This is a genomic window from Nocardia sp. NPDC058519 (assembly GCF_042719755.1).
Lineage (GTDB): Bacteria > Actinomycetota > Actinomycetes > Mycobacteriales > Mycobacteriaceae > Nocardia.
In genome coordinates, this window is sequence record NZ_JBHXNK010000005.1 from 1 (window position 1) to 56,121 (window position 56,121).

Annotated in this window: 56 protein-coding genes and 1 pseudogene (1 of these 57 only partly in view); 27 read left to right on the forward strand and 30 right to left on the reverse strand. The window is 68.0% G+C overall.

The genetic code is table 11. From position 1 onward, the window contains the following. The first annotated feature begins 175 nt into the window (after positions 1-175). Complete coding sequence (locus tag ACFWPK_RS07555; protein ID WP_378913754.1) at positions 176-454, forward strand: DUF4190 domain-containing protein; 279 nt, start codon at positions 176-178, stop codon at positions 452-454. Between the two features lie 2 nt (positions 455-456). On the opposite strand, the gene ACFWPK_RS07560 is transcribed toward ACFWPK_RS07555, so the two are convergent. The 7 genes from ACFWPK_RS07560 to kstR form a co-directional block, all read right to left on the reverse strand. Continuing rightward, a complete protein-coding gene (locus tag ACFWPK_RS07560) occupies positions 457-1,260 on the reverse strand; it encodes an enoyl-CoA hydratase/isomerase family protein (RefSeq protein ID WP_378913755.1) in 804 nt (267 codons plus the stop codon). A 14-nt stretch (positions 1,261-1,274) separates the two neighbouring features. Continuing rightward, positions 1,275-2,450: an acyl-CoA dehydrogenase family protein gene (locus tag ACFWPK_RS07565; protein WP_378913756.1), complete on the reverse strand. Its 1,176-nt coding sequence runs from the start codon at positions 2,448-2,450 to the stop codon at positions 1,275-1,277. A 22-nt stretch (positions 2,451-2,472) separates the two neighbouring features. Continuing rightward, the gene (locus tag ACFWPK_RS07570; RefSeq protein WP_378913757.1) at positions 2,473-3,339 is read right to left on the reverse strand and encodes a metal ABC transporter permease; all 867 of its coding nucleotides are present in this window, start codon (positions 3,337-3,339) and stop codon (positions 2,473-2,475) included. Further along, positions 3,339-4,187 (reverse strand): metal ABC transporter ATP-binding protein, encoded by an 849-nt coding sequence (locus ACFWPK_RS07575; RefSeq protein ID WP_378913758.1) that lies wholly within the window; start codon positions 4,185-4,187, stop codon positions 3,339-3,341. Before ACFWPK_RS07575 ends, ACFWPK_RS07570 begins: the two co-directional genes overlap by 1 nt. Positions 4,188-4,195: 8 nt before the next feature. Further along, positions 4,196-5,080: a metal ABC transporter solute-binding protein, Zn/Mn family gene (locus ACFWPK_RS07580; protein WP_378913759.1), complete on the reverse strand. Its 885-nt coding sequence runs from the start codon at positions 5,078-5,080 to the stop codon at positions 4,196-4,198. A 143-nt stretch (positions 5,081-5,223) separates the two neighbouring features. Then, on the reverse strand, positions 5,224-7,794 hold the full coding sequence (otsB, locus tag ACFWPK_RS07585) for a trehalose-phosphatase (protein WP_378913760.1): 2,571 nt from the start codon (positions 7,792-7,794) through the stop codon (positions 5,224-5,226). 344 nt (positions 7,795-8,138) lie between these two features. Continuing rightward, on the reverse strand, positions 8,139-8,753 hold the full coding sequence (gene kstR / locus ACFWPK_RS07590) for a cholesterol catabolism transcriptional regulator KstR (RefSeq protein ID WP_378913761.1): 615 nt from the start codon (positions 8,751-8,753) through the stop codon (positions 8,139-8,141). A 149-nt stretch (positions 8,754-8,902) separates the two neighbouring features. On the opposite strand from kstR, the gene ACFWPK_RS07595 reads away from it, so the two are divergent. The 7 genes from ACFWPK_RS07595 (at position 8,903) to ACFWPK_RS07625 (ending at position 16,405) form a co-directional block, all read left to right on the forward strand. Further along, positions 8,903-11,029, forward strand: coding sequence for an acyl-CoA dehydrogenase family protein (locus ACFWPK_RS07595; RefSeq protein ID WP_378913762.1), 2,127 nt, complete (start codon positions 8,903-8,905; stop codon positions 11,027-11,029). A 4-nt stretch (positions 11,030-11,033) separates the two neighbouring features. Next, positions 11,034-12,113, forward strand: a complete 1,080-nt coding sequence (locus ACFWPK_RS07600) for an acyl-CoA dehydrogenase family protein (protein ID WP_378913763.1) — start codon at positions 11,034-11,036, stop codon at positions 12,111-12,113. After that, entirely contained in the window at positions 12,098-13,261 is a 1,164-nt protein-coding gene (locus ACFWPK_RS07605) for an acyl-CoA dehydrogenase family protein (RefSeq protein ID WP_378913764.1), read from the forward strand. The genes ACFWPK_RS07600 and ACFWPK_RS07605 overlap by 16 nt, the downstream gene beginning before the upstream one ends. Further along, positions 13,258-14,229 carry a bifunctional MaoC family dehydratase N-terminal/OB-fold nucleic acid binding domain-containing protein gene (locus ACFWPK_RS07610; protein WP_378913765.1) on the forward strand — a complete coding sequence of 324 codons (972 nt, stop codon included), beginning with the start codon at positions 13,258-13,260 and terminating at the stop codon, positions 14,227-14,229. Before ACFWPK_RS07605 ends, ACFWPK_RS07610 begins: the two co-directional genes overlap by 4 nt. Before the next feature lie 88 nt (positions 14,230-14,317). Then, positions 14,318-14,740, forward strand: a complete 423-nt coding sequence (locus ACFWPK_RS07615) for a MaoC family dehydratase (RefSeq protein ID WP_378913766.1) — start codon at positions 14,318-14,320, stop codon at positions 14,738-14,740. Next, positions 14,737-15,921, forward strand: a complete 1,185-nt coding sequence (locus tag ACFWPK_RS07620) for a lipid-transfer protein (protein WP_378913767.1) — start codon at positions 14,737-14,739, stop codon at positions 15,919-15,921. Before ACFWPK_RS07615 ends, ACFWPK_RS07620 begins: the two co-directional genes overlap by 4 nt. 43 nt (positions 15,922-15,964) lie before the next feature. Then, entirely contained in the window at positions 15,965-16,405 is a 441-nt protein-coding gene (locus ACFWPK_RS07625; RefSeq protein WP_378913768.1) for an NUDIX domain-containing protein, read from the forward strand. Here ACFWPK_RS07625 and ACFWPK_RS07630 read toward each other — a convergent pair. After that, entirely contained in the window at positions 16,375-16,980 is a 606-nt protein-coding gene (locus ACFWPK_RS07630; RefSeq protein WP_378913769.1) for a TetR/AcrR family transcriptional regulator, read from the reverse strand. The genes ACFWPK_RS07625 and ACFWPK_RS07630 overlap by 31 nt on opposite strands. Positions 16,981-17,044: 64 nt before the next feature. On the opposite strand from ACFWPK_RS07630, the gene zapE reads away from it, so the two are divergent. The 6 genes from zapE (at position 17,045) to ACFWPK_RS07660 (ending at position 22,437) form a co-directional block, all read left to right on the forward strand. Further along, a complete protein-coding gene (gene zapE / locus ACFWPK_RS07635) occupies positions 17,045-18,103 on the forward strand; it encodes a cell division protein ZapE (protein WP_378913770.1) in 1,059 nt (352 codons plus the stop codon). A 136-nt stretch (positions 18,104-18,239) separates the two neighbouring features. After that, positions 18,240-19,169, forward strand: a complete 930-nt coding sequence (locus tag ACFWPK_RS07640; RefSeq protein WP_378913771.1) for a DUF4129 domain-containing protein — start codon at positions 18,240-18,242, stop codon at positions 19,167-19,169. A gap of 70 nt (positions 19,170-19,239) precedes the next feature. After that, positions 19,240-19,734: a hypothetical protein gene (locus tag ACFWPK_RS07645; RefSeq protein ID WP_378913772.1), complete on the forward strand. Its 495-nt coding sequence runs from the start codon at positions 19,240-19,242 to the stop codon at positions 19,732-19,734. A gap of 17 nt (positions 19,735-19,751) precedes the next feature. Then, complete coding sequence (locus tag ACFWPK_RS07650; protein ID WP_056818940.1) at positions 19,752-20,714, forward strand: MoxR family ATPase; 963 nt, start codon at positions 19,752-19,754, stop codon at positions 20,712-20,714. Further along, positions 20,711-21,985 carry a DUF58 domain-containing protein gene (locus tag ACFWPK_RS07655; RefSeq protein WP_378913773.1) on the forward strand — a complete coding sequence of 425 codons (1,275 nt, stop codon included), beginning with the start codon at positions 20,711-20,713 and terminating at the stop codon, positions 21,983-21,985. Before ACFWPK_RS07650 ends, ACFWPK_RS07655 begins: the two co-directional genes overlap by 4 nt. After that, a complete protein-coding gene (locus tag ACFWPK_RS07660; RefSeq protein ID WP_378913774.1) occupies positions 21,982-22,437 on the forward strand; it encodes a hypothetical protein in 456 nt (151 codons plus the stop codon). Before ACFWPK_RS07655 ends, ACFWPK_RS07660 begins: the two co-directional genes overlap by 4 nt. Here the strand turns inward: ACFWPK_RS07660 and ACFWPK_RS07665 are convergent. Next, on the reverse strand, positions 22,434-23,345 hold the full coding sequence (locus ACFWPK_RS07665) for an SDR family NAD(P)-dependent oxidoreductase (RefSeq protein WP_378913775.1): 912 nt from the start codon (positions 23,343-23,345) through the stop codon (positions 22,434-22,436). The genes ACFWPK_RS07660 and ACFWPK_RS07665 overlap by 4 nt on opposite strands. A 103-nt stretch (positions 23,346-23,448) precedes the next feature. Here ACFWPK_RS07665 and ACFWPK_RS07670 point away from each other — a divergent pair, with 103 nt between their 5' ends. After that, a complete protein-coding gene (locus ACFWPK_RS07670) occupies positions 23,449-24,114 on the forward strand; it encodes a TetR/AcrR family transcriptional regulator (protein WP_378913776.1) in 666 nt (221 codons plus the stop codon). Positions 24,115-24,124: 10 nt separating this feature from the next. Here ACFWPK_RS07670 and ACFWPK_RS07675 read toward each other — a convergent pair whose 3' ends face one another. After that, complete coding sequence (locus ACFWPK_RS07675; protein WP_378913777.1) at positions 24,125-24,478, reverse strand: winged helix-turn-helix transcriptional regulator; 354 nt, start codon at positions 24,476-24,478, stop codon at positions 24,125-24,127. Positions 24,479-24,549: 71 nt separating this feature from the next. Between ACFWPK_RS07675 and ACFWPK_RS07680 the strand changes: the two genes are divergently transcribed. Beyond that, positions 24,550-25,308 carry an SDR family oxidoreductase gene (locus tag ACFWPK_RS07680; protein WP_378913778.1) on the forward strand — a complete coding sequence of 253 codons (759 nt, stop codon included), beginning with the start codon at positions 24,550-24,552 and terminating at the stop codon, positions 25,306-25,308. A 63-nt stretch (positions 25,309-25,371) separates the two neighbouring features. Here ACFWPK_RS07680 and dmpG read toward each other — a convergent pair whose 3' ends face one another. The 3 genes from dmpG to ACFWPK_RS07695 are packed head-to-tail and all read right to left on the reverse strand — an operon-like array spanning position 25,372 to position 28,157. Then, entirely contained in the window at positions 25,372-26,427 is a 1,056-nt protein-coding gene (dmpG, locus tag ACFWPK_RS07685; RefSeq protein ID WP_378870087.1) for a 4-hydroxy-2-oxovalerate aldolase, read from the reverse strand. Positions 26,428-26,441: 14 nt separating this feature from the next. Continuing rightward, positions 26,442-27,347 carry an acetaldehyde dehydrogenase (acetylating) gene (locus ACFWPK_RS07690; RefSeq protein ID WP_194825625.1) on the reverse strand — a complete coding sequence of 302 codons (906 nt, stop codon included), beginning with the start codon at positions 27,345-27,347 and terminating at the stop codon, positions 26,442-26,444. A gap of 24 nt (positions 27,348-27,371) precedes the next feature. Further along, on the reverse strand, positions 27,372-28,157 hold the full coding sequence (locus ACFWPK_RS07695) for a 2-keto-4-pentenoate hydratase (RefSeq protein ID WP_378913779.1): 786 nt from the start codon (positions 28,155-28,157) through the stop codon (positions 27,372-27,374). Between the two features lie 181 nt (positions 28,158-28,338). Here ACFWPK_RS07695 and kstD point away from each other — a divergent pair, with 181 nt between their 5' ends. The 3 genes from kstD (at position 28,339) to ACFWPK_RS07710 (ending at position 31,936) form a co-directional block, all read left to right on the forward strand. After that, the gene (kstD, locus tag ACFWPK_RS07700) at positions 28,339-30,033 is read left to right on the forward strand and encodes a 3-oxosteroid 1-dehydrogenase (protein WP_378913780.1); all 1,695 of its coding nucleotides are present in this window, start codon (positions 28,339-28,341) and stop codon (positions 30,031-30,033) included. 99 nt (positions 30,034-30,132) lie between these two features. Then, the gene (locus tag ACFWPK_RS07705; RefSeq protein WP_378913781.1) at positions 30,133-30,993 is read left to right on the forward strand and encodes a MaoC/PaaZ C-terminal domain-containing protein; all 861 of its coding nucleotides are present in this window, start codon (positions 30,133-30,135) and stop codon (positions 30,991-30,993) included. A 283-nt stretch (positions 30,994-31,276) separates the two neighbouring features. Further along, the gene (locus ACFWPK_RS07710; RefSeq protein ID WP_378914046.1) at positions 31,277-31,936 is read left to right on the forward strand and encodes a GNAT family N-acetyltransferase; all 660 of its coding nucleotides are present in this window, start codon (positions 31,277-31,279) and stop codon (positions 31,934-31,936) included. Here the strand turns inward: ACFWPK_RS07710 and ACFWPK_RS07715 are convergent. Further along, positions 31,923-32,309, reverse strand: a complete 387-nt coding sequence (locus ACFWPK_RS07715) for a YdeI family protein (RefSeq protein WP_378913782.1) — start codon at positions 32,307-32,309, stop codon at positions 31,923-31,925. The genes ACFWPK_RS07710 and ACFWPK_RS07715 overlap by 14 nt on opposite strands. Before the next feature lie 59 nt (positions 32,310-32,368). Beyond that, complete coding sequence (locus ACFWPK_RS07720; protein WP_378913783.1) at positions 32,369-32,968, reverse strand: TetR/AcrR family transcriptional regulator; 600 nt, start codon at positions 32,966-32,968, stop codon at positions 32,369-32,371. 31 nt (positions 32,969-32,999) lie between these two features. Between ACFWPK_RS07720 and ACFWPK_RS07725 the strand changes: the two genes are divergently transcribed. Continuing rightward, positions 33,000-34,202: a saccharopine dehydrogenase family protein gene (locus tag ACFWPK_RS07725; protein ID WP_378913784.1), complete on the forward strand. Its 1,203-nt coding sequence runs from the start codon at positions 33,000-33,002 to the stop codon at positions 34,200-34,202. Positions 34,203-34,266: 64 nt separating this feature from the next. Here the strand turns inward: ACFWPK_RS07725 and hsaB are convergent, their stop codons facing one another. From hsaB to hsaA, 4 genes are read right to left on the reverse strand one after another with little or no spacing between them, the layout of a single operon-like run. Then, positions 34,267-34,842 carry a 3-hydroxy-9,10-secoandrosta-1,3,5(10)-triene-9,17-dione monooxygenase reductase subunit gene (gene hsaB / locus ACFWPK_RS07730; RefSeq protein ID WP_378913785.1) on the reverse strand — a complete coding sequence of 192 codons (576 nt, stop codon included), beginning with the start codon at positions 34,840-34,842 and terminating at the stop codon, positions 34,267-34,269. Between the two features lie 16 nt (positions 34,843-34,858). Continuing rightward, positions 34,859-35,764 (reverse strand): iron-dependent extradiol dioxygenase HsaC, encoded by a 906-nt coding sequence (hsaC, locus tag ACFWPK_RS07735; protein WP_378913786.1) that lies wholly within the window; start codon positions 35,762-35,764, stop codon positions 34,859-34,861. Then, complete coding sequence (gene hsaD / locus ACFWPK_RS07740; RefSeq protein WP_378913787.1) at positions 35,761-36,633, reverse strand: 4,5:9,10-diseco-3-hydroxy-5,9,17-trioxoandrosta-1(10),2-diene-4-oate hydrolase; 873 nt, start codon at positions 36,631-36,633, stop codon at positions 35,761-35,763. Before hsaD ends, hsaC begins: the two co-directional genes overlap by 4 nt. A gap of 3 nt (positions 36,634-36,636) precedes the next feature. Beyond that, positions 36,637-37,800 (reverse strand): 3-hydroxy-9,10-secoandrosta-1,3,5(10)-triene-9,17-dione monooxygenase oxygenase subunit, encoded by a 1,164-nt coding sequence (gene hsaA / locus ACFWPK_RS07745; protein ID WP_378913788.1) that lies wholly within the window; start codon positions 37,798-37,800, stop codon positions 36,637-36,639. 194 nt (positions 37,801-37,994) lie between these two features. Between hsaA and ACFWPK_RS07750 the strand changes: the two genes are divergently transcribed. Beyond that, positions 37,995-39,170: a Rieske 2Fe-2S domain-containing protein gene (locus tag ACFWPK_RS07750; protein ID WP_378913789.1), complete on the forward strand. Its 1,176-nt coding sequence runs from the start codon at positions 37,995-37,997 to the stop codon at positions 39,168-39,170. A gap of 2 nt (positions 39,171-39,172) precedes the next feature. Further along, positions 39,173-39,595 carry a hypothetical protein gene (locus ACFWPK_RS07755; protein WP_378913790.1) on the forward strand — a complete coding sequence of 141 codons (423 nt, stop codon included), beginning with the start codon at positions 39,173-39,175 and terminating at the stop codon, positions 39,593-39,595. Here ACFWPK_RS07755 and ACFWPK_RS07760 read toward each other — a convergent pair whose 3' ends face one another. The 8 genes from ACFWPK_RS07760 to ACFWPK_RS07795 form a co-directional block, all read right to left on the reverse strand. Next, positions 39,596-40,345, reverse strand: coding sequence for a DUF427 domain-containing protein (locus ACFWPK_RS07760; RefSeq protein ID WP_378913791.1), 750 nt, complete (start codon positions 40,343-40,345; stop codon positions 39,596-39,598). Positions 40,346-40,430: 85 nt separating this feature from the next. Beyond that, the gene (locus tag ACFWPK_RS07765; protein ID WP_378913792.1) at positions 40,431-41,651 is read right to left on the reverse strand and encodes an MFS transporter; all 1,221 of its coding nucleotides are present in this window, start codon (positions 41,649-41,651) and stop codon (positions 40,431-40,433) included. Between the two features lie 16 nt (positions 41,652-41,667). Continuing rightward, positions 41,668-42,120: a MarR family winged helix-turn-helix transcriptional regulator gene (locus ACFWPK_RS07770; protein ID WP_378913793.1), complete on the reverse strand. Its 453-nt coding sequence runs from the start codon at positions 42,118-42,120 to the stop codon at positions 41,668-41,670. 130 nt (positions 42,121-42,250) lie between these two features. Then, positions 42,251-43,300 carry an acyl-CoA dehydrogenase family protein gene (locus ACFWPK_RS07775; RefSeq protein ID WP_378913794.1) on the reverse strand — a complete coding sequence of 350 codons (1,050 nt, stop codon included), beginning with the start codon at positions 43,298-43,300 and terminating at the stop codon, positions 42,251-42,253. 10 nt (positions 43,301-43,310) lie between these two features. Beyond that, entirely contained in the window at positions 43,311-44,315 is a 1,005-nt protein-coding gene (locus ACFWPK_RS07780; protein WP_378913795.1) for an acyl-CoA dehydrogenase family protein, read from the reverse strand. Between the two features lie 28 nt (positions 44,316-44,343). Next, positions 44,344-45,486, reverse strand: coding sequence for an acyl-CoA dehydrogenase family protein (locus ACFWPK_RS07785; protein WP_378913796.1), 1,143 nt, complete (start codon positions 45,484-45,486; stop codon positions 44,344-44,346). Further along, positions 45,487-46,362, reverse strand: coding sequence for an enoyl-CoA hydratase (locus ACFWPK_RS07790; protein ID WP_378913797.1), 876 nt, complete (start codon positions 46,360-46,362; stop codon positions 45,487-45,489). It lies immediately after the preceding gene. Further along, positions 46,359-47,912: a FadD3 family acyl-CoA ligase gene (locus tag ACFWPK_RS07795; RefSeq protein ID WP_378913798.1), complete on the reverse strand. Its 1,554-nt coding sequence runs from the start codon at positions 47,910-47,912 to the stop codon at positions 46,359-46,361. Before ACFWPK_RS07795 ends, ACFWPK_RS07790 begins: the two co-directional genes overlap by 4 nt. A 79-nt stretch (positions 47,913-47,991) precedes the next feature. On the opposite strand from ACFWPK_RS07795, the gene ACFWPK_RS07800 reads away from it, so the two are divergent. From ACFWPK_RS07800 to ACFWPK_RS07820, 5 genes are all read left to right on the forward strand, one after another. Further along, positions 47,992-49,179, forward strand: a complete 1,188-nt coding sequence (locus ACFWPK_RS07800) for an acyl-CoA dehydrogenase family protein (RefSeq protein WP_378913799.1) — start codon at positions 47,992-47,994, stop codon at positions 49,177-49,179. Beyond that, entirely contained in the window at positions 49,176-49,997 is an 822-nt protein-coding gene (locus tag ACFWPK_RS07805; RefSeq protein WP_378913800.1) for an SDR family oxidoreductase, read from the forward strand. Before ACFWPK_RS07800 ends, ACFWPK_RS07805 begins: the two co-directional genes overlap by 4 nt. A 46-nt stretch (positions 49,998-50,043) precedes the next feature. After that, complete coding sequence (locus tag ACFWPK_RS07810; RefSeq protein ID WP_378913801.1) at positions 50,044-50,664, forward strand: TetR/AcrR family transcriptional regulator; 621 nt, start codon at positions 50,044-50,046, stop codon at positions 50,662-50,664. 46 nt (positions 50,665-50,710) lie between these two features. Next, positions 50,711-51,874 (forward strand): acetyl-CoA C-acetyltransferase, encoded by a 1,164-nt coding sequence (locus ACFWPK_RS07815; protein WP_378914047.1) that lies wholly within the window; start codon positions 50,711-50,713, stop codon positions 51,872-51,874. A gap of 148 nt (positions 51,875-52,022) precedes the next feature. After that, the gene (locus ACFWPK_RS07820) at positions 52,023-53,984 is read left to right on the forward strand and encodes a molybdopterin-dependent oxidoreductase (RefSeq protein WP_378913802.1); all 1,962 of its coding nucleotides are present in this window, start codon (positions 52,023-52,025) and stop codon (positions 53,982-53,984) included. 120 nt (positions 53,985-54,104) lie between these two features. On the opposite strand, the gene ACFWPK_RS07825 is transcribed toward ACFWPK_RS07820, so the two are convergent. From ACFWPK_RS07825 to ACFWPK_RS07835, 3 genes and pseudogenes are all read right to left on the reverse strand, one after another. Further along, positions 54,105-55,190: an NAD(P)H-dependent flavin oxidoreductase gene (locus tag ACFWPK_RS07825; protein WP_378913803.1), complete on the reverse strand. Its 1,086-nt coding sequence runs from the start codon at positions 55,188-55,190 to the stop codon at positions 54,105-54,107. Continuing rightward, positions 55,187-55,984, reverse strand: coding sequence for a CoA-transferase subunit beta (locus ACFWPK_RS07830; protein ID WP_378913804.1), 798 nt, complete (start codon positions 55,982-55,984; stop codon positions 55,187-55,189). Before ACFWPK_RS07830 ends, ACFWPK_RS07825 begins: the two co-directional genes overlap by 4 nt. 81 nt (positions 55,985-56,065) lie before the next feature. Then, positions 56,066-56,121 (reverse strand): annotated as a pseudogene (locus tag ACFWPK_RS07835) (transposase); its annotated part runs 52 nt beyond the window's last position; the annotation flags it as partial.

The following is a 56,121-nucleotide window of genomic DNA, read 5'->3' on the forward strand; positions in this document are numbered from 1 at the left end:
CGGCTGCGCCGCGGACGCAACGGCGGCTAACTCGCGGCCGGGCCGCTACCGCCGCTGCGCGGCGGGACCCTCCTCGAGGTCGGGTCGTGGGGGTTGGGAGTGCGGTCATGGCGGATTTGGGGTGTGGGGTGTGTAGTGGGGGTCAGCAGCCTTCCGGCACAGTAAGATTCGGCGGGTGGCGATCCCTAATCAGCCGATCGGTGAGACGGTCGAGCACCCGCAGGCCAACCTGATCCTTGTGCTCGGGCTGCTCAGCCCGTTCTGCTGCGGGATCTTCGGGCCGGTCGCGTGGGTGCTCGGCAAGCGGGCACTCAACGAGATCGACGCGTCCTACGGGGCGCTCAGCGGCCGCTCACAGGTGGTGATCGGCTACATCGCGGGCATTGTCGGCACGATCCTCATGCTGATGTTCGCGCTGCTGTATCTGGCCGGTTCCTGCAACGGGAACTTCTGAGTTCAGTCCAGGCTCGGGCGCTCGCCGGGAGCGTCCCAGGCCGGCCATTCGCCGCTGACGCTGCCGGTCCAGTTCGGCGGGCGGCGCTCCTTGAACGCCACCATCGCCTCACCACCGTCGACGCTCTTGGCAACGTGCGCGTTGAGCTCGGATTCGAGCTGCCCGACCACTGTGGGCGTCATGCCGAGGCTCTCCCAGATCAGCCGCTTGGTCAGCGCGACCGGCAGGGGAGCGGTCCCTGTGGCGATATCGTGGGCCACCGCCATCGCCGTCATCAGGACTTCGTCGGCGGGCAGCGAGGCATTGGCCAGGCCGAGCGACTTGGCTTCGTCACCGTCGAACGTGCGCCCGGTGAGCATGATGTCGGCGGCATTGGCCAGCCCGGCCAGTCGCGGCACCGTCCAGTGCGCGAACCCGTCGGCGAGCACCCCGCGACGCACCTGGTTCAGCCCGTACACCGCGTCGCGAGCGAAATACCGCAGGTCGCATTGCAAAGCCAGCGCCAGGCCTATGCCGACCGCATGCCCGTTCACCGCGGCGATCACCGGCTTGCGGACCTGCCAGGGCGGCGGATCGAGCGTCGCGCTCACGTCGCCACCGCGCGCGGCCAGATCCGCGCCCGCGCAGAAGGCCGGTGGGGTGCCGGTAATGACCACGGCGCGGATCGCGTCCTCGATATCGCAGCGTCGTAGCGCGGCGCTCAGCTCGGCGGCCATCGTCGGGGTGACGGCGTTCTGCTTGGCAGGCCGGTTGAGCGTCAACAAGGCGACGCCGCCTTCGACATCGACGAGCAATTCCGAACTCATGGGACCGAATCGTACTAGCGACCGGCCAGCAAGTGTCTGCCGATCGCATACTTGTGCACTTCCGTCGGACCGTCATAGAGCCGGAACGCCCGCATATCCCGGAACAACATCTCCACCACCGTCTCGTCGCTGATCCCGATTCCGCCGAGCACCTGCACACACCGGTCGGTGACCTTGAACAGCTCCTCGGACACGTACGACTTCGCCATCGACGACTCGTGCCTGGCCTGCTGCCCCTGGTCCATCAGCCAGCAGGCGTGCCAGATGGTCAGCCTGCACTGGTGCAGCGCCACCTCGTTGTCGGCGAGCATGAACGACACGCCCTCGTGTTCGCCGATCGGCTTGCCGAAGGCGGTGCGGGTGCGCGCGTAGTCCAGCGCGATGGACTGGGCGCGGGCGGCGGCGCCGAGCCAGCGCATGCAGTGGGTCAGCCGGGCGGGTGCCAGCCGCAATTGCGCGTACCGCAGGGCTTGTCCGGTGCGGCCGAGCACGGCGGTCGGCGGCAGCGTGAGGTTGTCGAACCGCACCACCGCGTGCCCGCCGACGTAATTGCGGTCCATCGTGTTCATGATCCGCTCGATCACGATGCCCGGCGCGTCACCTTCGGTGATGAACAGGGTCGGGCCCGCGGGCAGGTGCGGGTTCTCGGCGAGCAGGGCCATGATGATCCAGGTCTTGGCGCCGTCGGCCCCGGTGATCAACCATTTGAGACCGTTGATCACGAAGTTCTCGCCGTCGAAGATCGCCTCGGTGCTGAGCTGCCCGGGATCCGACCCGGCCCCACCGGGTTCGGTCATCGCGAAAACCGAGCGCTGCTCGCCCCGGATCACCGGCATCAGGTACTGGTCGACCTGCTCGGGATCGGCGATCTTGCCGAGCAGAAACATGTTTCCCTCGTCGGGCGCGGCGCAGTTCATGGCGACCGGCCCGAGCGTCGACCAACCCGCCGCCTCGTACACCAGCGCCTGCTCGACGTGGCTGAGTCCGAGCCCGCCGTATTCCACCGGCGCCTGCACGGTCAGCAGCTTCTCGGCGCGGGCCAGCTCCACGAGTTCGGCCCGTAGTTCGTCGGTCGGGCCGTGCGCGGTGAGGCGGGGATCGCGCTCGAACGGCACGATCTGCTCGACGACGAAGTTCCGAACCCGGTCACGCAGGGCGGCGAGATCGTCCGGCACAGAGAAATCGATCATGAACCGATTGTGTTCTATCGGTTCAGCGCGCGGGTGCGAGTTGCCGATTGCGATGCCCGACTACTCGGCACACCAGGTAGATGCTGAACGAGATCGCGGTGACGAAGGTCGACACCGGAACTCCGGGCGCCAGCGACAGCAGCAGCCCGCCGACCGCGGCGATCTCGGCGAAGATCACCGACAGCACGGTCGCCCGCATCGGGCTCGACGTCACCTGCGCGGCCGCCGCGGCGGGCGTGATCAGCAAGGCGAGCACCAGCAGCGCGCCGACGATCTGTACCCCGAACGCGGCCGTGATCCCGAGCAACACCGCGAACACCACCGACAGCGCCCGCACCGGCACCCCACGCGCGATCGCGACCTCGGGATCGGAACTGGCGAACAACAACGGCCGATACACCACGGCCAGCACGGCGAGCACGCCCGCGGTACACGTGACCAGCAACGCGAGCCCGTCATAGCCGACGCCGGCGACCTGCCCGGTGAGCAGCGAGAACTTCGACCCGGCCCGCTCCGGCGCGAGCCACAGGAACAGCACCGACAATCCGAGCCCGAACGACAGCACCACCGCGATCACCGAATCACGTTCGCGCGCACGAGAACCCAGCCATCCGAACAGTACGGCAGCGACCACAGAACCGGCGATCGCCCCGAATCCGACCCCGACGCCGACGAGCAGCGCCGCCGACGCGCCGGTCAGCGACAGCTCGCTGGTCCCGTGTACCGCGAACGACATCTGCCTGGCGACGATCAACGGCCCGATCAGCCCGGCCAGCAACCCGAGCAGGGCACTCGCCAGCAGCGCCTGCTGCACGAAGTCGTAGCCGAGCAGATTCGCGGTGGTGCCGAAGTCGAACATCTGCTGAAAGACCTTGGTGAGCTTTTCCATCAGGCGGTACCGCCGAGCGCGTCCATGTCGTCACCGGTGCCGACCACGACCAGGCGTCCACGCACCCGCAACACCTCGACCTCGGTGCCGTACAACTCCGACAGCGTCGCCGACGTCATCACCTGATCGGGGGTTCCGATCCGGAACCCGCCGTCGACCAGATACAGCACCCGATCCACCAGCGGCAGGATCGGATTGATCTCGTGCGTCACGAACAGCACCGCCGTGTCGTGTTCGCGGCGGCGTTTGTCGACCAGTTCGGCCACCAGCCGCTGATTCGCCATATCCAGGCTCAGCAACGGTTCGTCACACAGCAGTACCGACGGATCGCCCACCAGCGCCTGCGCGACCCGCAACCGCTGCTGCTCACCGCCGGACAACGTCTCCAGCGGCGCATGCGCGAACGACCCGGCACCCACCGCGGCGATGGCGCTGTCGACCTTCTCGGCACGGCTGCGCCGACCACGCCAGCCGAGCCCCCACCGGTGCCCGTCCACGCCGAGTCCCACCAGATCGATTCCGCGCAGCTGCACCCCGGCGTCGATGGTCTTCTGCTGCGGGATGTAGCCGATGCCCGGATTGCCGACCCCGGCGCGCCGTCCCGCGATCTGTGCGCTGCCCGAGCTCAAGGCGAGCGTGCCGAGCAGCACCCGCAGCAGCGAGGTCTTGCCGGAGCCGTTGGGACCGAGGACGGCGATGAACTCACCCGGGCGCACGTCGAGATCGAGGTCGTGCCAGAGGGTGCGGTCGCCGAAGGCCATGGTCGCCGCGCGCAGCCGGATCGCCGCGTCGACGGCATCGACGTCGGGCGCGGTGGTGGTTTCCGACAGTGCGGTTGCCTCGGTCATCGGCGTCCTCAGCGCAGGGCCGCGGCGAGCGCCTTGGCGTTGGCGGTCTGCCACTGGATGTAATCCATTCCGGCGGGCAGGGTTTCGGTGACCTCGACAACGGCGATGCCGGCGGCCTGTGCGGTGGCCCGCAGGTCCTGGGTGATCTTGTCCTCGGTCTGGGTGTTGTAGATCAGTGCCTTGACCTGCTTGCCGGTGATCAGGTCGCGAGTGCTGGCGACGGCGGCCGGTGCCGGGTCGGTCTCCTGCTCGATCGCTTCCTGGAACTCGTGCGGGGTCTTGTCCTGCGCGGTCGCGGCCACCAGCAGGTAGTGCGCGAGGGGCTCGGACTGGGCGACTGGCGCGTTCGGGGTCTGGGTGGCGATGGTGCCGGTGATGGTGCTGACGCCGATCAGCTGATTCTTGAAGGCGACCGCGCGCTCGGCGTAGGCACTCGCGTGGGCGGCGTCGACCCGGCCGAGCTCGGCGGCGATCCGGTCGGCGACGGCGGCGACGGTGCTCACGTCGTACCAGACGTGCTCGTTCTCGTCGCCCTTGTTCACGCGCTGCTCGAAGGCCACGACGGTCCGCTTGTCCTTGCCCGAGATGGCCTTCTCGATGAACTCGTCGTAGTGGCCGCCGTTGAACACCACCAGATCCGCGTCGCTGATCTTGGCGGTGTCGGTGGCCGAGGTCTCGAACGAGTGCGGGTCGGCGGCGGGATCGCTGATGATCGAGGTCACTTGCGCATCCGGCCCGGCGACGGCGGTCGCGACCGAACCCCACACATTGGTGGAGGCGACGATCTGCGGGGTACCGGAATCGGTGGAGCTGGTGCCGCAGGCGCTGAGGACGACCACGGCCGCCACCCCTGCCGTGAGACCGGCGAACAAGCGGGCGAATCGAGGGTTCACGCGGCACTCCTGGCGATGCTGGCGAGCAAGCTCTAGATCATAATGGAAATCGTTACCGTTTTAGATTAGCAGCTACGAATACCCAGTACGAACCGCATCGAAAAGCCGGGCTCGAAATTCGAACCCGGCTTTATCGAGTGCCGTCAGACCAGGGCGTTGACCGGCTGGCTCAGGAGCTGAGCGCAGCGCAGCAGGCCCAGGTGGCTGTAAGCCTGGGGGTGATTACCGAGGGAACGCTCGGCGACGGGGTCGTATTCCTCGCTGAGCAGGCCGGTGGGGCCCGCCGCCGCGACGAGCTGAGCGAAGAGTGCCTCGGCATCGGAGCGCCTGCCGATCAGCAGGTAGGCCTCCACCAGCCAGGCGGCACACAGGTGGAAGCCACCTTCGCCGCCGGGCAGGCCGTCGTCGTGGTGGTAGCGGTACACCGTCGCACCACTGCGCAGCTCGGCCTCGGTGGCCACCACCGTCGCGGCGAAGCGCGGGTCGGCGGGGTCGATCAGGCCGCTCAGGCCGATGTGCAGGGTGGCCGCGTCGAGGTCGGTGCCGTCGTAGGCGGCGGTGTAGGACTGGACCTCGTCGTTCCAGCCCTTCGCCTTCACCTCGTCGGCGATCGTGTCGCGCAGCGTCACCCAGTCGGGATCGGCGGGGCGGTCGAAGCGCTCCGCCAGGGTCAGCGCGCGGTCGATGGTGAGCCAGCCCATCACCTTCGAGTACACGTGGTGGCGCGGATTGCCGCGGATCTCCCAGATGCCGTGGTCGGGTTCGGTCCAGCGACGCTGCACCGCCGACACCATCGCGTGCACCAGTTCCCAGTCGGCGTCCGGCAGGGCCTTGGCCGGGGAGGTGATGCCCTGACGCTCGCGTTCGTGCGACATCGAGGTGATCAGGTCGACGATCGGCCCGAACACGTCGAGCTGCACCTGCATATTGGCCGCGTTGCCCACCCGCACCGGCCGCGAACCGGCATAACCGGGCAGCGCGTCGATCACGGCTTCGGGCGGCAGGGTCTCGCCGTAGATCGTGTACAGCGGGTGCAGGCGCTCCGGCCCCGGCAGGGTGTCGAGCACCTTGTGCACCCAGCCGAGGAATTCGTCGGCCTCGGTCAGCGAGCCGAGCGTCACCAGTGCCTGCGCGGTCAGCGACGCGTCACGCAGCCAGCAGTAGCGGTAGTCCCAGTTGCGCACGCCGCCGATGTCCTCGGGCAGCGAGGTGGTGGCCGCGGCCAGGATCGATCCAGACGGGCGATGCACCAGCCCGCGCAGCGTCAGCGCCGAACGCTTCATCAGATCCGGCTTGAGCGGTGGCAACTGCAACCCGGCCGCCCACTGCGACCAGTACTGCTCGGCGAGCTGGCGGCGCTGCGGCTCCGGCGTCATCGAGGGTGCGAGATCGGCCGTCCCGCATCGCAATTCGAGCACGACCGGCCCGAGCGACGGATCGACCACCGCGCGCGCCTGCTCGTTGACGCCATCGGAGAGGATCTCCCACACCACGCCGGGGGAGCGAAGCACCATCGGATCGTTGGTACCGCTGACCTGAATTCCGTTGTGCACAGACTCCATTCGCACCGGAACCTGGCCGAACTCCGGCTGTGGCGCGAAGGTGACGACGGCCTTCGCGGTGCCGGAGATCACCCTGGTCAGGTCGGTGCGATCGGGGGCCACGTCGTGCGGCAGGTAGTCGGCCACTTGCAAACTGGCCCAGCGTGTCTCGACCGTCATCGTGCCGTCCACATACCGCTGCGACAGCGGCAGGCTCGGCCGCTCCGGTGCCACCGTGAAGTGCCCGGCCGCCGCGCCGCCGAGCAGGTGCGCGAACACCGCCGCCGAATCCGGCTCGGGATGGCAGAACCAGGTGACCGTCGCGTCGGGGGTGAGCAGCGCGACCGAGCGCGGGCTGGCCAGCATGCTCAGCCGCTCGATCCGCGGTGCGCTCGCCCCGGCCAGCCAGGTGCGCCGCTCCTCGACCAGGAACGCCAGCGCGCGCGCCACGTCCTCGGTGGAGTCCACGTGCAGCTTGGCGATGGTCTCGCCCTCGCCGACCTTGATGCCCACATCGGGTCCCGACAGCACCCGGAACGCCTTCTCGTCGGTCACGTCGTCGCCGAAGAACACTGCGGCGGAAGCGCTTTCCTGATGGCGGATGGTGTCGAGCGCGGTGCCCTTGTCGGTCGGGATCACCGCGAGCTCGATCACCGCCTTGCCTTCGGTCACCTGCACGCCCACCCAGCAGGCCGGGCCCTGGCGTGCGGAAGTCAGTGCGCGCCTGCCGATTTCGGGGCTCGCGTTACGCACGTGCAGCGCGGCGCTGGCCGGCTTCATCTCGACGGTCACGCCCGGGTTCTCGGCGGCGATCTTGGAGAACGCGGAATTGATCTCCGTCAGTAGCTGTTTGGCGTCGTTGTCGATCGCGTGCACGAAGCCGACGTCGAATTCCGAGCCGTGACTTCCGATCAGCTGCACCTCGACCGGCAGGCGCGACAGCGCGGCCAGATCGCGTAGCGCTCTGCCGGAAATCACCGCCGCGGTAGTGTTCGCCAACCCCGCCAGCGCGCGTAGCGCGCTCACCGATTCCCGCTGGGGAAACGCTTTCGACGGGTCGGACACGATCGGGGCGATTGTCCCGTCGTAGTCCGAGGCAACCAAGAGCCGTGGCACGCGCGCAACCGACGCCAGTGCACGGCGGACATCCAAGGGCAGTTCCTGTGCGCTCACGCATCCAACCTAGTGATGGGAGGAGTTGATCAGGGGGCGCGAAAAACAATACTGCGTCAATTTTGCCGCGCGAGCGGCGCGGCAGGTTGTGCGAACCATCCCCGGTCGTTTGCTCGCGACCTTACGGCAAATTCCGGACCCGCGGCCTGCCGCCGTGGGCCGGATCCGTCGAGCTCACCGGGCGTATGGCGGTGCGGGCGAGGCGCGCGGGGCCGGTAGATGCGATGTTTCGCATATGCGACGTCGGCTATGCATCTTCCTACTGGAAGTCGCACAGCCGACGTGTGTCAACAGCGATGGGCGATTTGTGATGATTCGCCGGTACGAAATGCCGGGTTGCTGGGTTATCCGCGATCGCCCAGCAACAGGTCGACGGTGAGCTCCAGCCGTTCCGTGACATCGGTCGCGGACGCCCGCCGGGTGAGCCAGGCCACCAGGTTCGACAGCCACACATCGGAGATGACGCGGGCGATCGCGAGCTGACGGTCGTCGGGTTCGCCGTCGCTCATCGCCCGGGCGAAGACCCGGTCCATCACTTTGCCGACCCGGGCGACCTCCGCGGCGGCCGACGCGTCGGCGAACATGAACGCGCGCGTCATCGCCTCGGTGAGTAGCGGGTCGCGCTGCATCATCCGGGTGATCTGGGTGAGCAGGCCGTGCATCCGTTCGGATGGGCCGACGCCGGGCAGCGGCCTGCGCTTGCTCTCGAACGTCTCGAACTCCCTGGCCAGCGCGGAGACGAGCAGGTGCACCTTGGACGGGAAGTACCTGTACAGGGTGCCGACGGCGACATCGGCGCGTTCGGCGACCGCGCGCATCTGCACGGCGTCGTAGCCGCCCTTGGAGGCCAGCGCGAGGGTGGCGTCGAGGATGCGCTTGCGCCGGTCGCGCTGCGCGCTGGAGCTGAGCTCTTCCTCGGACAGCGTGGTCACGGTGGGCGTTGGTGCGGGACTGTCCATCGTGGGAACCCTTTCGCTCGGAGTGCCATTTCGTACGGCCGGGCCGTGCGAAAAGCGTGGCGAGAGTGTAGCGCTCTTGACTTATGCCCGGCCAAGATATTAGAACATGTTCTAGGAGTGGGAACCACGCCGGAAGGGCGGATCTTCTTGTGACCATCGCCACCACTGACGAGCACAAAGCCGTCGCGGCGTCGCTGCGGGGCTGGGCGAGCACGGTCGCGCCGATTGAAACAATGCGGGCGGGCGGTTCGGGCGCCTGGCGCGACTACTGGCCCGCGCTCGGTGAGTTCGGGCTGTTCGAAGTCGCGCTATCCGAGGACAATGGCGGGCTCGGCGGCACGGTCGCCGACCTCGCTGTCATGCTCGAGCAGACCGGCGACGACCTGGTCGGTGGTCCGGTACTGGCTACCGCGCTGGCCGGACTGATCACCCAGGGCGTGCTCGCCGCGGGCACCCCGTGCGCGGTCGCGGTGCCCGGCGACGAGCAGGCGGCGAAGGCGGCCCACACTGATGCGGGCTGGAGTGTCACCGGCACGTGGGATGTCGTCTACGGCGCCGATGCCGATACGCAGGTCCTGGTGCCTGCCAACACCGTCGACGGCACCCGATGGCTGCTGATTCCGGCTGCGGCGGTGACGATTACGCTGCTGTCGCAGGGCGACCACACCGTGCCGCTGGCGCGGGTGAGCGCCACCGAGGCGGCGGTTCCCGCTGAGCACGGCTTCGCACCCACCGCCGATGTCACCGATCTGTTCGTGGCGCTCGCGGTGTCGGAACTGGCGGGCGTGGCAGGCTGGTGCCTGCGCACCGCCGTCGAATATGCCCGTGTCCGTGAACAATTCGGTAAACCGATCGGCAGCTTCCAGGCGATCAAGCATCTGTGTGCCTGGATGCTGTGCCGTACCGAGCTGATCCGCGCGGTCGCCGCCGACGCCGCCGCCGCGATCGACGAAGGTGGCGACGAACTCCCGATCGCCGCGGCGGTCGCCGCGTCGGTGGCCTTGGACGCCGCGGTCGACAACGCCAAGGACGCCATCCAGGTGCTCGGCGGAATCGGCTTCACCTGGGAGCACGACGCGCACTTCTACCTGCGCCGGGCGAGCTCGCTGCGCCAGCTCCTCGGTGGTTCGGCGCGCTGGCGTGCCCGCGTCGCCGAGCTCACCAGGGCCGGTCAGCGCCGCACCACCGGTGCCGAGCGGGTCCTCGGCGACGTGACGGGCGACTCCGCGCTGACCGCCGAGATCGCCGCCATCGCCGCGCTCGCGCCCGAACAGCAGCAGCGCGCCCTGGTCGAGGGCGGTTTCGTGATGCCGCACTGGCCGAAACCATATGGGCGCGAAGCGGATCCGATGACCTGCCTGCAGATCGGCGAACAACTGCGCCAGGCCGATCTCCAGACCCCCGACCTGGCGATCGCGGGCTGGGCGGTGCCGACCCTGCTGCGTTTCGGCACGCCTGAGCAGATCGAGCGCTATGTCTGGCCGTCGCTGCACGGCGAGGTGACCTGGTGCCAGCTGTTCAGCGAACCGGGCGCCGGCTCGGACCTGGCCGCCCTGCGCACCACCGCTGAGAAGGTCGACGGCGGCTGGGTGCTGCGCGGCCAGAAGGTGTGGACGTCGCTGGGGACGCTCGCGAACTGGGGCATCTGTCTGGCCCGCACCGATCCCACCGCCGCAAAGCACCGTGGGATCAGCTACTTCCTGGTCGACATGCGCGCCGCGGGCGTGCAGGTGCGCCCACTGGTCACGATCACCGGCGAGGAACGCTTCAGCGAGGTCTTCCTCGACGACGTGTTCGTGCCCGACGACGGCCTGGTCGGAGCGCTGAACAACGGCTGGAAGATCGCGCGCACCACCCTGACGGCCGAGCGGGTCGCCATGGGCGGCGGCGGAATCGGCGGCGCGCTGGAAGCGCTGCTCGGTAGCTTCCCGGCCGGCGGTGGCTGGGGATCTGAATTGCGTGAGGACCGCTTCGGTGCCCTGATCACCTCCTCGGTCGCCGGTTCCCTGCTGGAACAGCGGATCGCGGTGGCGACCATGGCAGGCGTGGACGCGGGCCCGCAGGCCAGCGTCCGCAAGCTCGTCGGCGTCCGGCACCGGCAGGACCTGGCCGAGTTCGAGCTGGAACTCAACGGCCGTGACGGCGCCATGGAGAACATCGCCCTGCAAGAATTCCTGCTCACACGCTGCCTCTCCATCGCGGGTGGTACCGAGCAGATCCTGTTGACCGTGGCCGCAGAGCGGATCCTCGGTCTGCCGCGCGACGCGGACAGTTAGCTCGATGAGAGAGGACGCCGTGGACTTCAACCGCGACGAAAGCGCCGACGCTGTAGCCGAGGTGGTCGTGAGCCTGCTCGAACGTGAGCCGGCTCGCGACCTGCAATTGTGGCCGAGCCTGATCGACTCCGGCCTGCTCGCGGTCGCAGTGCCCGAGCGCTTCGGCGGCGACGGCATGGGCCTGCTCGAGGTGTCGGCGCTGCTCATGGAGCTGGCCACCGATGCCGTTGCGGTGCCGGCGCTGCCGACCTTCGGGTTCGGCGTGCTGCCGCTGCTGTCGCAGCTGTCCGACGAGCTCGCCGAGCGGGTGCTCGCCGAGGTAGGCAAGGGCACCGTGCTCACCGCCGCGCTCAATGAACCGGGCGTGCCGTTCACCACCGCGCCGACCACCAAGGCGGTGCGCACGGGTGACACGGTGCGGATCACCGGCCGCAAGGTCGGTGTGATCTATGCCGAACAGGCACGCTGGATCCTGGTGCCCACCGATTCTGGTGTGGCCCTTGTGGAGTCGGTGGCGCCCGGGGTCGAGATCCTGCCGGTCACCGGTTCGGCGGGCATCCCGGAGGCGACGCTGGTGCTCGAAGATGTCGAGATCCCGGCCGACCAGTTGCTGCCGGACGCGCTGCCCACCCTGCACCGCTACGCCCTGGCGAGCATCGGCGCGGTCGCCGACGGCCTGCTCGCCGGCGCGTTGAAGCTGACCGCCGAACACGTGCGCACCCGCCACCAGTTCGGCCGGGCATTGGCCGAGTTCCAGGCGGTGGCCCAGCAGATCGCCGATCTGTACGTGGTCTCGCGCACCCTGCATGTTGCCGCGGAGTCGGCGTGCTGGGCGCTGGCGCAGGACGATTCCTCGCCCGAGCACCAGCGACGGCTCGACGAGGACCTCGATGTGCTCGCCTACTGGGCGGCGGCCGAAGTGCCGCGCGCGATGCAGAAATGCCATCACCTGCACGGTGGCCTCGGCGCCGACATCACCCACCCGATGCACCGCTACTACTCACAGGCCAAAGACCTCGCCCGCCTGCTCGGCGGCGCCGGTCTGCGACTCGACCTTCTGGGGGCAAGATGTTCATCGATCTGACCGCCGAACAACGGCGACTGCGCGACGAATTGCGTTCCTACTTCGCCGATCTGGTGAGCCCGGCGGAAGCGGCCGCGATGGCCACCGACCGGCACGGCGACGCCTACCGCGAAGTGGTGTGCCGGATGGGCCGCGACGGCTGGCTCGGTGTCGGCTGGCCCAAGGAGTTCGGCGGCCAAGGCTTCGGCCCGATGGAACAGCAGATCTTCTTCAACGAGGCGGTCCGCGCCGATGTGCCGCTGCCGCTGGTGACGCTGCTGACGGTCGGCCCGACCCTGCAGAAGTACGGCACCGATCTGCAGAAGAAGAAGTTCCTGCCCGGAATCCTCTCCGGTGACATCCATTTCGCGATCGGCTACTCCGAACCGGACGCCGGAACCGACCTGGCCTCGCTGCGGACCTCCGCGGTGCGCGACAACAATGGCGACTGGATCATCAACGGGCAGAAGACCTTCACCACCGGCGCGCACGAAGCCGATTATGTGTGGGTGGCCTGCCGTACCGGTTCGGTCGAGTCGCGCCACCGGGGGATCACGATCCTGATCGTGGATACCAAGGATCCCGGCTACTCGTGGACCCCGATCATCACCGCCGACGGCGCCCACCACACCAACGCCACCTACTTCGACGACGTGCGGGTGCCCGCGGAGATGCTGGTCGGCGAGGAGAACAAGGGCTGGCGGTTGATCACCACCCAGCTCAATCACGAGCGGGTCAGCCTCGGGCCGTCGGGCAAGATCGAGCAACTCTACGATCGCCTGCACGACTGGTCGGCCGAGCACGGCCTGCTCGGCGAGCCGGAGGTGCGCCGCGCGCTCGGCCGGGTGCGCACCATGGTGCGGCTCAACGAGCTGCTGAACTGGCAGGTCGCCGCCGCCGACAGCACCGCGGCGCAGAACGCGGTGATCGCCGACGCCTCGGCCACCAAGGTCTTCTCCACCGAGTCGTTGCAGGAGGCCGGTCGGCTGGTCGAGGAGATCATCGGCCGGTTCGGTGATCTGGCCGAGCCGGGTACGGCGGCGTTGATGGGGTGGCTCGACCGGCGCACCAAACAGAACGTTGTCGTCACCTTCGGCGGCGGTGTGAACGAGATCATGCGCGAACTGGTGGCCACGGCCGGCCTCGAACTGCCGCGCGTGCCCCGATGAGCAAGGAGTCGCGCGTGCCGGAAAGCATTGCCCCCGAAGACGTTCCCGAGGCGCTCGCGAAGTTGTCGGCCGCGGGCGAATCGGCGCCACGGGCCGGACGCGATCCGGTGAACCGGCCGATGATCAACAACTGGGTCGAGGCGATCGGCGACACCAACCCGATCTACGTCGACGAGGCCGCAGCCAAGGCTGCCGGTCATCCGGGCATCGTCGCCCCGCCTGCCATGGCGCAGGTGTGGACGATGAACGGCCTGCGCGGTGTGCGCACCGCCGACGATCCGCTCGGCCTGGCGACACAGCTGCTCGACGACGCGGGCTACACCTCGGTCGTCGGCACCAACTGCGAGCAGACCTACCACCGCTACCTCCAGCCGGGCGAGGAGGTGACGGTCACCAGCAGGCTCTCGGAATTCAAGGGGCCCAAGCGGACCGGGCTCGGCGACGGCTGGTTCCTGACCTTCGCCACCACCTGGTCTGTCGGTGACGAGGTGGTCACCGAGATGCTGTTCCGTATCCTGAAGTTCGCGCCCGCCGCGAAAGACGGCGCGGCCGAAGGCGATATTGCCCTCGCGCCCGAGGGGCGGGTCGGGCCGGTCATCTCCAAGGACACCGAATTCTTCTGGGCCGGAACCGAAATCGGCGAGCTGCGGATTCAGCGCAGGCCCGACGGCACCCTGCAGCATCCGCCGGTGCCCGCCCTCTGGCAGGACAAGGCCGAGCCCACCGACTACGTGGTGTCCGCCGGTACCGGCACGGTGTTCAGCTTCGTCGTGCACCACGCGCCGAAGGTGCCAGGACGCGAGCTGCCCTTCGTCGTCGCGCTGGTCGAACTCGACGAGGGTGTGCGGATGCTCGGTGAGCTGCGCGGTATCGACCCTGCCGAGGTCGCCATCGGCGTACCCGTCCGCGTGGCCTTCGAGAAACTCGGCGACGGAACCGTACTGCCGTACTGGCAGGCCGTGCGATGACCGGCGCGCCCCACGCCGGCACAACGCGGTCCACCGTCGGCGGTCATTGCATGCCGACGCGCTCTGTCCGTCAGGAAAGGACCTGCTAGTGACAACGACCATCGATCCCGCGGCCATCGCAGTGGGCGCTGTCCTGCCGGAGCTGGTGATCCACGCCGATCCCACCTTCGTGATCAGCACCGCGCTGGCCACCCGGGATTTCCAGGATGTGCATCACGACCGTGACAAGGCGGTCGAGCGTGGCTCCAGCGATATCTTCGTCAACATTCTCACCGACACCGGTCTGGTGCAGCGCTTCGTCACCGACTGGGCGGGGCCGACCGCGCTGGTGAAGTCCATCGCGTTGCGGTTGGGGGTGCCGCTGTATTCCGGTGACACGCTGACTCTTTCGGGCACCGTCACCGAAGTCTCGGATGCGCGGGTCACCATCGACGTGCGCGGCCGCGACAGCCTCGGCGAACACATCACCGCCACGGCCGTCATCGCCCTTCCCGATCTGGAGTCGAAATGAGCACCACTGCCCAGGCCGGTCTCGCCGGACGCGCCGCCATTGTCGGCATCGGTGCCACCGACTTCTCCAAGGATTCCGGCCGCAGCGAATTGCGGTTGGCCGCGGAAGCGGTGAGCGCCGCCCTCGCCGACGCCGGTCTCACACCCGACGATGTCGACGGCCTGACCACCTTCACCATGGACACCAACACCCAGGCCGCGGTGGCAAGGGCAGTCGGCATTCCGAGCCTGAAGTTCTTCAGCCACATCGGTTACGGCGGCGGTGCCGCGTGCGCGACCGTCCAGCAGGCCGCCATGGCTGTGGCCACCGGTGTGGCCGATGTCGTGGTCGCCTACCGCGCGTTCAACGAACGGTCCGGCGCCCGATTCGGTCAGTTCTCGCCCGCGCTGGCCGCCGCGCCCACGTCATCGGGGATCGACGCGGGCTGGGCCTACCCGCAGGGACTCGGCACGCCCGCCGCGCAGGTCGCGATGGTCGCCCGCCGCTATATGCATGTCACCGGCGCGACGAGTGCCGATTTCGGCGCGGTGGCGGTCGCCGACCGCAAGCACGCCGCGGTGAACCCCAACGCCTTCTTCTACGGCAAGCCGATCACCCTGGAGCAGCACCAGGATTCGCGCTGGATCGCCGAACCGCTGCACCTGCTCGACTGCTGCCAGGAGTCCGATGGTGGCGTGGCCATCGTGGTCACCAGCGTCGAACGCGCCCGTGACCTCCCGCAGCGCCCCGCGATCATCGCGGCCGCCGCGCAGGGCAGCGGCGCCGATCAGTACGTGATGACCAGCTACTACCGCGACGCCATGACCGGCCTGCCGGAGATGGGTCTCGTCGGCGACCAGCTGTGGGCGCAGAGCGGGCTGACCGCCGCCGATATGCAGGCCGCGATCCTCTACGACCACTTCACCCCGTTCGTGCTCATGCAGCTCGAGGAACTCGGCTTCTGCCCCCGCGGCGAAGCCAAGAACTTCATCGCCGACGGCGCCATCGAGATCGGCGGCCGCCTGCCGCTCAACACCCACGGCGGCCAGCTCGGTGAGGCCTATATCCACGGCATGAACGGCATCGCCGAAGCGGTTCGCCAGATCCGCGGTACCTCGGTCAACCAGGTAGACGCCCTGGAACGCATCCTGGTCACCGCGGGCACCGGCGTGCCGACCTCCGGGCTGGTTCTGACGTCGTGACACGGTGGCCCGTTCGGGCCGTGCCTCTCGTACGCTCGACCAGGTGACTCCCCGCCACCTGGTCGACGTGCACATCCTGCTGATCCGCGGTGACCAGGTCCTGCTGAGCCTGCGCCGCAGCGGCGACGAGTTCGATCACCGCTGGCACCTGCCCTCGGGGAAACTCGAGGCCGACGAATCAGTGGCGACGGCCGCGGCCCGCGAAGCCGCGGAGGAGATCGGGGTCGACATCGATCCCGCCGATTTGCGCCTTTTCCACGTCGCCCATGTCACCGCCCCCGGTCGCGACTCCCGGCTCGGCCTGTTCTTCCGTACCGAGGTTTGGCGCGGTGAACCTTTCAATCGTGAACCCGATAACTGCTATGCCCTGCAATGGTTTCCGCTGAATGATCTCCCCGCCGACCTGATCGAATATTCCGCGCTCGGATTGGCGGCGCTGAATTCGGCCGCGCCCTATTCCGAATTCGGTTGGCGGGGCCGATAGTTACGGCCACTTGTCAGGAACTCGGCCAGTGGCCGGGCGAGCTGATCGACGTTGCCCGCCGATCCCGCGCGCAGTCCCGCGAACCGATCGAAGACGAGTCCTTCCAGCAGTGCGAGGAAGTCGTGGGCCGACTCGCGGGGATCGGCGGCGCCGAGCGCGTCGAACAGGTCGGTGGCCCGGTCCAGTGAGAACAGGCTGCCTGCCAGGCCTGAGTGCAATGCGGGGTCGGAGAGGACCTCGATGATCAAGGCGTGCCGGGCGATCAGGTCGTGTCGGCGATGCGTGAGTAGCTGATCGAGCCAAGTCGCGATATCGCGTGCGACCTGCACTGGGTCCAGCGGTTGCCCGCTCGTCGAGTCTTTCTGTGCGGCAACGAAATCCGCGCGCGATCGGGCAGTGATCCCCGCGGCGACCGCCTCGATCAAAGCCTGTCGCGTGCGGAAGTAATACGAGGTCGAACCCGGTGGCAACGCCAGCTGGGTGTCCAGCGCGCGGTGGGTGAGCGCGCGGATTCCCCGGGTCGCGATGAGTTCGATGGCGCCTGTCACGATCTGTGCCCGCCGGTCTGTGGACATCGTCACCTCTTCTGGCCGTCGACGACGCCCGTCCTCTACAACTGTAGAGGACGAGGAGGTTCGCATGAAACCCGACACCGTGGTGCTCGACCCCGCACAACAAGCGGCCCTACACGCGCTCGAATCACTGCTCCCGCGCCTGCGCCCCGCTGACCGCGGCAACCGATGGCCTGGTGCGTTTGCCGCGCTGCGCGGGCGCCCCGCCGACCTGCGCGCGGATCGGTCCGGCATCTACCTGCACGGCCGCCCGGGTCGCGGCAAGACCATGGTGATGGACCGCTTTTTCGCCTCGGTCGGCACACATCGCAAGCGCCGCTTCCACTTCCACGCCTTCTTCGCGGCCCTGCACACCGCCACCCACACCCTCGGCTCGATCGAACGCGCCATCGACGACCTCCTCGGCGACGCCGACCTGGTCTGCTTCGACGAATTCCATGTCACCGACATCGGCGACGCCATGCTCATCGCCCGCATGCTCGACACCCTCTTCGCCGACCACCGCGCCCTGGTCGTCACCTCCAACTACCGGCCGCAGGACCTCCTGCCCAACCCCCTGTTCCACGACCACTTCCTGCCCAGCATCGAGCAGATCCTCGCCAACCTCGACATCGTCACCCTCGACGGACCGCTCGACTACCGCACCCGAACCGCACACCGCGACACCGGCTTCCTCGCTGGTCACTACGTGCTCACGGCTGGAGTCGCTCGTCACGGCATGCGCTCGGCCGACTCCGGCTGTGTCGAGCGGGGGGTCGTCGACGTGCCCCTCGGCAACGGCCGAACCATCCGCGCACACACCACCACCGACGCCATCACTGTCGGCTTCCACGACATCTGTGCCGCCCCCACCAGCGCCGCCGACTACCTCCGACTCACCGAGCGCTACCGCCACTTGACCCTGCGCGAGGTCCCGCCACTACGCGATGTCCCGCCCGACTGGTCCATGCGCCTGGTGAACCTCGTCGACGTCCTCTACGACGCCGATCTCCCGTTCACCATCCACGCCCCCGAACTCCCACACGAACTGACCGTCGGCGTCCCCGCGATTCCCGATCTCGCGCGCACCGCGAGCCGTCTCGGTGAGTTGCCATTAACTGGTGGTTCGGACGTTCGCACTGCGTAGCAAGCCCTTGATCCCAGGGGGACAATAAGAGGAGAGCGGTCCAAAGTATCGATTTGCTCTCGAGCGGACCACTCGGCATGTAACTATGTGGCTGTTTTGTGCATCTCTGGGGTTTGGTGGTACAGCTGTGATCGGGGTGAATCAGCCCATTACGCGGGCGATTGTCGTGATCGCACTGGTCGTCGCCGCGACGATCGCGTTGCAGGGCAGTCTGCCCGGCGCCGGGCCGAACTCGACCGGCGCTCCTTCGCCGCTGCTCGTCGCCGTGATGCCGGTTCTGCTGCTGGTCTCGATCGTCATCCTGGTCGCGGGCGTGATCGCCAGCCAGCATCGGCTGCCGCTGGCGATGCCGGAAGCCGAACGCGACGCCATGCCGCGTATCCAGTGGCGCAGGATGGCGCTGCTGATCCCGGTCGCCGTGGCCGGGATCGCGCTGATCTTCGCCGGTGGTGTCACCGCGCTGTTCCTGCTGCCCGGTGCCCGCCCCATGCGCCCGGCCGCCGAAACGCTGTCCGAGGGTTCCGGCCCCGTGCCGACGACCGACACCCATGCCGCCGACCCCACCACCGGACCTACTGAACTCACCGGCACCGCCCTGGTGATCGCGGCGATTCTGGCCATCGTGCTGATCGTGGTCGCCCTGGTCGGGCTGGTCGTCGTCGCTGTGGCCGCGCGCCGTGAACCGGCCCCCGTCGCCGCCATCGAGGACGAACCGAGTTCCAGCGAAGTCGATTCCCTCACGCGCGCCGCCGAAATGGGCCTCGCCGCGATGAACGCCCCCGGTCAGGACCCGCGCACCGCCATCATCGCCTGTTATGCGGCGATGGAGCGCGGCCTGTCCAGCGACCGCGCCGCCCGCCCGCTGGCCTCCGACACCCCGATGGAAGTGCTCGCCCGTGCCTTCGAAAGCGGTGTGCTGCACGATGCTTCGGCCCGTGAGCTGGTCGCGCTGTTCGAGGAGGCGCGGTTCAGCCCGCACTCGATGCTCGAATGGCAGCGTATGCGCGCCGAACAACTGCTGCGGATCGTGCTGACTGATCTGCAGCGCAGGCTGGTGACGGCATGAGCGGTCAGCGCCCGGAGGCGGTAGCTTGCGTGACCACGCAGGGCGCCCGAGCATGCCAGGGGGGCACCGCGTGAATCGGACTTCGGTGATTGTCACGGCCGTGCTCGCGGTCGCTGTGATCGAAGTGGTGTTGGTGCGGCTCAATCGTGACTCGGTGCTGCTCGCTGTCGCCGTTCCGGTGGCCGCGGCGCTCGCGATGCTGGTCTGGTCGCTGCGCCACCGCGTGATCCGCGAGGAACCGCTCACCGAGTACATCGACAACGGACCGGCGGAGATGCTCGGACGCTGGCACGCGCGCGCCGAGATGCTCACCGCGCGCGCCGACGGCACTCGTGCCGACTGGGACCGCCACCTGCGGCCGTTGCTCGCCAAAGAGTTCGAGTTGTCCACCGGGCTGAGGGTTTCCAAGAATCGCCGGGCCACCGAGGCCGCCGGTCAGCTGCAGTTCGGACCCGAACTGTGGCGCTGGGTGGATCCGGCGAACTCCGCGCTGCGCGATCAAACCGGTCGCGCACCGGGTAGAGAGGCGCTGGATGAGATCCTGCGCCGTTTGCAGACGATGTGAGGGGTTAGAGGCCACCGATGACAATGCCGTTGAACGTGACCGTCCAGCGCTCCGATGCCGTACTGCGTGAGCTGGGCCGTGTCGTGGTCGGCAAGCGGGATGAGATGCAGCTCATCATGATTGCCGTGCTGGCCGGAGGGCATGTACTCATCGAGGACCTGCCGGGCCTCGGAAAGACCCTGATCGCGCGGTCTTTCGCGGCCGCGCTCGGACTCGACTTCACCCGCGTGCAGTTCACGCCGGATCTACTGCCCGCCGACCTGCTGGGTTCCACGATCTATGACATGGCGTCGGGCCGGTTCAACTTCCGTCGCGGTCCGGTGTTCACCAATGTGCTGCTCGCCGACGAGATCAACCGCACCCCGCCCAAGACCCAGGCCGCCCTGCTGGAGGCCATGGCCGAGGGCCAGGTGAGCATCGACGGTGAAACCTTCCTGCTCCCACAGCCTTTCGTCGTGCTGGCCACCGACAACCCGATCGAGTACGAGGGCACCTACCCGCTGCCGGAGGCCCAGCTCGACCGCTTCGCCATCCAGCTGCGGCTGGGCTACCTCTCCGAGGCCGACGAGACCCAGATGATCCGGCGCAGGCTCGAACGTGGTTCCACCGCACCACAAGTGGGCCAGGTCGTCGACGCGCAGGGGCTGATGGAGATGCGTCAGTCGGTCGAATTCGTCACCGTGCATCCCGACGTGGTGAGCTATGTCGTCGCGCTGGCCTCGGCTACCCGCAGCCATCCCCAGGTGGAGGTCGGTGCCAGCCCGCGTGCCGAACTCGATCTGGTGCAGATGTCACGGGCCAGGGCCCTGCTGCTCGGCCGCGACTACGTGATCCCCGAAGACGTGAAAGCGCTGGCGGTCGCGGCGATGTCGCATCGCATCACCCTGCGCCCCGAGATGTGGGTCCGCCGCATTCGCGGTGAGGACGTCATCACCGAACTACTCCGCCGGCTACCGGTGCCCCGCGCCACGAGCACATGAAGCATCGCGACGAATCCAGAACGGTCGAGGTCGACCTCCGGTGGCGGCCCGCCCCGCTGGTGTTCATCCTGGCCGGGTGCGCGGCAGCGGCACTGGTCGTCGCGGTGCTGCTCGGGCAGTGGCAGCTGGTCGTCTTCGCGGCCCCGATGCTCGGGGTGCTCGCCACCGCACCGTGGCAGCAGGCGCCGACCAGAGTCCAGGTCGACGGCAGCGGCACCGTTCGCTGTTTCGAGAACGAGGTGATCGGTTGCAGCGCTGCCGCTTTCGTGGAAAGCGGGCACGCGCTGCTGCGGATGACGGCCCTGCCGATGCCCGGCCTCGAGCTCGAGGTCGAGGAATCCCACGATTCCGGCGGTGCGCCCGCCGGCCTGCGGCTCGGGCTATCGGCCACCCGCTGGGGACGTTATCCGGTGCAGGTCAAGGTGTCCGCGCTGAGCCCGGCAGGTCTCGCGGTCGCGACCACCGAGCTGCCCGCGGCCAAACTCTACGTCTATCCCATCGCCGATCCACAGCGAATGCGTTTGCCGCGCACAGAACTTCCCGACCGCATCGGCACCCACCTGACCCGCCGCCACGGTCCCGGCGTCGAATACGCCGACATCCGCGCCTACACGCCGGGCGATCAATTGCGCGCCGTCAACTGGCCGGTGAGTGCGCGGCGCGGCAGGCTCTACGTCACCCAGCGGTTCACCAACCGCTCCGCCGACGTGGTGGTCATGGTCGACACCTCCCTGCAAGCACCCGGCCCGGCCAGCGCCTCGCTGGAACTCTCGGTGCGCGGCGCGGCCCAGGTGGTGCAGTCGACCCTGCAATCGGGCGACCGCACCGCCGTGGTGTGCCTGGGTGAATCGCCCCGCTGGCTGCGCCCCGATATCGGCCGCAGGCAGTTCTATCGCATCGTCGACACCGTCCTCGGCGTCGGTGACGAACACGTCGAGACCACCGGCACCCTCGCGCCCCACGCCGCCGTCCCGATCGGTGCGATCGTGGTCGCCTTCTCCACGCTGCTCGACACCCAGTTCGCACTGGCCCTGATCGACCTGCGCAAACGCGGACACGTGGTCGTCGCGGTCGACGTCCTGCGTGGCACTCCCTTCGAGGACGGCCTCGATCCGACCATGGCCAAGATGTGGCAGCTCGAACGCGCCTCGATGTATCGGGACATGGGCACCGTCGGCGTCGACATCATCGCCTGGCCCGAAGGCACCCGCCTCGACCAGGCCATGCGCCTGCTTCCCGAACACCGCCGAGCAGTACGGGTACGCCGATGACGAGATTCCTTGCCCTGCTGGCAGGCCTGCTCCTGGTCGCCGCGATCGCGCTGATCAACCCCATCGCCGGAGTGCCCGCGCTGGCGCTGGTGATGGCGAGCTGGTGGTGGCGTCCGGCCTCGGTCGGCGCGGTCCTGATCGCCATCGCCGCCCTTGCCGTCTCCGATGTCGGCGTAATAGCCGCGGCAGCAACGGGTTTGGTCGCGACCACCTACCTGCTCAACGCCGCCGTCCTGCACGCTCCCGAAGGCGTAGTTCCCACCACGATCCCCTCGGTCGGCGGCGCGGTGCTGTTCACCATCGCCGCCGCCACCGCGGCCTGGGTCCCCGTCGAACTGATCTGGGCCCCGCTGGCCGCCCCCATCCTCATCGTCGCGATCTACGCCCTGCTGGTGAGCGGCCTCTCGGCCAAGGGTCCGACCGTCGAAGAGATCCGCATCGACGCGGACTAGCTGTCGCGGCCCAGGGGGAAAGTCACGCCGGTGAGTTCCTCGGAGACGGTCCACAGGCGCTGCTGTGCCGCTCGGTCGTGCGAGTCGGAGCTGGAGGTGACCAGCTTGGGATACCCGCGCAACTCCCAGCGGTCGCCGGGGCCGTAGTACTGCCCGCCGGTGACGGCCGGGTCGGTGGCGGCGCGCACGGTGGGCAGGGCGCCCATCGCGGCATTCTGGGTGACCAGTGGCGCGAGCCAGGTGACGGGCAGGCGGAGCGCGGCCGGCGTATTGCGCATGAGTTCGGTGTTGGAGACGCCGGGGTGGGCGGCGACCGCGACGGTGGTGCCGTGCGATGCGAGCTTGCGCTGCAGTTCGTAGGTGAACATCAGGTTGGCGAGCTTGGACTGGCCGTAGGCGGAGACGCGGCTGTACGAGCGCTCCCACTGCAGGTCGTCGAAGTGGATGGCGGCCCGGATGCGGTGGCCGGTGCTGCTGACCGTCACGACGCGGGAGCCGGGGACGGGCAGGAGCCGGTCCAGCAGCAGGCCGGTGAAGGCGAAGTGGCCGAGATGGTTGGTGCCGAACTGCATTTCGAAGCCGTCGGCGGTGGTCTGCCGCGGGGTGTACATCACACCCGCGTTGTTGACGAGGAGGTCGATGCGCGGGTGGGCGGCGCGCAGGTCGGCCGCCGCGGACCGGATCGAGTCCAGCGAGGTCAGGTCGAGGGCCTGGACGGTGACGTCGCCGGTGATGCGGGCGGCTGCTTGCTTGCCCTTCTCGATATCGCGGACCGCCAGAACCACCGCCGCCCCTCGTTCGGCGAGCATCCGTGCGGTCTCGAAGCCCAGCCCGGTGTTGGCGCCGGTCACGATCGCCACCCTGCCGTGCTGGTCGGGGATGTTCTGCTCGGTCCAGTTGCCGCTCATGACGTACTCCTTATTAAGAACCATCGGTCTCTTATGAAACCTAATCTAAGAGACCGATGGTCTTCTGTCAAGGGACCGGCGGTCTTTAAGCTAGGGTGAAGGCGTGAGTTTTCAGCGGGCACGCAGCGAGGAGCAGCGCGAGATCCGCCGCCGGGCGATCCTTGACACGGCGGCGTCGATGCTCGACGAGATGCCCGTGGCCGAGGTGACCCTCAACGAGCTCAGCCGGCGGGTGGGCCTGGCCAAGTCGAACGTCCTGCGGTACTTCGAGTCGCGCGAGGCGGTGCTGCTCGAACTACAGGACGTCTTCCTGGGAAGGTGGCTCGCCGAGCTGGCGGACGAACTGGCCGCGGGCGTCGAGGCGCAGGCGGCGCCGGAGGTGCGGGCGGGTCAGCTGGCCGAGATCCTGAGCCGGTCGCTGGCGGAGCAGGTGGTGCTCTGCGATCTCTTCGGCGCGCAGGGTGGTGTCCTCGAGCGCAATATCTCGGTCGAGGTGGTCAAGCAGCACAAGCGTTCCTCCCTCGCGAGGCTCGCGGCCATGGCCGATCTCGTGCGCCGTCACCTGCCGGAGCTCGGCGACGGCGCACAGCTGTTCTGTCTGATGAGCCTGCTCTCGGCGGGTGCCATGTCGGCCTACGTCCCGCCGCCGCCCAGCGTCCTCGCCGCCTACGCGGACGAGCCCGCCCTCGGCGTGTACAACATGGAGCTGCGCGACGCCCTCCGGTACTCCTTCACCGCGGCGCTCGTCGGCGTGCTGCCGCGCGCCTGAACCTGGCCTGCTAGCGCTCGGGCCGCCAGGGGATTCGTCCGTTGCCGTCGCCGGTGGGGGTCCACTGTTCGGACCAGTCCCACAGCGGCTGGAGGGATTCGGCGAGAAGCGCGCCTTCGGTGGTGAGCTCGTAGGCGCCACGCGGACCGTTCTTGCGGATCAGCGCTGCGGACTGGAGCTGCTGTAGCCGGTCGGAGAGCATGCTCGACGAGCAATTGCCCATGCGCCTACGGATGTCGAGGAAGCCGAGGGGGCCCGGTTCCAGTTCCCAGATGACGCGCAGCATCCAGCGTTGGCCGAGTAGGTCGATCGCGGCCACGATCGCTTGGGAGGGTTCGGCGCCGTCGCCGGTTGCGCTTCTCATTCAGAAGCACGATAGTTGCTTCTGAATCAGAAGCGTTATGGCCGTTCGGGGTATGGACGAGGAGATCGACGATGGATTCGACAGTTCAGCGAATCGTGTTGGTGACCGGGGCCTCGCGGGGCATCGGGGCGGAGGCCGCCGCGCAGTTCGGGGCGGCGGGGGCGCATGTCGTCGTGAACTTCCGGGAGAAGCGTAAGCGGGCGCAGGATGTCGTCGACGGGATCGTGGCGGCGGGCGGGAGCGCCTCGGTGCTCGGTGCCGATGTTTCCGATCCGGCGGCTGTCGCGACGATGGTCGAGGAGGTCGGCCGGACGTTCGGGCGGCTGGATACCTTGGTGCTCAACGCGTCCGGCGGACTCGAGCGGGGTGCCGATCCCGGGTACGCACTCCGACTCAATCGGGATGCGCAGGTGAACCTGGCGACAGCGATGCTGCCGCTGATGTCAGAGGGTGGCCGGATCGTGATCGTTACCAGCCATCAGGCGCACTTCATCCACGAAAACGACAACGTGCCACAGGGTTACACGCCGATAGCACGGAGCAAGCGGGCCGGCGAGGATGCGCTGCGGGCGCTGATTCCCGAATTCCGCGAGCGCGGAGTCGGTTTCACGGTGGTGTCCGGCGACATGATCGACGGGACGATCATCGTCCGCCTGCTGGAACGGCGTGACCCTGGCAGTGTCGAATCCCGCCGTGCGGCGGGCCCGTTGCCCACGGTCGAGGACTTCGCGCGCGTGATCGTTCGGGCAGGCACCGAAGCGGTCGCCGACGGGCACACATACTTCGTCGGCGGAGACGACTATCTCGCCGCCGGTGCGCTCACGCGGTAACCATGTGGACCCGCCAACGCCGAACGGCGTGACCCGGGGGTCACGCCGTCAGGAGGGTCCGCATCAGGCAGAGGCGGTGACCGAAGCTTCGCGCTGGAGTTCCAGGGCGATATCGATGAGCTGGTCTTCCTGGCCGCCGACGAGCTTGCGCTTACCCGCGCGGACGAGCATTTCGGCGGCGGAGACACCGTAGCGTTCGGCCTGGCGTTCGGCATGACGCAGGAAGCTGGAGTAGACACCCGCGTAGCCCATCATCAGCGCCTGACGGTCGAGCAGGCATTCCGACGGCATGGCCGGGCGGACCACGTCCTCGGCGGCATCGGTGACGGCGAAGAAGTCCACGCCGGTCTTGACGCCGAGCTTGTCGCAGACGCCGATGAAGGCTTCGACCGGCAGATTGCCCGCGCCCGCGCCGAAGCGGCGAGCCGAGCCGTCGATCTGGGTGGCGCCCGCGCGCACGGCGTAGACCGAGTTCGCCACGGCGAGGCCGAGGTTCTCGTGGCCGTGGAAGCCGACCTGGGCGTCGTCGCCGAGTTCGGCGACCAGGGCCGAAACGCGGTCCGAAACCTGTTCCAGCACAAGCGCGCCCGCCGAGTCGACGACGTACACGCACTGGCAGCCCGCGTCGGCCATGATGCGCGCCTGCTCGGCCAGCAGCTCCGGGGTGGTGCTGTGCGCCATCATCAGGAAGCCGACGGTCTCCAGGCCCAGATCCCGCGCGTAGCCGAAGTGCTGAATGGACACATCGGCTTCGGTGCAGTGGGTGGCGATGCGGCAGATGGACGCGCCGTTGTCCTGGGAGATCTTGATGTCTTCCTTGACGCCGACGCCGGGCAGCATGAGGAAGGCGATCTTGGCCTGCTTGGCGGTCTCCGCGGCGGCTTTGATCAGTTCCTGCTCCGGGGTCTTGGAGAACCCGTAGTTGAACGAGGACCCGGCCAGGCCGTCACCGTGGGTGACCTCGATGACCGGGACACCGGACGCGTCGAGCGCGCCGACGATGTCGCGAACCTCGGTCACGGTGAACTGATGACGCTTGTGATGCGAGCCGTCGCGCAGCGAGGTATCGGTGACGCGCACATCGAGTTCGCCCGAGTAGGGCTTGCGCACATTGCTCATAGTTGAGTTCTCCCTTACGCCCGAGCCGAGAGGATTTGATCGGCCAGCACATCGCCGACCTTGGTGGCCGCGGCCGTCATGATGTCGAGGTTGCCCGCGTACGGCGGCAGGAAGTCGCCCGCGCCCTCGACCTCGACGAAGATCGACACTTTCGCCAAGCCGCCGGATACCAGCGACGGTTCGTCGAACTGCGGGTCGTTGAGCAGCCGGTAGCCGGGCACGTACTCCTGGATGGACTTCTCCATCCGGAAGATCGACTCGGAGATCGCGTCGCGATCGGCATCCTCGGGGATGGCGCAGAAGATGGTGTCGCGCATGATCATCGGCGGCTCGGCCGGGTTCAGGATGATGATGGCCTTACCGCGTTCGGCGCCACCGATGGTCTCCACACCCTTGGAGGTGGTCTTGGTGAACTCGTCGATGTTCGCGCGGGTACCCGGACCGGCCGACACCGAGGACACCGAGGCCACGATCTCGGCGTAGGACACCGGGACAACCCGCGAGACGGCGTTGACCATCGGAATCGTGGCCTGACCACCGCAGGTGATCATGTTGACGTTCGCCGCGTCGCGCAGCGAATCCAGGTTCACCGGGGGGATCACGGCCGGGCCGACCGCGGCGGGGGTGAGGTCGACGGCGCGGATACCCGCGGCCTCGTATTTCGGCGCGTACGCGCGGTGCACGTAGGCGGAGGTGGCCTCGAACAGCAGATCCGGCTTCTCGTCGAGGGCGAGCAGCCAGTCCGCGCCCTCGGCGGAGGTTTCCAGACCCAGCCCGCTCGCCCGCTTCAGCCCCTCCGAATCAGGGTCGATGCCGATCATCCAGCGCGGCTCGATCTTGTCCGAGCGCAGCAGCTTGTAGAGCAGATCGGTGCTGATGTTGCCGGACCCCACGATCGCGGCGGTGACTTTGCTGGTCACGGTGTACTCCTTGGGAAGTCTGGTTCAGCTGAAACGCAAACGGACGGAACCGAGTCCGGAGAACTCGGCGAGGAAGTCGTCACCGGGGCGGGCATCGATGGCGCGAGTGCAGGAACCGGGCAGCACGATGTCTCCCTTCTTCAACCGCACGCCGAAGGTCGCGACCTTGCGCGCCAGCCACGCGACGGCGATCACCGGATCGCCCAGCACCGCGTCGCTGCGGCCCTCGGCGATGACCTCGCCGTTACGGGTGAGCACGGCGTCGATGGCCTTGATGTCGATGTCGCCGGGTGCGACGCGTTCTTTGCCGAGCACCCACCCAGCCGAGGAGGCGTTGTCGGCGATGGTGTCGGTCAGGCCGATCTTCCAGTCGTTGATGCGCGAGTCGATGAGTTCGATCGAGGGCGCGTACGCGACGGTCGCGGCCAGCACGTCGGCCTCGGTGCAGTCCTCGCCGGGCAGGTCGGCGCCGAGCACGAACCCGACCTCGACCTCCACGCGCGGCAGCAGGAACTTCGAGGTGTCGACGGGGACGTCTTCGTAGACCTCCATGTCGGCGAGCAGGTGACCGTAGTCGGGCTCGTCGACGCCCATCATCTCCTGCATCGCCTTCGACGACAGCCCCACCTTGTGCCCGACGACCTTCGCGCCGGACCGGAGCCTGCGCTGGATGTTGAGCAGCTGGATCTCGTAGGCGTCGACCACATCGATATCGGGGAACCGGTCGACGAGCGGCGGCACGGCGACCCGGTCGTCTTCGGCGCGGGCGAGTTCGTCGGCGAGTTGAGTTCGTACCGCGTCAGGCAGCACGCGGACCTCCTTGGCAGCACGGTCGGAAGGATCTAGACGCCAAAACTGTAACCGGTTTTCCAGTTCAGCATCAGCCGTTCACCTGACAATACAACGCTACATCTGGTGATTTCTGCAACATGTTCTACCGAGTTCAACTTTTATCTGTCCAATGACCGGACCCTTCTATAACGTGTTCTACATGAGTGATCGGGAATACGATGTCGTGGTCGTCGGTAGCGGCGCCGCCGGGATGACCGCCGCCCTCGCGGCGGCGCACAAGGGACTGAGCGTTGTGCTGCTGGAGAAGGCCGCGCACTACGGCGGGTCGACGGCCCGATCCGGCGGTGGCGTCTGGATTCCGGGCAACAAGGCGTTGCTCGCGTCCGGACGCCCCGACGACCGCGAGGACGCGCGCACCTACCTGCACAGCATCATCGGCGACGTGGTGCGCGCCGAGAAGATCGACACCTACCTCGATCGCGGCGCCGAGGCGTTCGACTTCGTCCTCGACCACACCCCGCTGAAGATGAAGTGGGTTCCCGGCTACTCCGACTACTACCCGGAGGCGCCGGGCGGGCTCGGTCAGGGACGTTCGTGCGAGCCGACGCCGTTCAACGGCAAGGTGCTCGGCGCGGAACTGGTCAATCTGGAACCGCCCTACGCCAAGGCGCCGCTGAACGTGGTCGTCATGCAGGCCGACTTCGTGCGGCTCAACCTGATCCGCCGTCATCCCAAGGGCGCGATGCGGGCGCTGCGCGTCGGCGCGCGCACCTACCTGGCCAAGTGGACCGGCAAACATCTGCTCGGCATGGGGCAGGCCATCATCGCCGCCATGCGCAAGGGCCTGCTCGACGCGGGCGTGCCGGTGCTGCTCAACACCCCACTCACCGATCTGGTGGTAACCGACGGCAAGGTCACCGGGGTCAAGGCCACCGTCGACGGCGAACCGGTCACCTTCACCGCGCGCTACGGCGTGGTGCTCGGCGCCGGCGGGTTCGAACACAATGCCGACATGCGGGCGAAGTACCAGCGGCAGCCGATAACCACTGAGTGGACAACCGGTGCCGCGGCCAACACCGGCGATGGCATCGTCGCGGGTATGGCAGTGGGAGCGACGGTCGGGTTCATGGAGGACGCCTGGTGGGGTCCGACGATCTTCAAGGGCGGCAAGCCCTGGTTCGCGCTGGCCGAGCGCAACCTGCCCGGCACCATCATGGTCAACGACCGGGGTGAGCGGTTCGGCAACGAGTCGGCGCCCTATGTCGAGGCGGTGCACACCATGTACGGCGGTGAGTACGGTCAGGGCCCCGGCCCCGGCGAGAACGTGCCGTCCTGGCTGGTGTTCGATCAGCGCTACCGCAACCGCTACATCTTCGCGGGCCTGCAACCGGGACAGCGCTTTCCGTCGCGCTGGCTGGAGAACGACTACATCGTCAAGGCCGACTCGATCGCGGAGCTGGCCGAGCGCATCGGCGTGCCCGTCGAGAACCTGACCTCGACGGTCGAGCGCTTCAACGGCTTCGCCGCCACCGGCAAGGACGATGACTTCGGGCGCGGCAACAGCCACTACGACCGCTACTACGGCGACCCGACCGTGAAGCCGAATCCGTGCCTGGCCGAGCTGTCGCAGGGCCCCTTCTACGCGGCGAAGATGGTGCCCGGCGACCTCGGCACCAAGGGCGGCCTCGTCACCGACACGGCCGGACGGGTGCTGCGCGAGGACGATTCCGTCATCGACGGCCTCTACGCGGCGGGCAACTCCAGCTCGCCGGTGATGGGCCACACCTACGCTGGCCCCGGCGCCACCATCGGCCCCGCGATCACCTTCGCCTACCTGGCGGTCCTCGACATCGTCGCCAGGAAGACGACCGACTCGGCGAAGGCGAACGCATGAGCGTCAGCCCGACGATCACCCTCGGCTATCTCGCCGTGCTCGACGTCACCACGACCGGGTCTGCGGACGACACGGCCCGACACCCACAGGAGTAAAACCGTGCCCATTGATCTAGCGACCGCGCTCGGCGCGACTCTGCCCGCGCGCGAGTTCAGTTGGACGCCCACCGACGTGCAGCTCTATCACCTGGGTCTCGGCGCGGGCGCGCGCCCGACCGATCCGGCCGAGCTGGCCTACCTCGACGATCGCGAACCCCAGGTGCTGCCGACGTTCGCGGCGGTGGCGCCGACCCTCGGCGCGACCGAGCCGCCGAGGGTGAGTTTCCCCGGCATCGAGATCGACCTGGCCAAGGTGGTGCACGGGCACCAGGAAGTGGTGGTGCACAAGCCGATTCCGGCCGCGGGCAAGGCGGTCTGGGGCGGCCGGATCGCCGAGATCTGGGACAAGGGCGCCAATGCGGTGATCGTGCAGGAGCACACCGTCACCGGGTCCGACGGTGAACCGCTGTGGACGGTGCGGTCCTCCATCTTCGCCAAGGGGGAAGGCGGCTTCGGCGGCGAGCGCGGCCCGAGTACCCGAACCGAACTGCCCGATCGCGCGCCCGACGCGGAGCTGCTCACCCCGACGTTGCCCCAGCAGGCCCTCCTGTACCGCCTGTCGGGCGACCTCAACCCCCTGCACTCGGATCCCGAATTCGCCCGTGGCGCAGGCTTTCCCGCCCCGATCCTGCACGGACTGTGCACCTACGGCATGGTGTGCAAGGCCATCACCGACGCCCTGCTCGACAGCGACGCGAGCCGGGTCGGCGGCTTCCGGGCCAAGTTCGCGGGCGTGCTCTACCCGGGTGAGACCCTGCGCACCAAGGTCTGGCGCCAGGGCGACGAGCTGATCGCGGTCGTCACCGTGGTCGAGCGAGACGATGCCCCGGTCCTCGGCGACGTCGCGTTGCGAATCGTCTGATCCGAACCACTGATCATCAGGGCATGGTGCCGAGAGGGACCATGCCCTGATGACTTGGTGCGTGCGGAAACTCGCTGGACAGGGCCGATATAAGTAGTACATGGGTGAAGGCTCGGAGTCGTTGTTCTGTGGGGTCGCGCTGGCTGCTCGGATCGAGCGGTCGGAGGTCGATGCGATGGTGGGGGCCTGCGCGGTGGGGCGGGCGCGAGGTGGTGGGGGGTTCGTTCGGCCGGTTGCCGGCGGGGCGGCGTGTTTCGCGGAGGTGGGATCGCCGTTGAACAAAGTGGTGGGGATCGGGTTCGGCGGGGCGCCTTCGGCAGGGGAGTGGGAGGCGATCGAGGCCGCGTACGCGGAGGTGGGTGTGCCGGTACAGGTCGAGATCGCGCACCTGGCCGATCCGCGGATCGCGGCGGAGCTGACCGGGCGGGGGTATCGGTTGCTGTCGTTCGAGAATGTGCTCGGGATGGAGTTGGCGGGGCGTAGCTGGGCCGCTCCGGCGCAGGTCGAGGTTCGCCGTGCGGACGCCGACGCATTCGATACCTGGCTCGATGTCGTAGTCGGCGGGTTCGCCCATCCCGATGACGAGGATGTGCCGTCGCATGAGGAGTTCTCGCGCGAGGCGATCGCCGCGGTGATGCGAGATATGGCATCCGCCAACGAGACTCGCTGCTATCTCGCGTATCGCGATGGGCAGCCCGCCGGCGGTGCGAGCATGCGGACCGGGAGTGGCATCGCGGCTCTCGCGGGCGCCGCGACCGCGCCCGAGCATCGCAGGCAGGGTGTGCAAACCGCGCTCCTGTCCGCTCGCTTGACCGATGCGGTGGCAGCGGGGTGCGACCTCGCCGTGATCACCACCGCGCCCGGCTCGAAGTCACAGCAGAACGCTCAGGGCCGCGGCTTCTCGCTCCTCTACACCCGCGCGGTCCTGGTCAAAGAGGTCTGACAGGCGTTGACGACCCGCGCCAGCGCCCGTCGGCCACGGCGGCATCGATCGCCGCGTATCCCGCGGGTCGCATCCGCCCGGCCGCGATGAGGGCTTCGGCCTTCGCGACATTGATCTGCGACCACGGGCTGCGCGCCCGCCGCGGCGAATAGCGCTGCAGGTAGTGATCGGCATCGAGGCTGCGCCGGTGGCTGTCGATCCAGCCGTAGCAGAGTGCGCCGTCGAGGGTTTCGGTGATCGTCACCGAGGGATCCGGCGCGCCCTTCTTGGCGATCCGCACCCAGACCTCGCTCGCGTCGGCATGGTTGGCCGCCAGCCAGGCCTCCCATTCGGCCGAATCGGCGCAGGTGATGAATTCGATGCTCTGGTTCATGAGAACCATCCTGGCCGTCAAAGTGCTCACCAAATGAGCAGTTTTACCGGCAGTTGTTCTTACGCCTTGCCGTCGAGTGCGGCCAGCAGGGTATGAGCGGCCTGTTTCGCTTGATCGGCGCGGCCGGGGCTGTCCACCCCTTGCAGGTGGAAGGCCCAGTGGGCTTCGAACAGGCAGGCAAGGGCATACGCGGTCGCGGCCACCCGCTCCGCCGTCGCCGCGGGGTACGCGGTGCCGAGCTGCTGCTCGAGGCCGGGTAGCCAGCGATCGGTCCAGAGTTCGGTGAGCCGTTGGCGGACAACAGGTTCCCTGGCCGCGAGGGCGACCAATTCGGACCACACCACCAGGTCGTCGCGATTCGCGTAGGCGCCCGGCTCGAACATCCGGGTCACCCGGTGCTCGATCGGCTCGTCGGCGCCGAGGCGCACGAGCGCGTCACCGTACTCGGCGACGGCATCGGTGATGAAGGCCTGCATGAGCCCGTCCCGGCTACCGAAATAGTGCAGGACCAGGGTGCGCTGGACACCTGCCGCCGCAGCCACCCGCGACAGCGTCGTGTTGGCGAAGCCCTCGGCGGCGACGACCGAACGCGCCGCCCGCAGGATCTGGGCGATCCGTTCTTTGGCCTTGCTCGGGCGGCCGACTTTATTTACTGTCATGTTAGTAAATATATTCGATGGGGAGGCAATGATGCGAGTTGTGGCACTGGGTGGGGCAGGGGAAATGGGGCGCGCCGCGGCGCGGGTGCTCCACGGCGACAGCAGGGTGACCGCGCTGACGATCGCCGATCGGGACGAGTCGGCGGCCCACGCGGTCGCCGCGGAGCTGGGGGCCAAGGCCAGGGGCCGCCGCCTCGATGTCACCGACGGTCCATCGTTGACCGCGGCATTGCGCGAGGCCGATCTCGTCGTGAACACCGTCGGCCCGTACTTCCGCTTCGGGCCGCCGATCCTGGCCGCGGCGATCGCCGCGCACTGCGATTACATCGACATCTGCGACGATCCGCAGCCGACCATGGACATGCTGGAACTGGACGCGCAGGCGCGCGCGGCAGGCGTGACAGCACTGGTCGGCATGGGCGCGAGCCCCGGCATCGCCAATCTGCTCGCCGTGCTGGCAGGCTCGGAACTCGACCGGGTCGATTCCGTGGTCACCGGCTGGAACATTCACTCCGCCCATACCGAACCGGCAGGTCAATGCGCGACCGCTGCCGTGGTGCACGGCATGCTGCAGATCGCCGGTGACATCCCGGTCATCCGCGATGGCGTGCGCACCCAGCGGCCGGCGCTGGAACGGATGCGCATCGACTATCCGGGACTCGGCACCGGCGAAGGCCGCAGCTTCGGCCACCCGGAAGCGATCACCGTCTCGCGAGCCTTCCCCGAACTCCGCGACGCGACCACCGTGGTCGTCGGCGACCGCTCGACTTCGGCCGCGCTGCTGGCCCTGCGCTGGGCCATGGGCGCTCGCCTGCTGACACTCGATCAGGCGGCAGGACTGGCCGCCCGCGTCGAACGACTCCTGCCCGCCGATCCGGCGAAACTGATCACGGCCGGTGGTCTGCCACCCCTGTTCGCCATCGCGACCGGCCTTCGCGAGGGTGTCGCCGCGACCGCCGCCACGGCACTGTGCCAGGTCCCCGGCCTCACCATGGCCGACAACACCGGCGTGCCGTTGGCGGTCGCGGCGCTGTCGGGGTCGCGGAACCCCGGCGTCCACACTCCGGAGACCCTGCTCGATCCCCACGAGTTCTTCGCCGCGTTCGCCCCGCACTGTCTCGGCGCGCCGAGCCCCGCCGCGATGACGGTCACCACCCGAAGCTGGGCCACCGAGGAAGACAACACCGCAGCACTGTCGTCCGCGCTGTTGACCGCATTGCTCACGACGAAATGAGCCGACGCCCAGGTCTCCCGTGGCGTCGGCACATGCTCCTCACAGCCTGCTCAGGCCGCTCGATTCACAGCCAGGTGTCGAGGCTGGTGGTGGTGAGGAAGTGGTCCAGGTCGGCGCGCCAGGGGGCCGGAGTGGTCTTGTCCGGCTCGATGCCGGTGTATTGGCCGCGGTAGAACAGCAGCGGACGGCCGCCGGTAGCGGCCGATTCCGCGAGGGCGTGGACCCGGCCGATGACAATGTAGTGATCGCCGCCGTCGACGACGGAGTCGACGGTGCACTCGATGGTGGCCAGCGAATCGTCGAGCACCGGCACACCGAGTTCGGATTTCCGCCAGCCCACACCGGCGAACTTGTCGGGCTCACGCGAACCGAAGCGCGCGCAGACCGGCTGCTGTTCCTCGGAGAGAACGTTCACGCAGAACTTGCCCGCCGCCTCGATCGCCGCCCACGAGCGCGAGCCCTTGGTGGGGCAGAACAGCACCAGCGGCGGGTCGAGGGAGAGGGCGGCGAAGGACTGGCAGGCGAACCCGATCGGCGCGCCGTCGGGGTCGAGTGCGGTGATCACCGTGATGCCGGTGCAGAACTGCCCGAGCACGGTGCGGAACTGCCGGCCGTCGATCGCCGGTATTTGCTCTGTCATGTCCTTCGCCCCTGCTCTACTGCTGCCGAAATCCGACGGTGAAATCGTGACCCCACAGGCTGACCGCGGTCGATTCGCGGGCGACCCAGGCGTGGTCGTCGACTTCCAGTCCTTCACAGCCGAATTCGATATCGAATCCGCCGGGAGTCTTCATGTAGAAGGACAGCATCTTGTCGTTGATGTGCCTGCCGAGGGTGGCCGACATCTTCACCTTCTTGCGGTAGGCGCGGTCGAGGCAGAGGCCGACGTCGTCGGAGTTCTCCACCTCGATCATCAGATGCACGATGCCGGTCGGATTCGGCAGCGGCAGGAACGCCAGCGCGTGGTGGCGCGGGTTGCAGCCGTAGAAGCGCAGCCACGCCGGGTCGCCATCGGCGGGACGCCCCACCATCTGCGGCGGCAGCCGCATGGAGTCCCGGAGCCGGAAGCCGAGCACATCCTGGTAGAACGCCTGTGCCGCGGCGTCGTCGGTGCAGGTGAGAACCACGTGGCCCAGACCCTGTTCGGCGGTGACGAACTTGTGGCCGTAGGGGCTCACGAAGCGGCGGCCCAGGTACTGCGCGCCGTAGAACGCCTCGAGGGTGTTCCCGGCCGGATCCTGGAACCGGATCATGCCCTCGACGCGGCGCTCACCGAGCTCTTCCTTGGTGCCCTCGGTGAAGGCGACCCCGGCTTTGTCCAGGGTCTCCCGCAGCTGCTGCAGGCCGGGAGCGTCGGTGACCTCCCAGCCCGAGACCAGCAGCCGGTCCTGCTCGCCGGGGACGATCACCAGTCGCGCGGCGAAATCGTCCATGCGCAGGTAGAGCGCGTCGGGGTTCTGCCCGGTGCCCTCCATCATGCCGAGCACCTTGAGGCCGTACTCGCGCCAGGCCGCCATGTCGGTGGCCTCGATGCGCATGTAGCCGAGCGCGCGAATACTCATTGCTTCTCCCCGAGGAAATCGACTGTGAGCCGGTTGAACTCGTCGAACTTCTCCAGCTGCGCCCAGTGCCCACAGCCACCGAACACGTGCAGCTGGACGCGCGGGATCACCTTGGTGGCCACGAGTGCGCCGTCGAGCGGGTTCACCCGATCTTCGCGACCCCAGATCAGCAGCACCGGCTGACGCAGTTTGTACGCGTCACGCCACAGCATGCCCTTCTCGAAGTCGGCACTGGCGAAGGACTTGCCCATCGCCTTCATCGCGGCCAACGACTCGGGGGTACTGGCCAGCGCGAACCGTTCGTCGATCAGCTCGTCGGTCACCAGCGACTGGTCGAAGACCATGATCCGCAGGAACTTCTCCAGGTTGTCCCTGGTCGGTTCGTAGGTGAACCGCGAGAGCAGCTTCACGCCCTCGGTGGGGTCGGGCGCGAACAGATTGGTGCTCAGCCCGCCCGGTCCCATCAGCACGAGCTTGCCCGCGCGGGTGGGGTGGTCGAGGGCGAATCGCACCGAAGCGCCGCCGCCGAGGGAGTTGCCGAGCAGGTGCACCCGGTCGGTGATCTCCAGATGATCGAGCAGCGCGAGCAAGGCGTTCGAGCTGTGCACGAAGTACTGCGGGTGGTCGATCGGCTTGTCGGACTTGCCGTATCCCGGCTGATCGGGCGCGATCACGTGATAGTGCTCGGCCAGCACCGGGATATTGCGGGCGAAGTTCGACCACGCCGAGGCACCGGGTCCGCCACCGTGCAGCAGCACGATCGTCGTCGCGTTGCCCACACCGGCTTCGTGGTAGTGCAGCTTCAGGTCGGGGGTGACCTGCGCGAAGCGAGAGGTCGCTTCGTAGGTGAGTTCAGCGGTCTGGGTCATCGGCTACACCATGGCGTCGGTGACGGGCAGCCCGAACTCGTGCGTGCCGTACATGACGTAGGCGCGCTCGGGATCGTTGGCCGCGTGCACCCGCCCGGCGTGCGCGTCACGCCAGAAGCGCTGCAGCGGAGTGCCGTTGGCGAGCGCGGTGGCGCCGGAGGACTCGAACAGCTTGTCGATCGAGGCGATCACGCGACCTGTCGAGCGCACCTGGTCGCGACGAGCGCGCACGCGCAGATCGAACGGCACCTCCTCGCCTGCCAGCAGCAACGCGTACTCCTCGGCGACATTGCCCGAGAGCTGACGCCACGCGGCGTCGATATCGCTGGCCGCCTCGGCCACGCGGACCTTGGCGAACGGGTCGTCCTTGGCGTTCTCGCCGGCGAAGGCCGCGCGCACGCGCTTGCCCTGGTGCTCGACGTGCGCCTCGTAGGCGCCGTAGCCCATGCCGACGATCGGCGCGGAGATGGTGGTGGGGTGGATGGTGCCCCACGGCATCTTGTACACCGCGTCGGTGTTCTGCTCGAGGCCCGGCGCGCGGCCCTCGCTCATCGCGCGGAAGCTCAGGAACCGGTGCGACGGGACGAAGACGTCCTCGACCACGACGGTGTTGGAGCCGGTACCACGCAGGCCCACGACGTTCCACACGTCATCGATGCGGTAGTCCGAGCGGGGGATCAGGAAGCTGCCGAAGTCGACCGGCTTGCCGTTCTTGATCACCGGACCGCCGAGCACCGCCCAGGTGGCGTGGTCGGAACCCGAGGACCAGGCCCACGAGCCGCGCACGATGTAGCCACCGTCGACGGCCTGTCCCGCACCCATCGGCGCGTAGGAGGACGAGATGCGCACATCGGTGTCCTCGCCCCAGACGTCCTGCTGGGCCTGCTGATCGAACAGCGCCAGGTGCCAGTTGTGCACACCGATGATGCCCGCCACCCAGCCGGTGGAGCCGCACGCGCTGGCGATCCTGCGCACGGTGTCGTAGAAGACCACCGGGTCGGCGGCGTGGCCGCCCCACTGCTTGGGCTGGAGCAGCCGGAAGAAACCGGTCTCCTGCAGCGCCTTCATGGATTCTTCGGGAATGCGGCGCAGGTCCTCGGCCTCCTGCGCGCGCTCACGCAGCGTCGGCAGCAGTGCCTCGACCCGTTCGGTCACTTCTTGCGTCATTTCGGAGCCCGCTCCTGCCCTTGTCGGATCGACAACCGGTTCTTTTCGTCTCTGAGATTAGAACAGGTTCTCGTTTCTGTCGAGAAGATCGCCCTACCTCGGATATAACAGGAGTCAACAGAGAAGTTCGCTGGACAACTGGCGTGAAGTGGCTCAGTTTTGTAACGTGTTCTAGTGAACGAGGAGGGTTCGGGATGGCGATCAACCCCAAGGTGAGGGAACTCGATGTCGGTGCACCGCCGACGAGGTTCGCGCGCGGCTGGCACTGTGTCGGCCTCGCGTCGACGTTCCGCGACGGCAAGCCGCACGCGGTAGAGGTCTTCGGTACGAAGCTCGTCGTGTGGACCGATACCGACGACCAGATCCGCGTGCTCGACGCCTATTGCAGGCATATGGGCGGCGACCTGAGCATGGGAACGGTGAAGGGCGACGACATCGCCTGCCCGTTCCACGATTGGCGCTGGGGCGCCAGCGGAAAGTGCACCGCGATTCCGTACGCGCGTCGCGTTCCGCCGCTGGCCCGCACCAGGAAGTGGACCACGCTCGAGCGCAACGGTCAGCTCTACATCTGGCACGATCATGAGGGCAACGAGCCGCCCGCCGAGGTCACGATCCCGTATATCGAGGGTCCGTACACCGACGACCAGGGCAATCCGACCGAGGCCCACAACAGCGGCTGGACCGACTGGACCTGGGACTCGTTGCTGATCCAGGGCGCCAACTGTCGCGAGATCATCGACAACGTCGTGGACATGGCGCACTTCTTCTACATCCACTACGCCTTCCCGACGTTCTTCAAGAACGTCTTCGAAGGGCATGTGGCGACGCAGTTCCTGGAGACCAAGGGCCGGCCCGACGTCGGCATGGCCGCCAAGCACGGCGGTGACACGCTGCTGAAGTCGGAGGCGTCCTACTTCGGGCCGTCCTACATGATCAATCCGCTGGTGAACATCTACAGCGGGTACGAGATCAAAGTTCAGCTGATCAACTGCCACTACCCGGTCGATCAGGATTCGTTCGTGCTGCAGTGGGGCCTGAGCGTCGAGAAGCCCAAGGGTCTCCCCGACGAGGCCGCGAAGAAGCTGGCCGACACGATGGCCAAGTTCTTCGGCGACGGCTTCCTGCAGGACGTCGAGATCTGGAAGCACAAGTCCAAGGTCGAGAACCCACTGCTCTGCGAGGAGGACGGCCCGGTCTACCAGCTGCGCCGCTGGTACGACCAGTTCTACGTCGACGTCGCCGATGTCACCGAGAAGATGACCCAGCGCTTCGAATTCGAGGTCGACACGACCAAGGCGAATCAGGCATGGGAGGCCGAAGTGGCGGAGAATCTGCGTCGCAAGGCCGAATCCGAGGAAGCGGGCGTCTGAAAATGAGTCGAAGCGAGCCGCAAAGGTCCGGCGATCCGTCGCGGCTCGCTTCGGCGAAACCGGGGTCGGGCGATTCTCCGCAGCGTGCGGAGACTCGCCCGACCTGGGCCAAAGCGCCTGATTTCGCGGATCAGCCCGCGCGACAGGCCGCGGTGCGGGCGCAAACCGTGGTCGACAAACAGCATTATCTCGACACGGGTCTGACACCACTGCGGTGCCAGACGTGCTCGGCGCAGGTCTTGGTTCGCAAGGCGAGCGCGCATCAGACCTCGGTGCAGTGGACCGAACGCCCCGACGCGCACTGCCCGGTCTTCGCGCAGATGTCCGCACACGGTGCGCGGCCGGGTCGGCCGGAATCGTGTCCGTCACTGGAGAAGTCGATCAAATGGGCCGTCGATGAGGGTGTCCTCGAAGTCGGCGAATAGTCAGCTGAACGGTGTGTGCGGGCGATCCTGGAGCACCCCGTCGAGGTAGATGTCGACCTTCTCGTTGTAGAAGCACGCCAGGCCTGCCACCTTCTGGCTCTCCGGCAGCGGTGTGCGATAGATCCAGACGATGTCGGAGTGTTCGGTGTCGTCGACGCGCACATTCCAGTAGTCGGCGGTGCCCTTGTACGGGCAGCTGGTGTGGGTTTCCGACGGGGTGAGCAGATCCATCCTGACATCGGTCAGCGGCAGGTAATACCGTGCGGGCAGACCGGTTTCGAACAGAATGCGCGGCGATTGCGAGTCCGCGACGGTGACCCCGTCGATCTCCACCCGCACGTTCCGTGAGCTGCCGAGAATGTCGACGCGCGAATACGGATCGCGCGGATGGACGAAGATCTGCTCGTCTTCCTCGAACCAGTCGAACGCGGCGATATCCAGTCGCACAGCGTCTTTCAGCTCCGACAGTGGCGAGTCGAGATAGCGCAGTGCCGCACCGTCGGCCCGCAGGCCCTCGACCGCCACGTCGTAGCCCGTCGCCTCGCCGCGGCTGGGGGAGTGCTCGGTGATCCCGTTCGGATCGAGATCGGCGTGCACATCGGTGAGCGGCACGTAGTAGGTCGGGTAGTAGGGGATTTCCCAGACCAGCAGCGGCCGCACGGTGTCGGCCACCAGTTTCCCGCGCAGATAGACCCGTACTCGCTTCTGCCCGGTCTCAACCTTGACACGTCCACGTCGGTCCTCGGTCATGCACCAACGCTACCCGAATTCCAAACCCCGAACCCGGACCGGCGGGGCCGCGAACTCGAGCGCGCCAGCGCTCCGAAAATAGAGTTCAATCGCCGACGGTGATGGCCTGTGCTTCCTCGACGGAGTGCGGGGCGGGGTCGTGGTCGTCGATGTGGGCGAGCGCGTCGCGGCCGATGAACAGAACCGCGACCGCGGCGGCCGTGCAGACCGCGCCGAGCCAGAACGGCAGCGACATATTGTGCTCGCCGAGCTTGCCCGCCACCCAGGGCGCGGCCGCACCGCCACCGAACCGGACGAAGCTGTAGGCCGCCGACGCGGTCGACCGCTCGACCGGCGCCGAGATCATCACGGCCTCGGTGATCAGCGTGTTGTTCACGCCGAGGAACGCACCCGCGATCACGACGCCGACGATCAGCACGATCTTGTGCTCGGTGAACATCCCCATCACCGCAAGGTCGATCGCGAACAGGGCAAGCGACAGGGCCATCATCGGCAGGGAACCGAAGCGCGCCTGCAGTTTCGGGGCGAGGAACACCGAGGACACGGCGAGCAGGATGCCCCAGCCGCAGAAGATGAAGCCGATCGCGTAGGTGCCCATGTCCAGCGGGAACGGGGTGAACGCGAGCAAGGTGAAGAAGCCGAAGTTGTAGAGCAGCGCGGTGATGCTGACGGTCAGCAATCCCCTGTGCCGCAATGCCTTGAACGGCGCGGTGATCGAGGTCGGATGCGCAGCCTTCGGCATCTCGGGCAGGAGCACGACGATCGCGATGAAGGCGACGGCCATCAGCACCGAAACCCCGAAGAACGGTCCACGCCAGCTGATTCCACCGAGCACGCCGCCCAGCAGCGGGCCGGTCGCGATGCCGATACCGAGCGCGGCCTCGTAGAGGATGATCGCCTTGGCGACACCGCCGGTGGCCGCGCCGACGATGGTGGCCAGCGCCGTCGCGATGAACAGCGCGTTGCCCAGACCCCAGCCCGCGCGGAAGCCGATGATCTCGCCGATGCTGCCGGACATGCCTGCCAGCGCGGCGAACACGATGATGATCGCCAGCCCCGACAGCAGCGTCTTCTTCGCGCCGAAGCGGCTCGAGATCACGCCGGTGACCAGCATGGCGACGCCGGTGACGGCCATGTAGCTGGTGAACAGCAGCGACACCTGCGACGGCGTCGCGTTCAGCTGTTCACCGATCGGCTTGAGAATGGGATCGACGAGGCCGATGCCCATGAACGCGATGACGCTCGCGAAGGCGACGGCCCAGACAGCCTTCGGCTGGCCGGACGGGGAGATGGCCGCGGCGTTCATAGGCGCTCCTGTTGCATCACTGATGACCGCGGGCAACCGCGCGAAGGGCTGTCAGCAGGTCGTTCATGTCGGTATCGAGGCGGATCAGCCGATCGAGATCGAAATCGGCGAGTCCGGGTGCCATGGCGGCGGCGAACGCGCGCCTGGCCTCGGTGAGGCGGGACCGGCCGGCCGGGGTGAGCTCGACGAGCGCTGCCCGGGAATCGTGCGGGTCCTTGGTGCGGGTGGCGAATCCGTCGGTGACGAGTCGGCCGATCAGCGCCGTTGCCGCCGGTTGGGAACATCTGTCGATCCGGGCGAAATCGCTGACCCGCAGACCACCGTGCTCATCGAGCACGGCAAGGGCCCGCAGGACCGCGCGGGGCAGATCGTCGTTGCTGATCGCCCCGGCCAGTCGGGTGAGCCGACCAGCAGTGACCAACAGGTCGACCACGATGTCGTCCGCGGATGGCTGCTGTGTCTGCTTCACGAGGGGTAATATTACATAAGCTAACTATCTAATTCTAGGCGGGTCGGCCCCATGGGCTGGTGAAACGGCGCACAACATGCCGAAAGCCCCTGGTCGCGGGGCTGCGACCAGGGGCTTTCGGTGAATTCGGCTAGGCCGCGACGGGGCGTCTGCCGGTGCCGAACAGCTCGGCGGTGGCGTGCGCCCGCTTGAAGTACAGGTGGGCGTCGTGCTCCCAGGTGATGGCGATGCCGCCGTGCAGCTGGATGGTCTCGGCAGCCACCGTGGAGAAGGTCTCGGTGCAGTGTTTGCGGGCGACCCAGGCGTCCTCGGCGGCCGACGGGCTGTCCTCGGCGACCGCCTTGGCGGCGGCCTGTGCCACCGATTCGGCCGACTCGACCAGCACGTACATATCGGCCATCCGGTGCTTGAGCGCCTGGAAGCTGCCGATCGGGCGACCGAACTGCACGCGTGATGCGGTGTATTCGACCGTCATCTCGAGGCAGCGCCTGGCAGCGCCGACCTGCTCGGCAGCCAGTGCCGCCCATGCGATTTCGCGCAACCGGCGGCGCAGCGCCACCGGGTCGCCGGTGCCGATCCGGGTGGCCGGGGCATCGGTGAAGGTGAGGGTGGCGAGTTTGCGGGTGGGATCCAGCGCGGGAGTCGCGGTGACGGCGACGCCGGGTGCGTCCGCTGTCGTCTCGAACAGCCCGTCGTCGGTCAGTACCAACAGCAGGTCGGCCTGCGCGCCGTGCAGTACGTAATGGGCTGCGCCGCTGAGCTTCCCATCGGTCACGCCGACTCCGGCCGAATCCCAGCCGTCGGCGTCGGCCCAGCACAGGGCCGCCGTGCGTGACCCGTCAGCCAGATCGGGCAGCAGCCGGGCGCAGGAGGGTTCGTCACCGGCCAGCAGAATCGCCTGCACCCCGAGCACGGCCGACCCGAGCATGGGCACCCCGCCCAGCGTGCGCCCCAATTCGCCGACGACCATGAGTGATTCGACCAGCCCGGCGCCCGCGCCGCCCCACTGTTCCGGCACCGCGAGCGCGGCTACCCCGACCTGCTCGCACAGCATCCGCCACAACTTCGGGTCGTATCCGAGGTCGGTGTCCATCGCGGTCCGCAGCGCGGCCGACGGGGCGTGCTTGTCGAGTAGGGCCCGCACCGAGGTCCGGAATTCGAGTAGTTCATTCGATGACATGGGTTCCTCCTCAGACCGCTGCGGCGTCGCGCAGGGCCGCGGCGATGCGGGCGCGGTGGAAATCGGCGGTGCCCCACGCTGTCCGCAGCGCGGCGACCTTGGTCAGCCACAGGGACAGGTCGAATTCCGCGGTGTACCCGATGGCGCCGTGTACCTGAAGCCCGGCACGTGCCGCACGGTGAGCCGCGTCGCCACAGGTCACCAGCGCTGCCGAGACGTCGCGGGCGCGGTCGTTCGATTCCAGCGTCAGCGCCGCGCGATACAGCAGCGGTTCGGCCAGATCCAGGGCGATCAGCACATCGGCGAGTTGCTGTTTCACCGCCTGGAATTCACCGATCGCGCGACCGAACTGCTTGCGCTGCTTGGCATAGGACGTGGTCTGTTCGAGAATCGACCGGCCGGCGCCGAGCAGCTGTGCGGCACAGGCCAGAACGCCGACATCGAAGGCGTAGTCGATAGCGGCTTCGACCTCGGGGCCATCGGCGACCAGTTCACCGGCCGTGACGGGGAACAGTTTGCGCGCAGGGTCGATCGAAGTCACCGCACCCGAGCCGGACGCGCCGAGTGTCAGTCGGCCGTCGGCGGCCACCAGCACCGGTTCGGCGCTGTCGGCGTCGAGGGCGATGCCGCGCTGCGGCTCGAAGGTGATGGTGCCGAGCGCGCCGCCGCTCGCGAGCGCGGGCAACCACCGCTGGGCTGGTGCGTCATCCGGAAGACGTTGCAGCAGTGCCGGAATCACGGCGGCGGACTCGATCACCGGACCGGGCGCCGCGCCGCGGCCGAGTTCGATCAGCGCGACGACGAGATCGACGGGCGTCGCGTCCGCCCCGTCGTACTTCTCGTCGACGATCAAGCCGAACACGCCCATGTCGGCGACCTGCCGCAGCAGCGCGCGCCCCTTGGTGGTGTCGCCATCCGCCCAGGCCCGCACCGCGGCGGGCACCTGTCCGGCATCGAGAATCTTGCGGAGCTCGGTGGCGAAGTCGAGCTGTTCGGTACTGAGCGCGAATCTCATCGCAGACCTCCTGTGTTGAAGTACGCGTTCATCGCTTGCTCTCGCGAGGCAAGCCGAGAATGCGCTCGGCGATGATGTTGCGCTGGATCTCGTTGGTGCCCGCGTAGATCGGGCCGGAGAGCGAGAACAGATACCCGTCGGTCCAGTTGCTGCGCTGCTCGGCGGCCGGGCCGAGCAGGTCGAGCGCGGTCTCGTGCATCGCGATGTCGAGTTCGGACCAGTACACCTTGGTGATCGACGATTCCGCGCCGAGCTGGCCGCCGTCGGTGAGCCGGGTGACGGTCCCGAAGGTGTGCAGGCGGTAGGCCTCGGCGCCGAGCCAGGCGTCGACCACCGAGTTCCTTGCCGCGGTGTCGCTCGGGTCCGCGGTCTCCTCCCACAGGTCGATGAGCCGCTGCGCGGTGGCGCTGAACCGGCCGGGGCTGCGCAGCGAGAGGCCACGCTCGTTGGACGAAGTCGCCATCGCGACCCGCCAACCCTCGTTCACCCCGCCGATCACATCGTGGTCCGGCACGAAGACGTCGTCGAGGAAGATCTCGGCGAAGCCGGGTTCGCCGTCGAGCTGGGGGATCGGCCGCACGCTCACGCCCTCGGCGGTGAGCGGGAACATCACATAGGTCAGCCCGTGGTGACGTTGCGCGTCGGGGTCGCTGCGGAACAGGCCGAAGGACCAATCCGCGAAGGACGCACGGGAACTCCACGTCTTCTGGCCGTTGAGCAGCCAGCCGCCTTCGGTGCGCCGAGCGGTCGAGCGCAGGCTCGCGAGGTCGCTGCCCGCCTCGGGCTCCGACCAGGCCTGCGCCCAGATGTCGTCACCACGCGCCATCCGCGGCAGGATCCGCGCCAGCTGTTCGGGGGTGCCGTGCTCGAACAGGGTCGGTGCCAGCAGGAAGATGCCGTTCTGCGCGACCCGCCCCGGTGCACCGGCGGCGTAGTACTCCTGCTCGAACAGCACCCATTCGAGGATCGACGCGTCACGCCCGCCGAACTCGCGCGGCCACGACACCGCGGACAGGCGGGCATCGGCCAGCTTCGCCTCCCACGCACGATGGGCGGCGAAGCCTTCCGCTGTATCCATCGACGGCAACGGTTCCGCCGGCACGTTGGCCGCGAGGAACTCGCGTACCTCCAGCTGGAATTCCCGGGCAGCCGGGTCGATCTCGAGATCCACTTACTTCGTCCCGTTCTGTTCGGTAGCGGTGGCGGCGCTCTTCATCGAGCGGGCGTTCATCCCGCCGAGGGAATCGGCGCCGACCTCGGCGTTGTGCGCGTGCGCGAAATGATGCAGCCCGAAGACCGAGTCCATGCCGGTGCGCATGCCCATCAGATCCTCGGCCTGGTTGACGGCCTTCTTGGTGAGCGCCAGCCCGAATTGCGGCATGGCGGAGATCTTCTCGGCGAGCCCGAACACCTCGGCTTCGAGGTCCTCGCGCGGCACGACACGGTTGACCATGCCCCACTCCTTGGCCTGCGCCGCCCCGAACCGATCGCCGGTGAACAGGAACTCCTTGGCCGCGCGCGGACCCATCACCCACGGATGCGCGAAGTACTCCACACCCGGAATGCCCATCCGGACCACCGGATCGGAGAAGAACGCGTCATCGGAGCAGACGATCAGATCGCACACCCAGGCCAGCATCAGCCCGCCCGCGATGCACGCGCCCTGCACCATCGCCACCATCGGCTTGGGGATTTCCCGCCAGCGCCTGCACATGCCGAGATACACCTCGGACTCGCGCGCGAACCGCTGATCGCCACCGGGGCGGTCGAGGTGGTCCCACCACAGCGCGGCCTTGTTCTCGTAGTGCACATCGTGGTCGCGACCGGGTGTACCGATGTCGTGCCCGGCGCTGAAGTGTTTTCCGTTGCCCGCCAGCACGATCACCTTGACCTCGGGATCCTCGACCGCGCGCACGAAGGCGGCATCGAGGGCGTAGGTCATCTTCGAGTTCTGCGCGTTGCGGAAATCGGGCCGGTTCATGGTGACGACGGCGACCGATCCGCGCACCTCATAGGTGACGACCTCGGTCTCGGTTTCGGAACTCACGACTTCTCCTCACGTAGCTCACGCTTGAGCACTTTGCCCGCGGCGCTGTAGGGCAGCTGGTCGCGGAACTCGACAAGCCTGGGCACTTTGAAATTCGCCAAGGTGCTCGCGGCGAAGGCGATCACCTCGTCCGCGGTCAGCGCCGATCCGGCCTTGCGGACGACAACGGCCTTGCCGACCTCGCCCATCCGCTCGTCGGGCACGCCGATCACCGCCGACTCGGCGACGCCGTCGAGCCTGGCCAGGGTCTGTTCGATCTCGGCGGGATAGACGTTGAATCCGCCGGTGATGTACATGTCCTTGAGCCGGTCGGTGATCTTGAGATAGCCGCGCTCGTCGACGATGCCGATGTCGCCGGTGTGCAGCCAGCCGTCGGCGTCGATGGCCTCGGCGGTGGCCTCGGGGTCGTCGAGGTAGCCGATCATCACGTTGGGACCGCGCAGCAGCACCTCACCGGCCTCGGACAGGCGCAGTTCGAACCCGGCGATCGGTCCGCCGCAGGTGTTGGCGATGGTTTTCGCGTCGTCCTCGGGCCGGCACATGGTGCCGAAACCCGCCGATTCGGACAGGCCGTAGGCGGTAATGACCACCTCGAAGGCGAGATCGTCGCGCATCCGCTCGATCAGGACCACCGGCACGGTCGCGGCGCCGGTCACCGCCACCCGCAGCGAGGTCAGGTCGCGCTCGGCGCGCTGGGGATGGGAGAGGATGGTCTGGTAGATCGTGGGCGGACCGGTGAGCACGGTGATCTGCTCGGACTCGATCAGCGCCAGCGCCGCGGGCACGTCGAAGGTGGCCTGCGGCACGATCGTGGCCCCGGTGACCAGGCACGCGAGAATGCCCGCCTTGTAACCGAAGTTGTGGAAGAACGGGGGGATCATCAGGTAGCGGTCGCCCGCGCGCAGGGTCGAGCACTCCACCCAGCCGCGCACCACATCGAGGGCCTGCCGGTGCGCGACGAGCGTGCCCTTGCTGCGGCCGGTGGTTCCGGAGGTGAACAGGATGTCGGCGATGTCGTCGGGATCGACCTGGCCGGCCCGCTCCTCACCGGTCGCTTCGGAGACGGTCGCGGCCTGCGCGAGCAACTCCGCCCACGTGACCGTCGTCTGTGCCGCCGCGCTGGGGGATGCCTCGACTGGGATGACGACGACGGTGCCGATACCCAGCTCCGGTGCCGTCGCCACGAGTTCCGCGGCCCGATCGCGACCGAGGAACGGACCGGCGACGAACAACGCCTTCGCGTCCACGCGGGTCAGCACATCGACGGCCTCGGCCGCCACATAGCGGGTGTTCAACGGAACCAGCGCGGCCCCGACGGAATGCGCGGCCAGCGCGGCGATCACCCAGTGGTGGGTGTTGGGCGCCCACATGGCGACCCGGTCGCCGGGGGCGATGCCGCGCGCGATCAGGGCACGCGCGGCGATGCGGACCTGGTCGAGCAGTTCGGCCCAGGTCAGGCGGGTCGCGCCGTCGACGAGGGCAGGCTCGTGCGGATGCGCCGCGGCGATGTGTCGCAGCGCCTGCGGGGTGGTTTGTGCAGGGGATGTCACGGGGTCCTCACCGTAGTGCGGTTTGCTGTTCTTCCGAAGCAGCTAACAAAGCAAGTGCTTGGTAGGTTATCCTATCGGCGTGGGCGTGATCCAGACCTCAGATTCCGATACCGCGACCTCCGACGCGGAGTTTTGCGCGGAAATACGCGATTGGCTCGCCGAAAATCTTTCGGGCGAGTTCTCTGACCTGCGCGGAACCGGCGGACCCGGCCGCGAGCATGAATTCTTCGAAGAGCGGCTGGCGTGGGATCGCCACCTCGCGAAGGCGGGCTGGACCTGCCTCGGCTGGCCGGTCGAATACGGCGGCCGCGGTGCGAGTGTGCGCCAGCAGGTGATCTTCCATGAGGAATACGCGAAGGCCGACGCTCCCGCGCGGGTCTCGCACGTGGGGGAGGAACTGCTCGGCCCGACACTGCTCGCCTTCGGCACCGAGGAGCAGAAGAAGCGCTTCCTCCCCGGTGTCCGCTCGGTCGGCGAGCTGTGGTGTCAGGGCTACTCCGAGCCGGGCGCCGGTTCCGACCTCGCCGCGGTGAGCACCACGGCCCGGCTCGAGGGCGACAAGTGGGTGATCAACGGCCAGAAGATCTGGACCTCGCTCGCCCACGTCGCCGACTGGTGCTTCGTGATCGCCCGCACCGAACGCGGCTCGACCCGGCACAAGGGCCTTTCCTACCTGCTGGTCCCGATGAACCAGCCCGGCATCGAAGTGCGCCCGATCGAACAGCTCACCGGCACTTCCGAATTCAACGAAGTGTTCTTCGACAACGCCGTGACCGATGCGGACCTGGTCGTCGGCGAACCGGGTGACGGCTGGCGAATCGCCATGGGCACCTTGACCTTCGAACGCGGTATCTCCACCCTCGGCCAGCAGATCCGCTTCGCGCGTGAGCTCGCCGATATCGAGGACTTCGCACGGCGGACCGGCGCCGCCGCCGACCCGCTGATCGCCGACCGCCTCGACCGCGCCTGGGTCGGACTCAGGGTGCTGCGCGCGCACGCGCTGCGCACCATGAGCGAAGACCACGACGATTCGGGCGGCGCCTCGGTGTCGAAGCTGTTGTGGGCCAACTGGCACCGCGACCTCGGCGAACTGGCCATGGCGGTGCAGGGCGCCGCCGGCCTGATCACCGGCCCCGACGACATGACCGCATGGCAGCGGCTGTACCTGTTCAGCCGCGCCGACACGATCTATGGAGGTTCGAACGAAGTGCAGCGCAACATCATCGCCGAGCGTGTGCTCGGCCTGCCGCGAGAGGCGCGCCCGTGAGCGAGCAGACCTATTCGGGCGCGAACAAGTCGCTCTCGATCGCGCCGGCCTCGATCCCCGGACACGGCCTGCTCGCAGGCCGGACGGCCGTGATCACCGCCGCCGCGGGCACCGGCATCGGTTCGGCCACCGCGCGCAGGCTCCTCGAAGAGGGTGCCGACGTGGTGGTCTCGGATTGGCACGAGCGACGCTTGACCGAGACCGCCGAGCTGCTGGCCAAGGAGTTCCCGGAGCGCCGGGTCGGCGCCGTGGTGTGCGACGTCCGCGATACCGCGCAGGTCAACCAGCTGCTCGCCGATGCCGCCGCCGAACTCGGCCGGATCGACATCATGGTCAACAACGCGGGCCTCGGCGGTGAGACCCCGGTGGTCGACATGACCGACGAGCAGTGGGACCAGGTTCTCGACATCACCCTCACCGGCACCTTCCGCTGCACCCGTGCGGCGCTGGGATACTTCCGCGGTGCGGGCCACGGCGGCGTGATCGTCAACAATGCCTCCGTCCTCGGCTGGCGCGCCCAGCACGGCCAGGCGCACTACGCCGCCGCCAAGGCCGGAGTGATGGCGCTGACCAGGTGCAGCGCGGTCGAAGCCGCGGAATTCGGGGTGCGGATCAACGCTGTCGCGCCGAGCATCGCCCGGCATCCGTTCCTGGACAAGGTGAGTTCGACCGAGCTGCTCGACTCGCTCAGCGAGCGCGAGGCCTTCGGTCGCGCCGCCGAGCCTTGGGAAGTAGCGGCAACGATCGCCATGCTGGCCAGTGACTACACCTCGTATCTGACCGGCGAGGTTGTCTCGGTGAGCAGTCAGCGCGCATGATCGCCGTGGCGGGTTCCCGGAAACCAAGCAAGTGCTTGGTTGTACGATGACGGGTGTGACCGCTCCCGACACCGTGAAACGCACCCGCCGCGCCGAGCTGCTCGACCTCGCCGCCGGCCTGTTCGCCGAGCGTGGGTTGCGTGCCACGACAGTGCGCGACATCGCCGACTCGGCGGGCATCCTCTCCGGAAGCCTCTACCACCACTTCGATTCCAAGGAATCGATGGTCGACGAGATCCTGCGCGGCTTCCTCGATGACCTGTTCGGCCGCTACCGCGAGATCGCGGCCGCCTCGCTGAGTTCGCGAGACACCTTGGAGGCCTTGGTCATCGCCTCCTACGAGGCCTTCGACCGGCACCACGCCGCGGTCGCGATCTACCAGGCCGAGGCCAAGAACCTGCGCGACGTAGCACGTTTCGCCTACATCCGTGACTTCAACATCGAGTTCCGCGATCTGTGGCACCGGGTGCTCGCCACCGGCGTCGCCGATGGCAGCTTCCGCCCCGAACTCGACGTGGAACTCGCGTTCCGCTTCCTGCGCGACACCGTGTGGGTGGCGGTCCGCTGGTACACCCCCGGTGGCCCGATCACCGTGAAAAACCTTGCCCAGCAATATCTCACCATCGTGCTCGACGGGCTCACCCTGCCCGGGAGCACCACGCCATAGGAGTTCCCCGATGACCGCACCCGCCGAGCGCCGCCCCTACACCCCGTTGCGGGAGGCCTATGTGATCGATGCGGTGCGTACCGCGGTCGGCAAGCGCAATGGCGCGCTGGCCGGCGTGCACCCGGCCGACCTCGGCGCCGCCGCCCTGCGCGGGCTCGTCGAGCGCACCGGCATCGACCCGGCCGTCGTCGACGACGTGATCGTCGGCTGTGTCGACAATGTCGGTCCGCAGGCAGGCAATATCGGCCGCACCATGTGGCTCACCGCGGGATACCCCGAAGAGGTTCCCGGGGTTACCGTCGACCGGCAGTGCGGTTCCAGCCAGCAGGCGGTGAACTTCGGCGCGCAGGCCATCATGAGCGGCACCGCCGAGGTGATCGTCGCGGCGGGCGTGCAGAACATGAGCGCCATCCCGATCTCGGCCGCCATGCTCGCGGGCAAGGAATACGGCTTCGACTCCCCGTTCGTCGGCTCCACCGGCTGGGACGAGCGCTACGGCACCGGCGAGGTCTCGCAGTTCCGCGGCGCCGAGCTGATCGCCGAGAAGTGGGGCATCACCCGCGAGGACATGGAGCAGTGGGCGCTGCGCAGCCACGAACGCGCCCGCGCCGCCATCGCCGAGGGCCGCTTCGAGGCCGAGATCGTGCCGGTCGGTGACTTCAAGGTCGACCAGGGTCCGCGCGAGACCAGCCTCGAGAAGATGGCGACCCTGCAACCGCTCGGCGAGGGCAGCCCGCTCACCGCCGCTGTCGCCAGCCAGATCTCCGACGGCGCCAGCGCGACTCTGCTCGCCTCCGAATGGGCGGTCAAGGAGTACGGCCTCACCCCGCGCGCCCGCATCCACCACGTCAGCGCGCGCGGCGCGGACCCGATCTTCATGCTCAGCGCCCCGATTCCGGCGACCCAGTGGGCGCTCGAGAAGACCGGCCTGACCATCGACGACATCGACGTCATCGAGATCAACGAGGCCTTCGCCCCGGTGGTGCTGGCCTGGATCAAGGAGATCGGCGCCGATCCGGCGAAGGTGAATGTCAACGGTGGCGCCATCGCGCTCGGCCATCCGCTCGGCGCGACCGGCGCGAAGCTGTTCGCCACCCTGCTGCACGAGCTCGAGCGCGTGAACGGCCGCTACGGCCTGCTCACCATTTGTGAAGGTGGCGGCACGGCCAACGTGACCATCATCGAGCGCCTCGACGCCGACACGAAGTAGGTCAGCTGGTGGACCTGCTGCCCCACCACTGCCCGCACCGGATACGCACCTGATGCCGGACCCGGCCGACAACACTGCGAGTACGCCGCAGTGTTGTCGGCCGGACCGCATCCCGGCGGGCGCGGGTCGTCGGCCTACGATCGGCCTGGTGAAGGTGCTCGGTGCATGCCCCCTGGACTGCCCTGACGCGTGCTCGTGGGTGGTGACCGTCGAGGACGGGGTCGCCACCGGGCTGCGGGGGAACAAGGAACATCCGGTCACGCGCGGCGCGCTGTGCGTGAAGGTGAACCGCTACCTCGAGCAGGTCGGTGCGCCGGATCGGCTCAGGTATCCGATGCGCCGGGTCGGGCCGAAGGGGTCGGGGCGGTTCGAGCGGATCAGCTGGGACACCGCGCTCGACGAGATCGCCACGCGGGTCACCGGCATCATCGACGAATTCGGTGGAGAGGCGGTCTGGCCGTTCCACGGCACCGGCAGTCTGGGCTATCTCCAAGGGCTGGAAGGCTTTCCGGGACGCAGGATGTTCAACCTGCTCGGCGCGTCGCACCACGCGCCGACCATCTGCTCGGTCGCGGGCGGCACGGGCCTGCGCTACACCCTCGGCACCTCCGGCGGCATGGACCCCGAGGACTTCGCGAAGTCGAAGCTGATCCTGCTGTGGGGCACCAATCCGCTCAGTTCCGGCCACCACCTGTGGAAATTCATTCAGGACAGCGGCGCCTACCTGGTCTCCATCGACCCCATCCGCACCAAGACCTCCGAGCGCTGCGACGAACACCTCGCCCCGCTGCCCGGCACCGATGCGGCGCTGGCGCTCGGGCTGCTGCACGTGGTGGTCTCGCTGGGCGCCCAGGACACCGAGTTCATCGCCGAGCACACCGAGGGCTGGCCCGAATTCCGGGACCGTATCGAGGAATTCACGCCCGAACGGGTCGCCGCGATCACGGGGCTGCGACCGGAGCAGATCATCGCGCTCGGTGAGCGGATCGCCCGCACCAGGCCGACTGCCATCCGCGCGTCCCAGGGTATGCAGCGGCATGCAGGCGGTGGGATGGCGCTGCGGGTGCTCGGCTGCCTGCCCGGCGTCACCGGCGACTGGGCCATACCCGGTGGGGGACTGCACTACTCGACGAGCGGGCACTTCCGTCTCGACGACGCCGCGCTGCGTCGCGACGACCTGCTGCCGCACCCGGTCCGCACGCTCTCGATGACCAGGCTCGGCGAAGCCCTGCTCGAGGCCGACGGTCCGCCGGTCAAGGCGCTGTTCGTGATCGGGGCCAACCCGGTCGGTTCGAATCCCGATCAGCGTCGCGTGATCGAGGGCCTGTCCCGCGAAGACCTGTTCACCGTGGTCCTCGAGCACTTCGGGACCGACACCGTCGACTACGCCGATATCGTTCTACCGGCCACGATGCAGCCCGAACACCTCGACGTGATCGCCGGTTACGGGCACCTCTATCTGATCTGGAACGAACCGGCCGTCGAACCGCCCGGCGAATGCCTGTCCACCACAGAGACTTTCCGTCGACTCTCGCAGCGCTTCGGCCTCACCGAGCCCGCGCTCTACGACTCCGACGAAGAGCTGGCCAGGCAGCTGTTGAAGGGTTACGACCTCGAACGCCTCCGCGCGGACGGGTTCCTGAAGGTGCAGGCCGGTCCGGTCCCGGCGGGCAAACTCCAGTTCGTTTCCGCCAGAGCGGAACTCGCCGGACACGACCCCCTGCCGTCCTACACCCCACCCGCCGACCCCGGCGACGGCTTGGTGCTGATCTCGGCCGCCTCGCACTACTTCCTGAACACCAGCTTCGGCTCCAACCCCGAATTGCGGCGTCGCGCGGGCGAAGCCAGGATCACGCTGCACCCCGATGACGCCGCCGCACGCGGAATCGCCGATGGCGCCGCGGTGGTCGTGTCCAACGCCCGTGGTTTCTTCGAGGCCGTCGCCGAGATATCGGACCGGGTGCGCCCCGGCGTCGCGGGTACGACCAAGGGTCGCTGGGCCAAGTTCACCGGCGGCGCCACCGTGAACGCCACCATCGCCGAGCGCGATTCGGATTACGGCGGCGGCGCGGTCTTCCACGACAACCGGGTCAGCGTGACACCGCGATGACAGCGAAAAGCGCCGGACCCGGGCGCGTCTCGAGGACGTCGCACCTGGTCCGGCGCTTCGGTCACCCGGCGAGCTCGACGGTTGCTCCAGGCCGTCGAGTCGGGGCGAGTTCGGGCGCGGTCAGCGAGGGTCGGCAGCGGGCTCGCTGGTCAACGCGCTGACCGCCGTGATCCGGGCCACCGCGTCGTTCACGATCTGTTCGACCAGTTCCGCCACGGTCGGCAAGCTGTCGATGATGCCGGTGACCTGGCCCGCGGGCAGCACGCCCGCATCGGTGCGTCCCTCGACCAGACCCGCCTTGGTCAGCATCGCCGAGTTCGCCGCCATCACGACCTGAGACCAGCTGAGGTCCTTGGTCTTGCGCATCGCCAGGCCGTCGCGCATCAGCGTCGACCACTTCATGCCGGTCATGCTCTTGAACTTGGCCGCGTTGCTCACCGCCGCCGACAGCCCGCGCCAGCCGCCGGAGTGTTCCAGCTTCTCGACCAGTTCGGTGTTCAGCATCCGGTGCGGCATCCCGTCGACCTTCACCGACACCACCGTGTCTCCGAGGCCGCGCGCCAGGTACTCCTGCTTCACGGCCTCGGGAACGGTGCTCTCCTGGGTGAGCAGGAAGCGGGTGCCCATCGCGACGCCCGCCGCACCGTAGGACAGCGCGGCGGCGAGGCCGCGACCGTCGAAGAAGCCGCCCGCCGCGATCACCGGAATGTCGACGGCGTCGAGCACCGACGGCAGCAGCAGAGTGGTGGCGACCGGGCCGGTGTGACCGCCGCCTTCGCCGCCCTGCACGATCACCGCGTCGGCGCCCCACGAGGCCACCTTCACCGCGTGCTTGGCCGCACCGATCGACGGAACAACCACCACCCCGGCATCTTTGAGCCTGGCGATGAGTTCCTTCTTCGGCGCCAGCGCGAACGACGCGACCCGAACCTTTTCCCGGATGAGCAGCTCGATGCGCTCGGGGGCGTCGGTGGCGTCGGCGCGGATGTTCACGCCGAAGGGCTTGTCCGTGAGCGACTTGGTCTTGGCGACCGCCGCCTCCAGCTCCTCGAAAGTCATGGTCGCCGAGGCGAGAATGCCGAGTCCGCCCGCGTTGGCGGTGGCCGCGACCAGGCGAGGACCGGCGACCCAGCCCATCCCGGTCTGCACGATGGGATGCTCGATCCCCACCAGCTCGGTCAGCGGGGTCCGCAGCCGCGCGCTCACGCCGCCACTTCCTTCTCACGGAAACCCTTGGGGTCGAGCATGGTTCGGATGATCCGCAGCTCTTCCTCGGTGGGCAGCCTGGTCTCGCCCGCTTCGCCCAATTCGGCGATCTCGAAGGAGGTGTTCTCGGCGACCTCGGCCGGACTCACACCCGGGTGTAGCGACAGTGCGCGCAGGGTGTGATCGGGGCCGTTGAAGTCGAACACGCCGAGGTTGGTCACCACGCGGTGCAGGTGATGGAAGCGGTACGCCGGATTCTCGGGATCGATACGGTCGTAGCCGATTCCGGAGATGATGTCGACCTTGTCGACGAACACCCGGTTGTTGTGCCTCGGCACGAAGTAGCTGGTCGCGTGGTTGATGGTGTTGCCCGGCGCGCCACGCACACCGAACATCTGCCGCGACGGCTGCTGGAGCGGACCGAAGGCCGACAGATTCTGGTTGCCGAACCGGTCGATCTGATTGGCACCCATCACCACATGACGACGGCCCGAGGCGACCACATCGAACACCCGGGAGAACGGAATCCAGCCCTCCACAGGTGCTTTCGCCCCGATCGCCGGTACCTCGGCGAAGAACAGCGCCTCACCGTCGGACAGCAGTAGATCGGGTTCGAAGGTGAGCCGGGCCAGCCGCGCACCGATGGTGGTGACGGTCGACATCGGGCTCGCCATGATCTCGCCCGCCCCACGGAAGATCTCCGCCGCCGCGACGACACAGACTTCAGCACGAGTAGGACCATCGGCTTTCAGGCCACCGCCAGGCACGGAATCCCCCTGAGATGATGAGTTCATCGAGCTAGCTCCTAGGACGTCTGCGGCTTGTGCCGCGTGGAAGATATGTCGCGACGTTCGAGCACTTTTCTGGTTCTCCACATAGCGTTTGACGACCTCCGTGGTTGTGCCGCCGACTGTCGCGACGACGTAGCTGT

Coding starts and splice junctions, on each gene's coding strand:
- ACFWPK_RS07560 (WP_378913755.1), bottom strand. CDS start 1,260: ATGAGTTCGGAATTGCTCGTCGATGTCGAAGGCGGCGTCGCCTTGTTG.
- ACFWPK_RS07565 (WP_378913756.1), bottom strand. CDS start 2,450: ATGATCGATTTCTCTGTGCCGGACGATCTCGCCGCCCTGCGTGACCGG.
- ACFWPK_RS07570 (WP_378913757.1), bottom strand. CDS start 3,339: ATGGAAAAGCTCACCAAGGTCTTTCAGCAGATGTTCGACTTCGGCACC.
- ACFWPK_RS07575 (WP_378913758.1), bottom strand. CDS start 4,187: ATGACCGAGGCAACCGCACTGTCGGAAACCACCACCGCGCCCGACGTC.
- kstR (WP_378913761.1), bottom strand. CDS start 8,753: ATGGACAGTCCCGCACCAACGCCCACCGTGACCACGCTGTCCGAGGAA.
- ACFWPK_RS07600 (WP_378913763.1), top strand. CDS start 11,034: ATGAGAGAGGACGCCGTGGACTTCAACCGCGACGAAAGCGCCGACGCT.
- ACFWPK_RS07605 (WP_378913764.1), top strand. CDS start 12,098: ATGTTCATCGATCTGACCGCCGAACAACGGCGACTGCGCGACGAATTG.
- ACFWPK_RS07610 (WP_378913765.1), top strand. CDS start 13,258: ATGAGCAAGGAGTCGCGCGTGCCGGAAAGCATTGCCCCCGAAGACGTT.
- ACFWPK_RS07620 (WP_378913767.1), top strand. CDS start 14,737: ATGAGCACCACTGCCCAGGCCGGTCTCGCCGGACGCGCCGCCATTGTC.
- ACFWPK_RS07630 (WP_378913769.1), bottom strand. CDS start 16,980: ATGTCCACAGACCGGCGGGCACAGATCGTGACAGGCGCCATCGAACTC.
- zapE (WP_378913770.1), top strand. CDS start 17,045: ATGAAACCCGACACCGTGGTGCTCGACCCCGCACAACAAGCGGCCCTA.
- ACFWPK_RS07650 (WP_056818940.1), top strand. CDS start 19,752: ATGACAATGCCGTTGAACGTGACCGTCCAGCGCTCCGATGCCGTACTG.
- ACFWPK_RS07655 (WP_378913773.1), top strand. CDS start 20,711: ATGAAGCATCGCGACGAATCCAGAACGGTCGAGGTCGACCTCCGGTGG.
- ACFWPK_RS07660 (WP_378913774.1), top strand. CDS start 21,982: ATGACGAGATTCCTTGCCCTGCTGGCAGGCCTGCTCCTGGTCGCCGCG.
- ACFWPK_RS07665 (WP_378913775.1), bottom strand. CDS start 23,345: ATGAGCGGCAACTGGACCGAGCAGAACATCCCCGACCAGCACGGCAGG.
- ACFWPK_RS07675 (WP_378913777.1), bottom strand. CDS start 24,478: ATGAGAAGCGCAACCGGCGACGGCGCCGAACCCTCCCAAGCGATCGTG.
- ACFWPK_RS07680 (WP_378913778.1), top strand. CDS start 24,550: ATGGATTCGACAGTTCAGCGAATCGTGTTGGTGACCGGGGCCTCGCGG.
- dmpG (WP_378870087.1), bottom strand. CDS start 26,427: ATGAGCAATGTGCGCAAGCCCTACTCGGGCGAACTCGATGTGCGCGTC.
- kstD (WP_378913780.1), top strand. CDS start 28,339: ATGAGTGATCGGGAATACGATGTCGTGGTCGTCGGTAGCGGCGCCGCC.
- ACFWPK_RS07715 (WP_378913782.1), bottom strand. CDS start 32,309: ATGAACCAGAGCATCGAATTCATCACCTGCGCCGATTCGGCCGAATGG.
- ACFWPK_RS07720 (WP_378913783.1), bottom strand. CDS start 32,968: ATGACAGTAAATAAAGTCGGCCGCCCGAGCAAGGCCAAAGAACGGATC.
- ACFWPK_RS07725 (WP_378913784.1), top strand. CDS start 33,000: ATGCGAGTTGTGGCACTGGGTGGGGCAGGGGAAATGGGGCGCGCCGCG.
- hsaB (WP_378913785.1), bottom strand. CDS start 34,842: ATGACAGAGCAAATACCGGCGATCGACGGCCGGCAGTTCCGCACCGTG.
- hsaC (WP_378913786.1), bottom strand. CDS start 35,764: ATGAGTATTCGCGCGCTCGGCTACATGCGCATCGAGGCCACCGACATG.
- hsaD (WP_378913787.1), bottom strand. CDS start 36,633: ATGACCCAGACCGCTGAACTCACCTACGAAGCGACCTCTCGCTTCGCG.
- hsaA (WP_378913788.1), bottom strand. CDS start 37,800: ATGACGCAAGAAGTGACCGAACGGGTCGAGGCACTGCTGCCGACGCTG.
- ACFWPK_RS07750 (WP_378913789.1), top strand. CDS start 37,995: ATGGCGATCAACCCCAAGGTGAGGGAACTCGATGTCGGTGCACCGCCG.
- ACFWPK_RS07755 (WP_378913790.1), top strand. CDS start 39,173: ATGAGTCGAAGCGAGCCGCAAAGGTCCGGCGATCCGTCGCGGCTCGCT.
- ACFWPK_RS07760 (WP_378913791.1), bottom strand. CDS start 40,345: ATGACCGAGGACCGACGTGGACGTGTCAAGGTTGAGACCGGGCAGAAG.
- ACFWPK_RS07765 (WP_378913792.1), bottom strand. CDS start 41,651: ATGAACGCCGCGGCCATCTCCCCGTCCGGCCAGCCGAAGGCTGTCTGG.
- ACFWPK_RS07775 (WP_378913794.1), bottom strand. CDS start 43,300: ATGTCATCGAATGAACTACTCGAATTCCGGACCTCGGTGCGGGCCCTA.
- ACFWPK_RS07780 (WP_378913795.1), bottom strand. CDS start 44,315: ATGAGATTCGCGCTCAGTACCGAACAGCTCGACTTCGCCACCGAGCTC.
- ACFWPK_RS07810 (WP_378913801.1), top strand. CDS start 50,044: ATGACGGGTGTGACCGCTCCCGACACCGTGAAACGCACCCGCCGCGCC.
- ACFWPK_RS07830 (WP_378913804.1), bottom strand. CDS start 55,984: ATGAACTCATCATCTCAGGGGGATTCCGTGCCTGGCGGTGGCCTGAAA.